This is a genomic window from Halorubrum kocurii JCM 14978 (assembly GCF_000337355.1).
GTDB classification, from domain to species: Archaea; Halobacteriota; Halobacteria; order Halobacteriales; family Haloferacaceae; genus Halorubrum; species Halorubrum kocurii.
Window position 1 is genome coordinate 1 of sequence record NZ_AOJH01000076.1, and the last position, 56,203, is coordinate 56,203.

General features: G+C 70.2%; 52 protein-coding genes, 1 tRNA gene and 2 pseudogenes (1 of these 55 cut by a window edge). 23 read left to right on the plus strand and 32 right to left on the minus strand.

Annotated features, from left to right (window positions below; all coding sequences use genetic code 11):
- A partial coding sequence (locus tag C468_RS11865; protein WP_008849136.1) for a heavy metal translocating P-type ATPase occupies window positions 1–2,036 on the plus strand: 2,036 nt, incomplete at its 5' end.
- A gap of 20 nt (window positions 2,037–2,056) precedes the next feature.
- On the opposite strand, the gene C468_RS11870 is transcribed toward C468_RS11865, so the two are convergent.
- Window positions 2,057–2,299, minus strand: coding sequence for a hypothetical protein (locus tag C468_RS11870; protein ID WP_008849137.1), 243 nt, complete (start codon window positions 2,297–2,299; stop codon window positions 2,057–2,059).
- Between the two features lie 175 nt (window positions 2,300–2,474).
- On the opposite strand from C468_RS11870, the gene C468_RS11875 reads away from it, so the two are divergent.
- Window positions 2,475–3,260: an aldo/keto reductase gene (locus tag C468_RS11875; RefSeq protein ID WP_049912208.1), complete on the plus strand. Its 786-nt coding sequence runs from the start codon at window positions 2,475–2,477 to the stop codon at window positions 3,258–3,260.
- A gap of 54 nt (window positions 3,261–3,314) precedes the next feature.
- Here C468_RS11875 and C468_RS11880 read toward each other — a convergent pair whose 3' ends face one another.
- Window positions 3,315–3,776: a pyridoxamine 5'-phosphate oxidase family protein gene (locus C468_RS11880; RefSeq protein WP_049912202.1), complete on the minus strand. Its 462-nt coding sequence runs from the start codon at window positions 3,774–3,776 to the stop codon at window positions 3,315–3,317.
- 145 nt (window positions 3,777–3,921) lie between these two features.
- Entirely contained in the window at window positions 3,922–5,805 is a 1,884-nt protein-coding gene (locus C468_RS11885; RefSeq protein WP_008849140.1) for a S9 family peptidase, read from the minus strand.
- Window positions 5,806–5,940: 135 nt separating this feature from the next.
- Here C468_RS11885 and C468_RS11890 point away from each other — a divergent pair, with 135 nt between their 5' ends.
- Window positions 5,941–6,990 carry a glycosyltransferase gene (locus C468_RS11890; protein WP_008849141.1) on the plus strand — a complete coding sequence of 350 codons (1,050 nt, stop codon included), beginning with the start codon at window positions 5,941–5,943 and terminating at the stop codon, window positions 6,988–6,990.
- A 31-nt stretch (window positions 6,991–7,021) separates the two neighbouring features.
- On the opposite strand, the gene C468_RS11895 is transcribed toward C468_RS11890, so the two are convergent.
- A complete protein-coding gene (locus tag C468_RS11895; RefSeq protein ID WP_008849142.1) occupies window positions 7,022–7,648 on the minus strand; it encodes a plastocyanin/azurin family copper-binding protein in 627 nt (208 codons plus the stop codon).
- Window positions 7,649–7,893: 245 nt separating this feature from the next.
- Between C468_RS11895 and pyrE the strand changes: the two genes are divergently transcribed.
- Complete coding sequence (pyrE, locus tag C468_RS11900; RefSeq protein ID WP_008849143.1) at window positions 7,894–8,442, plus strand: orotate phosphoribosyltransferase; 549 nt, start codon at window positions 7,894–7,896, stop codon at window positions 8,440–8,442.
- A 35-nt stretch (window positions 8,443–8,477) separates the two neighbouring features.
- Here the strand turns inward: pyrE and C468_RS11905 are convergent, their stop codons facing one another.
- Window positions 8,478–9,440, minus strand: a complete 963-nt coding sequence (locus tag C468_RS11905; RefSeq protein ID WP_008849144.1) for an AAA family ATPase — start codon at window positions 9,438–9,440, stop codon at window positions 8,478–8,480.
- Between the two features lie 128 nt (window positions 9,441–9,568).
- Between C468_RS11905 and C468_RS11910 the strand changes: the two genes are divergently transcribed.
- Window positions 9,569–9,653 (plus strand) — tRNA-Ser (locus C468_RS11910).
- 130 nt (window positions 9,654–9,783) lie between these two features.
- Here C468_RS11910 and C468_RS11915 read toward each other — a convergent pair.
- Window positions 9,784–10,095, minus strand: coding sequence for a hypothetical protein (locus C468_RS11915; RefSeq protein WP_008849145.1), 312 nt, complete (start codon window positions 10,093–10,095; stop codon window positions 9,784–9,786).
- Window positions 10,096–10,186: 91 nt separating this feature from the next.
- Between C468_RS11915 and C468_RS11920 the strand changes: the two genes are divergently transcribed.
- A complete protein-coding gene (locus tag C468_RS11920; protein ID WP_008849146.1) occupies window positions 10,187–11,833 on the plus strand; it encodes an alpha-amylase family protein in 1,647 nt (548 codons plus the stop codon).
- A 50-nt stretch (window positions 11,834–11,883) separates the two neighbouring features.
- On the opposite strand, the gene C468_RS11925 is transcribed toward C468_RS11920, so the two are convergent.
- Complete coding sequence (locus C468_RS11925) at window positions 11,884–13,434, minus strand: (R)-citramalate synthase (RefSeq protein ID WP_193788258.1); 1,551 nt, start codon at window positions 13,432–13,434, stop codon at window positions 11,884–11,886.
- Between the two features lie 309 nt (window positions 13,435–13,743).
- Here C468_RS11925 and C468_RS11930 point away from each other — a divergent pair, with 309 nt between their 5' ends.
- Complete coding sequence (locus C468_RS11930) at window positions 13,744–14,232, plus strand: cupin domain-containing protein (protein ID WP_008849148.1); 489 nt, start codon at window positions 13,744–13,746, stop codon at window positions 14,230–14,232.
- Window positions 14,233–14,267: 35 nt separating this feature from the next.
- On the opposite strand, the gene C468_RS11935 is transcribed toward C468_RS11930, so the two are convergent.
- From C468_RS11935 to C468_RS11960, 6 genes are all read right to left on the minus strand, one after another.
- The gene (locus tag C468_RS11935) at window positions 14,268–14,930 is read right to left on the minus strand and encodes a CRISPR-associated protein Cas4 (protein ID WP_008849149.1); all 663 of its coding nucleotides are present in this window, start codon (window positions 14,928–14,930) and stop codon (window positions 14,268–14,270) included.
- A gap of 52 nt (window positions 14,931–14,982) precedes the next feature.
- The gene (gene mfnA, locus C468_RS11940) at window positions 14,983–16,050 is read right to left on the minus strand and encodes a tyrosine decarboxylase MfnA (RefSeq protein WP_008849150.1); all 1,068 of its coding nucleotides are present in this window, start codon (window positions 16,048–16,050) and stop codon (window positions 14,983–14,985) included.
- Between the two features lie 76 nt (window positions 16,051–16,126).
- Entirely contained in the window at window positions 16,127–18,460 is a 2,334-nt protein-coding gene (gene ppsA, locus C468_RS11945) for a phosphoenolpyruvate synthase (protein ID WP_008849151.1), read from the minus strand.
- Between the two features lie 409 nt (window positions 18,461–18,869).
- Window positions 18,870–19,499 (minus strand): hypothetical protein, encoded by a 630-nt coding sequence (locus C468_RS11950; protein WP_008849152.1) that lies wholly within the window; start codon window positions 19,497–19,499, stop codon window positions 18,870–18,872.
- 136 nt (window positions 19,500–19,635) lie between these two features.
- On the minus strand, window positions 19,636–20,232 hold the full coding sequence (locus C468_RS11955; protein WP_008849153.1) for a hypothetical protein: 597 nt from the start codon (window positions 20,230–20,232) through the stop codon (window positions 19,636–19,638).
- The gene (locus tag C468_RS11960) at window positions 20,229–20,996 is read right to left on the minus strand and encodes a nucleotide-binding protein (RefSeq protein WP_008849154.1); all 768 of its coding nucleotides are present in this window, start codon (window positions 20,994–20,996) and stop codon (window positions 20,229–20,231) included. Before C468_RS11960 ends, C468_RS11955 begins: the two co-directional genes overlap by 4 nt.
- 142 nt (window positions 20,997–21,138) lie before the next feature.
- On the opposite strand from C468_RS11960, the gene C468_RS11965 reads away from it, so the two are divergent.
- Window positions 21,139–22,440 (plus strand): MBL fold metallo-hydrolase, encoded by a 1,302-nt coding sequence (locus tag C468_RS11965; RefSeq protein ID WP_008849155.1) that lies wholly within the window; start codon window positions 21,139–21,141, stop codon window positions 22,438–22,440.
- A gap of 30 nt (window positions 22,441–22,470) precedes the next feature.
- Here C468_RS11965 and C468_RS11970 read toward each other — a convergent pair whose 3' ends face one another.
- From C468_RS11970 to C468_RS11995, 6 genes are all read right to left on the minus strand, one after another.
- Window positions 22,471–22,752, minus strand: coding sequence for a hypothetical protein (locus C468_RS11970; RefSeq protein ID WP_008849156.1), 282 nt, complete (start codon window positions 22,750–22,752; stop codon window positions 22,471–22,473).
- A gap of 20 nt (window positions 22,753–22,772) precedes the next feature.
- On the minus strand, window positions 22,773–23,045 hold the full coding sequence (locus C468_RS11975; RefSeq protein WP_049912204.1) for a DUF7385 family protein: 273 nt from the start codon (window positions 23,043–23,045) through the stop codon (window positions 22,773–22,775).
- Window positions 23,046–23,150: 105 nt separating this feature from the next.
- Window positions 23,151–24,059 (minus strand): endonuclease V, encoded by a 909-nt coding sequence (locus tag C468_RS11980; protein WP_008849158.1) that lies wholly within the window; start codon window positions 24,057–24,059, stop codon window positions 23,151–23,153.
- The gene (locus tag C468_RS11985) at window positions 24,060–25,034 is read right to left on the minus strand and encodes a rhomboid family intramembrane serine protease (RefSeq protein ID WP_008849159.1); all 975 of its coding nucleotides are present in this window, start codon (window positions 25,032–25,034) and stop codon (window positions 24,060–24,062) included.
- A 554-nt stretch (window positions 25,035–25,588) separates the two neighbouring features.
- Entirely contained in the window at window positions 25,589–26,293 is a 705-nt protein-coding gene (locus C468_RS11990) for a type I 3-dehydroquinate dehydratase (protein ID WP_008849160.1), read from the minus strand.
- Between the two features lie 78 nt (window positions 26,294–26,371).
- Window positions 26,372–27,346 carry a transcription initiation factor IIB gene (locus C468_RS11995; protein ID WP_008849161.1) on the minus strand — a complete coding sequence of 325 codons (975 nt, stop codon included), beginning with the start codon at window positions 27,344–27,346 and terminating at the stop codon, window positions 26,372–26,374.
- 189 nt (window positions 27,347–27,535) lie between these two features.
- Between C468_RS11995 and C468_RS12000 the strand changes: the two genes are divergently transcribed.
- On the plus strand, window positions 27,536–28,312 hold the full coding sequence (locus C468_RS12000) for a cobalamin-binding protein (RefSeq protein WP_008849162.1): 777 nt from the start codon (window positions 27,536–27,538) through the stop codon (window positions 28,310–28,312).
- 47 nt (window positions 28,313–28,359) lie between these two features.
- Here the strand turns inward: C468_RS12000 and C468_RS12005 are convergent.
- Window positions 28,360–29,702 (minus strand): annotated as a pseudogene (locus C468_RS12005) (RNA-guided endonuclease InsQ/TnpB family protein).
- A gap of 286 nt (window positions 29,703–29,988) precedes the next feature.
- Here C468_RS12005 and C468_RS12010 point away from each other — a divergent pair.
- Window positions 29,989–30,549 carry a DUF84 family protein gene (locus C468_RS12010; RefSeq protein WP_008849165.1) on the plus strand — a complete coding sequence of 187 codons (561 nt, stop codon included), beginning with the start codon at window positions 29,989–29,991 and terminating at the stop codon, window positions 30,547–30,549.
- Window positions 30,550–30,719: 170 nt separating this feature from the next.
- Complete coding sequence (locus C468_RS12015; RefSeq protein WP_008849166.1) at window positions 30,720–30,974, plus strand: DUF7123 family protein; 255 nt, start codon at window positions 30,720–30,722, stop codon at window positions 30,972–30,974.
- Window positions 30,975–31,016: 42 nt separating this feature from the next.
- Here the strand turns inward: C468_RS12015 and C468_RS12020 are convergent, their stop codons facing one another.
- The 4 genes and pseudogenes from C468_RS12020 to C468_RS12035 form a co-directional block, all read right to left on the minus strand.
- Window positions 31,017–31,634 carry a winged helix-turn-helix transcriptional regulator gene (locus C468_RS12020; protein ID WP_008849167.1) on the minus strand — a complete coding sequence of 206 codons (618 nt, stop codon included), beginning with the start codon at window positions 31,632–31,634 and terminating at the stop codon, window positions 31,017–31,019.
- A 113-nt stretch (window positions 31,635–31,747) separates the two neighbouring features.
- Window positions 31,748–32,840, minus strand: a pseudogene (locus tag C468_RS12025) (SPFH domain-containing protein).
- A gap of 96 nt (window positions 32,841–32,936) precedes the next feature.
- Complete coding sequence (locus C468_RS12030) at window positions 32,937–33,377, minus strand: SRPBCC family protein (RefSeq protein WP_008849169.1); 441 nt, start codon at window positions 33,375–33,377, stop codon at window positions 32,937–32,939.
- A gap of 28 nt (window positions 33,378–33,405) precedes the next feature.
- Window positions 33,406–35,412, minus strand: a complete 2,007-nt coding sequence (locus C468_RS12035) for a bacterio-opsin activator domain-containing protein (RefSeq protein ID WP_008849170.1) — start codon at window positions 35,410–35,412, stop codon at window positions 33,406–33,408.
- Window positions 35,413–35,523: 111 nt separating this feature from the next.
- Here C468_RS12035 and C468_RS12040 point away from each other — a divergent pair, with 111 nt between their 5' ends.
- A complete protein-coding gene (locus C468_RS12040) occupies window positions 35,524–36,318 on the plus strand; it encodes a protein sorting system archaetidylserine synthase (protein ID WP_049912205.1) in 795 nt (264 codons plus the stop codon).
- 78 nt (window positions 36,319–36,396) lie between these two features.
- Here C468_RS12040 and psmB read toward each other — a convergent pair whose 3' ends face one another.
- The gene (gene psmB, locus C468_RS12045) at window positions 36,397–37,128 is read right to left on the minus strand and encodes an archaeal proteasome endopeptidase complex subunit beta (protein ID WP_008849172.1); all 732 of its coding nucleotides are present in this window, start codon (window positions 37,126–37,128) and stop codon (window positions 36,397–36,399) included.
- Window positions 37,129–37,432: 304 nt separating this feature from the next.
- Window positions 37,433–37,606 carry a hypothetical protein gene (locus C468_RS18690; RefSeq protein WP_008849173.1) on the minus strand — a complete coding sequence of 58 codons (174 nt, stop codon included), beginning with the start codon at window positions 37,604–37,606 and terminating at the stop codon, window positions 37,433–37,435.
- Between the two features lie 360 nt (window positions 37,607–37,966).
- Here C468_RS18690 and C468_RS12050 point away from each other — a divergent pair, with 360 nt between their 5' ends.
- Complete coding sequence (locus C468_RS12050; RefSeq protein WP_008849174.1) at window positions 37,967–38,704, plus strand: uracil-DNA glycosylase family protein; 738 nt, start codon at window positions 37,967–37,969, stop codon at window positions 38,702–38,704.
- Between the two features lie 338 nt (window positions 38,705–39,042).
- Here C468_RS12050 and C468_RS12055 read toward each other — a convergent pair whose 3' ends face one another.
- Together C468_RS12055 and C468_RS12060 are read right to left on the minus strand one after the other, a co-directional pair.
- Window positions 39,043–40,212, minus strand: a complete 1,170-nt coding sequence (locus C468_RS12055; protein ID WP_049912206.1) for an asparagine synthase C-terminal domain-containing protein — start codon at window positions 40,210–40,212, stop codon at window positions 39,043–39,045.
- A gap of 5 nt (window positions 40,213–40,217) precedes the next feature.
- Window positions 40,218–40,901: a PHP domain-containing protein gene (locus C468_RS12060; RefSeq protein WP_008849176.1), complete on the minus strand. Its 684-nt coding sequence runs from the start codon at window positions 40,899–40,901 to the stop codon at window positions 40,218–40,220.
- A 389-nt stretch (window positions 40,902–41,290) separates the two neighbouring features.
- On the opposite strand from C468_RS12060, the gene C468_RS12065 reads away from it, so the two are divergent.
- From C468_RS12065 to C468_RS12080, 4 genes are read left to right on the plus strand one after another with little or no spacing between them, the layout of a single operon-like run.
- Complete coding sequence (locus C468_RS12065) at window positions 41,291–44,641, plus strand: transglutaminaseTgpA domain-containing protein (RefSeq protein WP_008849177.1); 3,351 nt, start codon at window positions 41,291–41,293, stop codon at window positions 44,639–44,641.
- Between the two features lie 8 nt (window positions 44,642–44,649).
- On the plus strand, window positions 44,650–45,309 hold the full coding sequence (locus C468_RS12070) for a DUF7269 family protein (protein WP_241431007.1): 660 nt from the start codon (window positions 44,650–44,652) through the stop codon (window positions 45,307–45,309).
- Complete coding sequence (locus tag C468_RS12075; protein ID WP_008849179.1) at window positions 45,306–46,562, plus strand: DUF58 domain-containing protein; 1,257 nt, start codon at window positions 45,306–45,308, stop codon at window positions 46,560–46,562. The genes C468_RS12070 and C468_RS12075 overlap by 4 nt, the downstream gene beginning before the upstream one ends.
- A 26-nt stretch (window positions 46,563–46,588) precedes the next feature.
- Window positions 46,589–48,151, plus strand: coding sequence for a DUF7519 family protein (locus tag C468_RS12080; protein ID WP_008849180.1), 1,563 nt, complete (start codon window positions 46,589–46,591; stop codon window positions 48,149–48,151).
- 88 nt (window positions 48,152–48,239) lie between these two features.
- Here C468_RS12080 and C468_RS12085 read toward each other — a convergent pair whose 3' ends face one another.
- From C468_RS12085 to C468_RS12095, 3 genes are all read right to left on the minus strand, one after another.
- Window positions 48,240–49,217, minus strand: coding sequence for an AAA family ATPase (locus C468_RS12085; RefSeq protein WP_008849181.1), 978 nt, complete (start codon window positions 49,215–49,217; stop codon window positions 48,240–48,242).
- A gap of 165 nt (window positions 49,218–49,382) precedes the next feature.
- The gene (locus tag C468_RS12090; RefSeq protein WP_008849182.1) at window positions 49,383–49,649 is read right to left on the minus strand and encodes a DUF7513 family protein; all 267 of its coding nucleotides are present in this window, start codon (window positions 49,647–49,649) and stop codon (window positions 49,383–49,385) included.
- Window positions 49,646–51,322, minus strand: a complete 1,677-nt coding sequence (locus tag C468_RS12095; RefSeq protein WP_008849183.1) for a Na+/H+ antiporter NhaC family protein — start codon at window positions 51,320–51,322, stop codon at window positions 49,646–49,648. The genes C468_RS12090 and C468_RS12095 overlap by 4 nt, the downstream gene beginning before the upstream one ends.
- 398 nt (window positions 51,323–51,720) lie before the next feature.
- On the opposite strand from C468_RS12095, the gene C468_RS12100 reads away from it, so the two are divergent.
- From C468_RS12100 to C468_RS12115, 4 genes are all read left to right on the plus strand, one after another.
- Complete coding sequence (locus C468_RS12100; RefSeq protein WP_008849184.1) at window positions 51,721–52,191, plus strand: 30S ribosomal protein S15; 471 nt, start codon at window positions 51,721–51,723, stop codon at window positions 52,189–52,191.
- Window positions 52,192–52,314: 123 nt separating this feature from the next.
- Window positions 52,315–53,568, plus strand: a complete 1,254-nt coding sequence (locus C468_RS12105; protein WP_008849185.1) for a hypothetical protein — start codon at window positions 52,315–52,317, stop codon at window positions 53,566–53,568.
- Window positions 53,565–53,897, plus strand: coding sequence for a KEOPS complex subunit Pcc1 (locus C468_RS12110; protein WP_008849186.1), 333 nt, complete (start codon window positions 53,565–53,567; stop codon window positions 53,895–53,897). Before C468_RS12105 ends, C468_RS12110 begins: the two co-directional genes overlap by 4 nt.
- Window positions 53,894–54,541, plus strand: coding sequence for a 30S ribosomal protein S3ae (locus tag C468_RS12115; protein ID WP_008849187.1), 648 nt, complete (start codon window positions 53,894–53,896; stop codon window positions 54,539–54,541). The genes C468_RS12110 and C468_RS12115 overlap by 4 nt, the downstream gene beginning before the upstream one ends.
- 559 nt (window positions 54,542–55,100) lie before the next feature.
- Here the strand turns inward: C468_RS12115 and C468_RS12120 are convergent.
- Window positions 55,101–55,640 (minus strand): GNAT family N-acetyltransferase, encoded by a 540-nt coding sequence (locus C468_RS12120; protein WP_008849188.1) that lies wholly within the window; start codon window positions 55,638–55,640, stop codon window positions 55,101–55,103.
- Between the two features lie 114 nt (window positions 55,641–55,754).
- Here C468_RS12120 and C468_RS12125 point away from each other — a divergent pair, with 114 nt between their 5' ends.
- Entirely contained in the window at window positions 55,755–56,033 is a 279-nt protein-coding gene (locus C468_RS12125) for a DNA-directed RNA polymerase subunit L (RefSeq protein WP_008849189.1), read from the plus strand.
- Between the two features lie 132 nt (window positions 56,034–56,165).
- A protein-coding gene (locus C468_RS12130; RefSeq protein ID WP_008849190.1) for a glycosyltransferase family 4 protein crosses the window boundary here: on the plus strand, window positions 56,166–56,203 show its start. It continues 991 nt past the right edge of the window; 38 of the gene's 1,029 nt are visible here — the first part of the coding sequence; the start codon lies at window positions 56,166–56,168; its stop codon lies off the right edge, out of view.

Below are 56,203 nucleotides of genomic sequence, written 5' to 3' on the forward strand. Positions count from 1 at the left end.
GGCTCGCCGTCGGCGTGCTCGTCGGGATGGCGGTCATGCTCCAGTACATCGTCATCATCTACCCGACGTACTTCGCGTTCCCCTTCTACAACGAGCGGACCCTGGAGTACCTCGACCAGGCGATGGCCTCGAGCTCGGGGACGTACTTCTTCATCGTGATCGCCGTGTTGACGACGGTGGTCCTGTTCGTCACCGGGAAACCGATACTCAGGGGCGCGTACGTCAGCGCCCGGACGCGGTCCCCGAACATGGACTTACTCGTCGCGATCGCCGCGGTGAGCGCGTACGCGTACAGCACCCTCGCCGTGATCTTCGTCGAGTCGCCGTCGATCTACTACGACGTGACCGTCGCGATCATCGTGATCGTCACCGTCGGCAACCACTACGAGGACTCGATCAAAAAGCGCGCGACCGAGCTCCTCTCCGACCTCACCGCGGTGCAGGTCGACAGCGCCCGGCGGCTGGTCGACGAGGGGGACGCGGACGGCGCCGAGACCGAGGAGGTCGCCATCGACGACCTCGCCCCCGGCGACCGGCTGCTCGTGCGCGCGGGCGAGCGGGTACCGGTCGACGGCGAGGCGGTCGCGGGCGACGCGGCCGTCGACGAGTCGGTCGTCACGGGCGAGTCGATGCCGGTCAGGAAGACGCCGGGCGACGCCGTGGTCGGCGGCTCCGTGGTCGCGGACGGCTCCCTGACGGTCGCGGTCGGCCCGGACGCGACCTCCAGCCTCGACCGCGTCGCGGAGCTCGTCTGGGACCTCCAGAGCGGGAACCACGGCGTCCAGAAGCTCGCCGACCGGCTGGCGACGGTGTTCGTGCCGGTCGTGCTCGCGGTCGCGCTCCTCTCCGCGGGCGCGAACCTCGCGCTCGGCAACGGCGTGACGGAGGCGATGCTCGTCGGCCTCACGGTGCTCATCGTCTCGTGTCCCTGCGCGCTCGGGCTCGCGACCCCGCTGGCGGTCGCCGCCGGGATCCGCGACGCGCTCGAGCGCTCCATCGTGATCTTCGACGACACCGTCTTCGAGCGGATCCGCGGCGCCGACACCGTGGTCTTCGACAAGACCGGGACGCTCACCACCGGCGAGATGCGGCTGGTCGCGACCGACGTCGACGACGAGCTGCTCCGGCTCGCCGCCGCCGTCGAGGAGCGCTCTGCGCACCCGGTCGGTCGGGCCATCGCCGCGGCGCGCGCGAGTGACGGCGCGCTCGGCGATCCCGGATCCGCGTCGGACTCCGGGGCCGCGTCACCCGCGGTCGCCGACGGAGGGGAGGTAGCGTCGGAAGAGGCGAGCGGCGCCCTCGCGGTCACCGAGTTCGAGAGCCACGCCCGCGGGGTCTCCGGCGTCGTCGACGGCGTCGAGGTCGTCGTCGGGCACCCCGACCTGTTCGACGAACGGGGCTGGACGGTCTCAGACGAGATCCGCGAGACGGTCGCGGCGGCCCGCGACGTGGGGCGCGTCCCGGTCGCCGTCGGCCGCGACGGCGCCGCGGAGGGGGTCGTCGTGGTCGGCGACGAACTTCGCGAGGGGTGGGAGGAGACCGTGACCGCGCTCGCCGACGAGGGCGTCGAGGTGGTCGTGCTGACGGGCGACGACGAGCGCGCGGCGACCGTCTTCCGCGAGCACGACGCGATCGACTCGGTGTTCGCGGGCGTCCCCCCCGAGGGGAAAGCCGAGACGGTCGAGCGGCTGAAGGCGCGGGGGCGGACGGTGATGGTCGGCGACGGCACCAACGACGCGCCCGCGCTCGCCGCGGCCGACCTCGGTGTCGCGCTCGGCGGCGGGACCGCGATGGCGGCCGACGCGGCCGACGTGGCGATCGTCGACGACAATCTCGACTCCGTGGCGACCGTCTTCGAACTCTCGCGGGCCGCCGGCCGGCGCGTGAAGGGGAACATCGGCTGGGCGTTCTGCTACAACGCGGTCGCCATCCCGCTCGCGGTGGCCGGCCTGCTGAACCCGCTCTTCGCCGCGCTCGCGATGGGCGCCTCCAGCCTGCTCGTCGTGACGAACTCCTCGCGGGCGCTGCTGGAGTGACGGCCCACGAAAGGCCACGCTCAGTACATCAGCACGACGGTGAGGAGCCATCCGCTCCCGACGACGACCGACGCGGCGGTCGACGATCGAGTCGGCTCGGTCGGCGGATTCCGGAAGAGGATCTCGTAGAGGATGAGCGTGGACACGAGACTCCCCCCGGCGAGTCCTTGGTGAACGGCGACGGCGGGGTGGACGCTCGTCGCTGCACCGGCGAGTAGCGCCGCGGCGATCGCCGCGAGCAGCCAGTCGTAGTAGCTCGCCATCGGTGTCAACAGTTGTGACGCAGTCGCAAAGTATCGCCCGCCGCTTCCCGCGAATCGGTAACCGACAACCCGGATCGATCGGAGGGTCGGAACCGCAACCGACTTTCCCCTCACGCGACTACCGTCGCGTATGTCTCAGGAGTCACGGTCCTTCGACGTACCGACCAACGACGGGATGCCCGTGCTCGGGCTCGGGACGTGGGAGAACGACGACCCCGCGCAGTGCGCCGAATCGGTGACGACCGCGCTGGAGACCGGCTACCGCCACGTCGACACGGCCCAGATCTACGGCAACGAGGCCGCCGTCGGCGAGGGGATCGCGGCCGCCGACGTCGACCGCGACGACGTGTTCCTCGCCACGAAGGTGTGGATCGAGAACCTCGCGCCCGAGGACGTGGCCGCCTCGACCCGCGAGAGCCTCCAGAAGCTCGACACCGAGTACGTCGACCTGCTGTACGTCCACTGGCCGGCCGGCGCGTACGACCCCGCGGAGACGCTGCCCGCGTTCGCGGAGCTCCGCGACGACGGCCTGATCGACCGGATCGGGGTCTCGAACTTCGAGCCCGAACACCTCGACGCCGCGACCGACGCGCTCGGCGAGGCGCCGTTCGCGAACCAGGTGGAGATGCACCCGCTGCTCCGACAGGAGGAGCTGCGCGCGTACGCCGACGCCAACGACGTTGAACTGGTCGCGTACTCGCCGCTCGCCCGCGGGGAGATCCTCGACGACCCGGCCGTGGGCGAGATCGCCGAGAAGCACGGCGTCAGCGCGGCGCAGGTGAGCCTCGCGTGGCTCCGCGAGTCGGGCGTCACCGCAATCCCGAAGGCGACCGGCGCGGACCACATCGCCGACAACTGGGCGAGCCTCGGGCTCGAACTGGACGACGAGGACATCGAGACGATCGACGATCTCGGCCGGACCGACCGCCAGCTGAATCCCGACTTCGGCCCGGACTGGTAGGCTGACCGATCGCGGTGCCGCCCGTCGGAAACCGACACCGACGCGCCTCGCGCGTCAGTTCCCGCCGGTGTCCCGCTGTTGGAGCCCCGTCCACTCGTCGATCTCGAATCGGTAGCCGCGGACGCCGCGCATCGGATGGGCGGACGAGAAGACGTTCGGGTGCCACGCGTTCTCCATCGCGCTCCGGAGCTCGTCCCACTCTCCCTCCTCGACGGCCGTGATCGGGCCGGTCACGGAGACGCTCTGCCAGTCGTACATCGAGTCGGCGCGGTAGACGAGGAACCGACCCCGTCCCGCCTCGCTCACGAGCGTCTCCTTCCGGCTCTCGGTCCCGAACAGCAGGAAGACGAAGTACAGCGTCGCGTCCCCGTCGAAGCCGAACGAGACCGGGATGAGATACGGGAGGTCGCCGGTCGGGAGGCCGAGCGTTCCGACCCCCTCCGCTTCGAGGAGCTCCCGCATCTGACCCTCGCTCATCGAAGCCGCCGTAGACTCGGCGATTGCGTCGATACTCATGATAAATAATTATTGTCTTGGGTCATAAGGCTACTGCGGACCCTCTCCCGACGACAGCGGGGGAGTCCCGCCGAGGCGCGCACCGACGGGATGGAACGGTCGATCCCGGACCGGCTCCGCTCTCGGGGCCCGTCGGCTCTCCGCCTCAGACGTACTCAGCGAGAAAGTCGACGACCCCGCGGTACGCCTCGATGCGGTTCTCCAGCTTCGCGAAGCCGTGCCCCTCGTCGTCGAAGATCAGCTTGCGGACCGGGACGCCCTGCTCGCGCGCCTCCTCGACGATCTGCTCGGCCTCGTCGACGGGCACCCGGGGATCGTTCGCGCCGTGGAGGACGAACAGCGGCGACTCGATCGCCTCGATGTTGTTGATCGGCGAGATCGACTCGAGGAACTCCCGGTCCTCCTCGAGCGAGCCGTACTCGGCCTCGCGGAGCGACCGGCGCCAGTCGCCCGTGTTCTCCAGGAACGTGACGAAGTTCGCGATGCCGACGATGTCGACGCCGGCCGCCCACAGCTCGGGGTACTCGGTCAGCGCGGCGAGCACCATGAACCCGCCGTAGGAGCCGCCCATGGCGACGACGCTGTCGGGGTCGACCTCGGGGTGGTCGTGAAGCCACTCCACGCCCGCCCGGACGTCCGCGACCGAGTCCATCCGCTTCTCCACGTCGTCGAGCGCGGCGTACGCCTTCCCGTACCCCGACGACCCGCGCACGTTCGGCTCGAACACGGCGTAGCCGTTGTTCAGCAGGTACTGCTTGACCGAGGCGAAGGCGGGTCGCCGCTGCGACTCGGGCCCGCCGTGGATGTCGACGACGACCGGGTAGCCGCCTTCAGGCGGCTCCGTCTCCGGGACGGAGAAGAACGCGGGGATCTCCCGGCCGTCGAACGTGGGGTAGTGGACGAGCTCGGGCTCGACGAACGTGTCCGGCGGGATGCCGGCGGTCGAGGCCGCGGTCCAGCGCTCGCTCTCGCCGGTCGTCGCGTCCACGACGTGGACGTTCGCGTTGTGGGTGCTGCCGGTCGCGGTGATCGCGAAGCGGTCCCCGTCGGGGCCGAAGCTCACGCCGCCGGCGACGCCCTCGGGGAGGTCGGGGGCCGGAAACGGGTCGATCCGGTCCGGCTCGACCAGCTCGCCGACCGTGATCTCGGTGTAGCCGTCGACGTTGCGCGAGTAGACGACGCGGCGGGACTCCTCGTGGACCGCGACGCCGTCGACGTTCCAGCCGTCGTCGGCGCCGGGTTTCGCGGGGGCGTCGTCCGCGTCGTCACCGCCGTCGCCGGCTCCGCTCGCGCGTTCCGGGCCGTCCCCGGACGCGACGACCGAGAACCCGCCGGTCGCGAGGTCGAGCCGCTCCAACCGGAGCGTGTCGCTGTCGCGGTCGGTGACGAGGTAGAGTCCCTCGCCGTCGGGCCCCCACTCCGGGCTCCCGTACCGCACGTCGCCCTCGTGGGGCGTGTGATGAGTCAGGTCGCCGGTGTCCAGTTCGAGGGTGTACACGTCGTGGTCGAACGACGAGTGCGCCTCGTGGACGATCAGTCGGTCGTCGCTCGGCGACCAGCCGGCGACCGAGAGCCAGCCGTCGCCCTCGTACACCAGCTCCGCGTCGTCTCCGGTCGCGTCCCGGGCTTGGACGTACACGTCGAACACCGACTGGTCGCGCCGGTTGGACGCGAACGCGAAGCGGTCGCCCTCGCCGTCCCAGCCCCCCCAGCGGTGTTTCGACTCGGGGCGGTCGGTGAGGTCGGTGATCTCGCCGGACTCGTAGTTGAGCAGGTACAGCTGCGCGCGCTCGTTGCCCCCCTCGTCCATGCCGAAGACGGCCTCCGCGCGCTCGGGCGAGGAGTCGATGAAGGAGACCGACTCCTCGAAGAACGTGTGCTGTTCGGGCCACCCGAGCGGCTCGTCGAGCGACCACACCTGGCCGGTGCCGGTCGTGTTCAACAGGAAGGAGAGCCGTCCGTCGGGGCCCAGATCCGCTCCGCCGGCGTTCCGTACGTTGAGGTAGCGCTCGATGTCGTACCGGTGCATGGGGTCTGATTCCGGGCGCGGTGTGAAACCGTTTCGGGTGGGGGAACCGGTCGCACGGCCGCGAGCGGGTCGTCGATCCCCCGCGCCCCGGCGGATGCCGTGTCTTTTTACCCGCCCCAGCCGTCCGGTCGGCGTATGCGCGTCGCGTTCGTCTCGCTCTTCGCACCCGGCCACGGCGACACGCCGGCGCGGTCGCGGACGCGACGGATCGCCCGGGGGCTCGCCGAGCGCGGCCACGACGTGGTCTGGCTCTGCGCCCGCTGGTGGGGCGGCGACCACGACGCCTTCGAGGACGACGGGATCGCCTACCGGTCGGTGACGGTCGAGCCGTCGCCGTCGGCGTTCGCGGCCCGGCTCCCGCTCGCGCTCCGCCGCGTCGACCCCGACGTGGTCCACGCGGTCAACACCCCGCCGACGCCCGGAATCGCCGCGACCGCGGCGGGAACCCTCTCCCGAGCCCCCGTCGTCGTCGACTGGTGGCGCGACCACCCCGCCGACTCCCGGCGGCGGTACCGGCTGCTCGCCCGGCGGGCCGACGCCGTCACGACCCCGTCGCGGACGACCAAGACGCGGGTCCGCGAGCACGGCGCCGCCGGCGAGGACGTGCGGGTGATCCCCGAGAGCATCGACTTCGACCTCGTCGAATCAGCCGGCGTCGACGACCGGTTCGACGCGGTGTACGCCCGGCGGCTGGACCGCCACGCCAACGTCGAGACGTTCCTGCTCGGACTCGCGGAGCTCCGCGGCCGCGACTGGACCGCCGCGGTCGTCGGCGACGGCCCCGAGCGCGCGCGGATCGAGTCGACGGCGAGCGACCTCCGGATCGACGACCGTGTGTCGTTCCTCGGTGACCTCCCGCTCCGCGAGCGGGTGGCGCTGTTCAAGGGGACTCACGTCGCGGTGGCGACGGCGACGTGGGAGACGTTCGCGACCGATCTGCTGTGGGCGCTGGCGTGCGGCTGCGTCGCCCTCGTCGAGTATCAGGCGGACTCGAGCGCCCACGAGCTCGTCGAAGGGCGCCGGCGGGGCCGGCTGGTCACGAGCCCGGCCGAACTCGCGGACGAGTTCGTCGCCGTCGGCGACCTCGACCGGAAGTCGGTCGAGCGCGACTTCGCGTCCTACGACCGCGACGCGGTGCTCGACCGGGTCGTCGAGGCGTACCGCGGGCTCTCGGGCGGGGAGTAACACCGAACACCGCGCGAGCCGCGACGGGCGACTACTCGTCGTCTCGCGTGATCGTGCCGCCGTACTTCATGAAGACGAACGCGAGCCCGAGCGTGCTCACCATCGCGACGAACGTCGCGACGCTGAGCGCGCGGGCGCCCTGCGGGACGAACACGGCGTCGGATCCGCCGCCGCCGGTCGACTCCGTCTCGATGTCCTCGCCGACGGCGAGGCCGGCGTGCATGCCCACGTCGGTGTGGGGCACGCAGTGGTAGTGGGTGATCCCGACGTCCTCCTCGCTCGTCTCGTACTCGTAGGTCGCTCCCTCCTCGCCGACCGGGTCGCCGCTGTCGAGGCTGGCCGGTCCCTCGACGGTCTGGACGTTGTGTGCGCCGCCGTTCCCGGTCCACTCGAACGTGATCGTCGTTCCGGTGTCGACCCACAGGAGGGTCGGGTCGAAGGCGAGGCCCTGATCACCGGCGCCGACTTCGACGGTGATCTCGCTCTCGCCGCGGGCGTCTTCGTACGACCCCACGTTCCCTTCGGCCCCGCTCGGCCAGACCGGTTGTTCCTCCTGTGCCGCCGCGGTCCCCGCCGTCGTCGCCGTCGCCCCCGCGACGCCCGCCGCGCCGCCGGCGGTCCGGATGAACGTGCGCCGAGAGACGTCGTCCGTGCTCATACACCCCGGTTCGGGATGACCTGTAGTGAATATGTTGATCCGAACGTGATTTGGGCCCCTGGTCGAGGGAGTGATCGATAGCGGGAGCGAGTGGTGCAGTTTGTCGGCGGTGATACGATACTTAAAAACGTGTGGGCGACTGCGATGATCGCTCATAAACGACCGATCAGCCGAATTGAGACACGTACTCCCGGCCCCGCTCGCGTTTCGACCCGTTTATAATCGGCGACGCGCGCTGTCTGGGTATGTCTGACGACGACCGACGGGGCGAGCTGGTCGCAGCGCTGCGGGCGGCCGACGCCGTCAAATTCGGCGAGTTCGAGCTCTCGCACGGCGGGACGAGCGACTACTACGTCGACAAGTACCTCTTCGAGACCGACCCGGACGCGCTCCGGCTGATCGCCGAGGCGTTCGCCGACCGGCTCGCCGACACCGACGCGACGCTCGCGGGCGTCGCGCTGGGCGCGGTCCCGCTCGTGGCCGTCACGGCCGCCGAGATGGGGCGCCCGTACGTCATCGCGCGCAAGCAGGCGAAGGAGTACGGCACGGGCAACCGCATCGAGGGCCGGCTCGACGAGGGCGAGGAGGTCGTCGTGTTGGAGGACATCGCCACGACCGGGCAGTCCGCGGTCGACGCCGTCGAAGCGCTCCGTGAGGCGGGCGCGACGGTCGACCGCGTGCTGGTCGTCGTCGACCGCGAGGAGGGCGCTTCGGAGCTGTTAGCCGACCACGACATCGAACTGGAGTCGCTGCTCACGGCGACCGAGCTGCTGGCGGAGCGGGACGCGGAGTAGCCCGGTTCGGGCGGTTCCGCCCCTTTACACCGACGTCAGGCCTCGCCCGCGTCCACCGTCGGCACCGCGACCCGATCGAGCACGTCGGCGATCACGTCGCGTTTGTCGGTGTCGTTGACGGCGGCGTCCGGGGTCAACACGAGCCGGTGGGCGAGCGCCGGCTCCGCGACGCGTTTCACGTCGTCGGGCGTGACGAACTCGCGGCCGGCGACGACCGCGGCGGCCCGCGCCGTCTCGAAGAGCCGCTGAGTGCCGCGCGGGGAGACCCCCACGTCGACGCGGCGGTCCGTCCGCGTCGCGCGGGCGACCGACGCCATGTACGCCAGCAGGTCGTCGTCGACCCGGACCGTTTCGGGCACCTCGCGGAGGTCCGCGACGGCGTCCGGATCGAGCACGCGCTCGACCGTCGGCGCCTGCGCGACGCGGCCCGCGCGCCGGCGGAGCAGCTCGACCTCCCCCTCATCGTCCGGGTACCCGATCGCGGTCTTGATCGTGAACCGGTCGAGCTGGGCCTCGGGGAGCGGGAACGCGCCCTCGCTCTCGACCGGGTTCTGGGTGGCGATGACGTAGAAGGGCTTCGGGAGGTCGTGGGTCTCCCCGTCGACGGTCACCTGCCCCTCCTCCATCGCCTCCAGCAGGGCGGCCTGCGTCTTCGGCGGCGCGCGGTTGATCTCGTCGGCGAGCACGACGTTCGCGAAGATCGGCCCGGGCGAGAAGGCGAAGGAGCCGTCGCGCTCGTCGAACACGTTGGTCCCGGTCACGTCGCTGGGGAGGAGGTCGGGCGTGAACTGGACCCGCGAGAACTCCAGGCCGAGCGCGGCCGCGAACGAGCGCGCGGAGAGGGTCTTGCCGGTGCCGGGCACGTCCTCTAGGAGGACGTGACCGCGGGCGAGGATGCCGAGCGTGACGCGGTCGAGGAACTCGCGGTCGGCCACAACCGCGCCGCCGACCTCGTCGACGACGCGGGAGCAGGCCGCCGCGGCTTCGGGGACGTCCATACCGCCACCACGCGATCCCCGCCGAAAAGCGTTGTCGGGAGGACGGCCGAACAGCGGTCGTCGTCGACGCCCCCGGCGGCGTCGGCGATCGAAACGCATAACAGCGGAACCTGCCAACCGAAGGATGAGCCGAGGTAGCCTAGCCTGGCCAAGGCGGTAGATTCGAAATCTACTGTCCATTCGGACACCGGAGTTCAAATCTCCGCCTCGGCGCTTCTTTCGGACGCTCGACTCGCGAGCGACCGCTCTCGTTCCGCCGGTCGGTGACGGCCGTCCGTCGCGGTCCACGCGGGCCCCAGCCGGGCCCGGTCGACGTGGGCCCGAGCCGGCGCGGGCCGACCGCCTACGGCTCTCCGCCGAGCGACTCCTGCTCGGGTCCGGAATCGCCGCGGAGCCGCCGCCGGCGCTTGTCGTAGGCCGCCTCGAGCTTCGCGTTCGTCGCCCGCGAGACGAGGTAGAGATCGGTGTCGTCGCCGTCTCGGGGGTGGGCGCTCGCGACCCAGACGTGGCCGTCTCCGGTCGAGAGGTCGGCCGCCCACCGCTCGGCGGCCGCCCGGCTCTCGAACGCGTGGCGGGGGCCGTCCTCGAAGACGAGTCGCCCGACCTTCGCGTTGCGCTTGCGAGCGGACGGTTTGACCGCGACGACGACGCTCACGGGCGTCGTTCGGACGGCAATCGGTTAAAAACCTCGTCAGACGACGGTCGAAATCGCAAGAGACCAAACCCCGGGTTCCGTACCGCGGCGTATGAGCGACCGGGCCTGGTACGAGGACGCGACGATCTACTCGTTGGACGTCAAGACGTTCAACGACAGCGACGGAGACGGGTGGGGAGACTTCACGGGCGCGATCGAGCGGCTCGGCTACCTCGACGAGCTCGGCGTCGACGCCGTGTGGATCCGCCCGTTCTATCCGAGCCCGCTCCGGGACAACGGGTACGACGTCGCCGACTACTACGCCGTCGACGACCGGCTGGGGAGCCTCGCCGACTTCCGCGAGTTCGCCGACCAGGCGCACGAGCACGGGATACGGGTGATCACCGACCTCGTCTTCAACCACACCTCGAACGAGCACGAGTGGTTCCAGCGCGCTCGCGAGGACCCCGAGTCCGAGTACCACGACTACTACCTGTGGACGAGCCATCCGGAGGACGCACACCAGCGCGGCAACATCTTCCCCGAGTACGAGGACGGCGTCTGGTCGTACGACGAGGTCGCCGGCAAGCACTACTTCCACCAGTTCTACGGCCACCAGCCCGACCTCAACGTCGCGAACCCCGTCGTCAGAGCGGAGCTGTACGACGTGCTCCGGTTCTGGCTCGACCAGGGCGCGGACGGGTTCCGGATCGACGCCGCCCACCCGATGCTGATGCCGAAGGGCCACAACGCGACCACTCTCGACGAGACCGAGCTCGGCGAGTCCATCGAGCTGTTCAAAGAGATGCGGCGGGTCGTCGAGGCGGAGCAGTCCGACGCGGTGCTGCTCGCCGAGGCCGACGACGAGCCGGAACACCTCGACTACTACTTCGGCGACGGCGAGGCGTTCAACCTCCAGTTCAACTTCGTCATGAACGCCCATCTCACGTACGCGGTGGGCGTGAAGGACACCTGGCCGCTCCAGCGGGCCGAAGAGATCCTCCCCGACGTCTCCGACGTCGGCGGGTGGGTGAACTTCCTGCGGAACCACGACGAGTGGAACCTGCTGAAGCTCCCCGAGGAGGCGTTCCAGCACGCCCGCGAGTACTTCGCCGACGACGCCGGGGACTCCTGGATCTTCGAGCGGGGCCACCGGCTGCGGCTCGCCGACCTGTACGGCGGCGACCGCGATCGGATCGCCGTCGCCCACAGCCTCCTCCTCTCGCTCCCCGGCTCCGTCGCGCTCCAGTCGGGCGACGAGATCGGAATGGGGGCCGACCTCTCGCTCCCGGAGCGCGAGGCCGTCCGCACGCCCATGCAGTGGGACGACTCGCCGAACGGCGGGTTCTCGGCCGCGGCCCCCGAGGACTGCTACAACCCCGTGGTCGACGAGGGCGAGTACGCCTACGACCGCGTGAACGTCGCCGCGCAGCGCGGCGATCCCGACTCGCTGCTCTCGCGGGTCGAGGCGCTCGTGTCGGCCCGCGACGCGTGCCCGGAGATCGCCCGCGGCGACTACCGAACCCCCGACTGTGACCACAAGGAGACGCGCGTCCACCGGTTCGACCACGAGGGGACGGTCCTCCTCTGCGCGCACAACCTCGCGGACGAGTACCGCGAGGAGATCGTCGGGTTCGACGTCGACCCGGACAGCGTGGAGCACGTCGTCGGCGACGGCGGTCACTCCGTCGCGGAGGGCGGCGTCACGTTCGAGCTCGACGCCTGCGACTACGCGTGGCTGCGCGGAGAGAAGCGGTAACGCGGCCGAGCGGAGCGACGGCGCCTCGGAGCGACGCGAGTCCGTCCCCGTCAGTCGTCCGCGAGCGAGGCGGCGTCCGGGACCGACCCGTCCTCGGCGGCGGCCGAGAGCAGGCGGTCGAGCCCGTCGACCATCGCGACGACGCTGGCGCGGGTGATGTCGGCGTCGGTCGCGGAGACCGAAACGGACCGGTCGCCGCGCGACAGGTCGACTTCGACGGTGACGACGGCGTCGGTCCCGCCCGTGATCGCGTCGACGTGGTAGGAGTCGAGGTCGAAGGAGACGCCCTCGACGGCGGAATCGCCCGCCAGCGCGGCCCGGACCGCCTCCAACCCGGCGTCGACGGGGCCGGACCCGGTGCCGGAGGCGACCCGCTCGTCGTCGCCGACGCGGAGCCGGACCGACGCGGTCGGGAGGTTCCCACCCGAGGTGGCCGACAGGTCGACGAGCTCGACGCGGCGGTCGCGCTCGCGGCCCTGCACGTCCTCGGTGATCGCGAGCAGGTCGGCGTCAGTGACGCGCTTCCCGCGGTCCCCGAGCTCTTTCACGCGGCTCACGACCTGGCTCAGCTCGTCGGCGTCGACCGCGACGTCGTGCTCGGCGAGGGCCGCTTTGACCCCCGCGCGCCCGGCGTGTTTGCCGAGGACGAGCCGCCGTTCCCGCCCCACCGTCTCGGGCGGGTACGGCTCGTACATCGTCCCGTCCTTCAGCGTCCCGTCGGTGTGGATCCCGGACTCGTGGGCGAAGGCGTTGGCGCCGCAGACCGCCTTATTCGGCGGGAGCGCGACCCCGGTCGCCTCCGAGACGGTCCGGCAGAGCCGATAGAGCCGCTCCAGCTCGACGGTGTCGATGCCGTACGACTGGTCGAGCGCGATGGCGACCTCCTCTAAAGCGACGTTGCCGGCGCGCTCGCCGACGCCCATGACGGTCCCGTGGACGGTGTCGGCGCCCGCCTTCAGCCCGGCGTGGACGTTCGCCACGCCGAAGCCGAGGTCGTCGTGGGTGTGGAGGCTCGTCGGGCCGCGGTCGGCGAGCCGAGAGACGACGTCCGCGGTGCGTTCCGGGTCGGCCGCGCCGACCGTGTCGCAGTAGCAGATCCGATCGGCACCGGCGTCGAGCCCGGCGCCGAGCAAGCGTTCGAGGTAGTCGAGGTCGGCGCGCGAGCCGTCCTCGCCGAGCACCTCGACCCACAGGCCGTGGTCTTTGGCGTACTCGACGAGCTCGACCGTCGTCTCGACCACCTCGTCGCGGGTCGACCCGACCTTCGTCTCGACGTGCTTGTCCGAGGCGGGGACGACGAGATTCACGCCGTCGACGCCGCAGTCGAGCGCGTGGTCGATGTCGGCCTTCACGCCGCGGGCGAAGCTCGTCACGGTCGCGTCGAGTCCCTCGCTCGCGACCCGGCGGATGGCCTCTCGCTCGCCGTCAGAAGTGCACGCCGAGCCGGCCTCGATCAGGTGCATCCCGGCCGCGTCGAGCTCGCGGGCGATGTCGACCTTCTCGGCCGGCGTCAGCGAGACGCCCGGCATCTGCTCGCCGTCGCGCAGGGTGGTGTCTAACAGCTGTACCTCGTCGAGTGTGGTGAGTGGTGTTCGGGTCAAAAGGAAGTCCGTCGGCTCGTCGGTGGGTTCGGGGCCGGTACCGCCGCGGGGCGGTCGTGCCCCGGTGTCGTTATCGCCGGAGAATTTCGCGGCCAGCCGCCGTGAGGCGACTTCCTCTATCCTCCGAACGACCACGATCGTCTCGTGTCATTCGTGTCCGTGCCGACGCGTCACACACTGATAAGTCGTCGGGTCGCGACAGGTTTGACCGAGCCGAGGCTCACGGCGCGTCGGGCGCCCGCTGTCGGACGGCGACCGGAGGGCCGAGGTCGGGGATACGATTATACGGCCGCCCTCGGACGGGTCGGTATGCGGAAAGCCGCGATCGACGACGTCGACGTCGTCACGAACCCGATGGGTGTCCACGACGTTCGAAAGCCGGTCTCGCGGGCGATCGGCACCGAACACGTCGCGATGAACTACTTCGAACTCGCGCCGGGAGACGAGTTCTCGGGCGGGCTCCACACGCACCGCGATCAGGAGGAGGTGTTCTACGTGCTCTCGGGGACCGCCACGTTCGAAGTGGGCCGAGACCGCGAGCGGGTCGACGTCGGCGCCGGAGAGCTGATCCGGTTCGCACCGGGAGAGTTCCAGTCCGGCTTCGTCCGCGAGGACGCCGACGAGGACGTCGCCGCGTGGGCGTTCGGCGCACCCGGCGCGCGACACGACTGGGACCAGATCGAGTCGCTGATCGAGTGCCGCGAGTGCGGCGAGGAACGCACGCACGCGACCGAGCTGACCGACGAGGGGCGGTTCCGGTTCACGTGCAACGACTGCGGGACCTCCTTCTCTCCGTAGCCGCCACCGAACGCGCGGCCGTTTCGGCCGCCGTCTCACCCCAGCAGCGACCGGACCGATCGCCGCTTCGTCCCGCACCGTTCCCGGTACTCGCAGGCCGAACAGCGGTCGTCGTCGACGCGCGCCGGCGGGCCATCGATCGCCCGCGCGGCCCGCAGCGCCCCTCGGTAGGCGGCCTTCTTCCGGGTCGTGAGGCGGACGTCGCGGACGGCGCCGACGCTCGGGTACTCGACGAGCGCGCGCGGCACCTCGCGCTCGCGCTCCCACGCGACCGCCTTCGCGACGGCGACGGCCCTGACCGCCTGCGGCTCCCAGACGCCGTTCGTCGGCGGCTCGCCCGGCGAGACGACGCTGGGAACGGGCGGGTCGACGTCCGTCTCACCCGCGAGAACCTTGTGGACCCTCCCGTGACACTCCCTTCCGGATCGGAAGACGCGCTCGCGTTCGGGGTCGGCGAGCCGGTCGTAGTCGCCGCGCTCGCGGAGCCGCGAGAGGTTCCGGCGGTACGCGGCTGGCGAGCGGCGGATCGGCAGTCGTCGGAGCGTCGCGTCCGGCGCGTCGACGAGCGAGGGATACCGAAAAGCGAGGTCGATCCGAGCGCGCGCCTCACCGGGTACGCCTCGGTCGTCGTCACGGCGCGCGTAGTAGAGCTGTCGCGGGCAGTAGGCGGCGCGGGCGAGGTCGCTGAAGGCGATCACGGCGGGGATGGCCGCGGTTTCGGTGAAAAGGAGTCGGTGCCCTCGCGGCCGGTCACTCCCGTATCCGATCGAGGTCCGCCACGAACGCTCGGAGCGTCTCCCGCGTCACGTGGGGCATGCAGACGACGCGCAGCTCGCCGCCGCCCGTCCGCGAGACTTTCCAGCCCGCCTCCCGCAGCGCGTCGAACTCGGGCTCCGGGAGCGCCGCCGCGACGAGCGGGAGCTCCGGTTCGACCACGTCGTACCCGCGATCGCCGAGCGCCCCGGCGAGCCACTCGGCGTTGGCGGTCGCGCGCTCGACCGCGTCGCGGTAGCCGTCCGGCCACAGCGCCTCCATCGCGGCCACGGCTCCGGCGACGCCAGCGCCGCTCCGCGTTCCCGTCAGCGTCGCCTGCGACCGCGTCTCCAGGTAGGGCGTGTCGACCGCGAGCGCGTCCAGCGCCGCGGCGTCGCGGGCGATGAGCCCGCCGGCCGGCACCGCCGCCTGTCCGAACTTATGCGGGTCGATCGTCAGCGTGTCGACGGCGCCGTCGCCGAACGACCACTCGGCGTCGGTGAAGGGGAGCACGAACCCGCCCCACGCCGCGTCGACGTGCATGACCGCCCCCGCCTCCCGAGCGATCCGCGCCAGCTCCGGGATCGGGTCCACCCGGCCGTACTCCGTGCTCCCGGCGACGCCGACGACCAGTGCGGTCGATTCGTCGACGGCGGCCGCGACGGCGTCGGTCCGGGCTCGAAAGTCGTCGTCGACCGGGACGGTCCGGAGCTCCACGTCGAGCAGCTCCGCGGCCTTGTGGAACGAGAAGTGGCCGCTCTCGGGGACGACGACGTTCACGTCGCTCGCGTCGTGGCGGTTTCGCGCCGACCGCACCGCCTGCACGTTCGCCTCGGTACCGCCGGAGGTGACGTACCCCGTCGCGTCGGTCGGCGTCGGGTGGTCCGTAAGCGTCGCGAGCAGCTCGACCGCGCGCTCCTCCAGCGACGCGATCGCCTCGTACGTGGCCGGATCGCCCGGATTCGTCGCGAGGAACCGCTCGGCCGCCTCCCGTGCCGCGGGATGCGGCTCGGTACACATCGACGAGAGCACCCGGTCGAACGACTGCGGCTCGGGCTGCTGCATTCGACCGAACGTTGCCGCGGAGGGTCTTACCCGTTCCGCTCCGAGCGCTCTCGATCGGGCGGCTGCCGCGCCCGCGTCAGCGGACCGAGTCGAGGAGGAGCCGCTGTTCGGTCCGTTTCACCTCGTGTTGCACGTCGCGGACCGCGTCGATGTTCGCGGAGATGGAGGAGACGCCCGCCTCCACGAGGAACTCGACCATCTCGGGCTTCGATCCCGCCTGTCCGCAGATGCTGGTGTCGACGCCGAGCTCCCGGCACGTCTCGATCGTGTCGCCGATGAGCCGTAACACCGCCGGATGGAGCTCGTCGAACCGACCGGCGACGTGCTCGTTGTTGCGGTCGACCGCCAGCGTGTACTGCGTGAGGTCGTTGGTGCCGAAGGAGGCGAAGTCGATGCCGGCGGCCGCCAGCTCCTCGATCTGCAGCGCGCTCGCGGGGGTCTCGATCATCACGCCCCAGCGGTGCGTCTCGGGATCGATCCCGGAGTCGCGCATGTGTCGCTTGATCCCCTCGACGTCGCTCGCGTCGTTGACGAGCGGGAACATCACCTCGAGGTTGTCGTACCCCATCTCGTAGAGCCGGGCGAACGCGGCCAGCTCCTGCCGGAACGGCTCGGGCTTGTCGAGGCTCCGCCGGATCCCGCGCCAGCCGAGCATCGGGTTGTGTTCGGCCGGCTCGCCGTCGCCGCCCTCGAGCTCTCGGAACTCGTCGGTCGGCGCGTCGATCGTCCGGACCCTGACCGGTCGCGGGTAGAACTCGTCGGCGACCCGTCGGACGCCCTCGATGATCTCGTCCTGATACGCGCGGGCGCCGTGGTCGGCGATGTACTTCTCGGGGGTCTTCCCGAGCGACAGCACCATGTGTTCGATCCGGAGCAGGCCGACGCCGTCAGCGCCCGTCGCCGCGGCGCGCTCGGCGGCCTCCGGGATCGAGACGTTCACCTTCACCTCCGTCGCCGTCATCGGCTTGACGGGGGTCTCCGGCCGCGCCGCCTCGACCGGTTCGAACTCCTCGCCTGGCTCGGCCTCCTCGTCGGTCCCGGCGCGGACGGTTCCCTTGTCGCCGTCGAGCGTGACGTTCTGTCCGTCGTTCAGGAGCCGCGTCCCGTTTCCGGAGCCGACGACCGCGGGCACTCCGAGCTCTCGGGAGATGATCGCGGCGTGGCTCGTCATGCCCCCCTCGTCGGTGACGATCCCGGCGGCGCGTTTCATCGCGGGAACCATGTCCGGCATCGTCATCTCGGTGACCATCACGTCGCCCTCCTCGACTTGGTCGAGGTGGTCGAGCTTGTGCACGATCCGGACGGTACCGGAGACGACGCCCGGGCTGGCGCCGAGCCCGTCGACGAGGACGTCCGCGTCGTCGTCCGCGGTACCGCGGTCGCCGCCGTTCGCGGTGGCGTCGCCGCTCGTCCCGGCCTCGCCGGCGCTCTCGTCGGACGCCGCGTCGCTCCCGGCGTCTTCCTGAATCGTCGTGATCGGGCGGGACTGCAGCATGTAGATGTCGCCGTCGAAAACCGCCCACTCCACGTCCTGCGGCGTCCCGTAGTGGTCCTCGACGCGCTCGCCGAGCGCCACGAGGTCCTCGATCTCGGCGTCGGAGAGCACCCGGTCGTTTCGGCGCTCCTCGTCGACTTCGAGCGTGACGGTCTCGCCGGTCTCCGGGTCTTTGACCATCTCCACCTTCTTGTCCGCGACGGTCACCTCGTCGACGGTGCCCCGCTCGCGGTCGTACACGTAGTTGTCGGGCGAGACCGTGCCGGAGACGACCGCCTCGCCGAGCCCCCACGCGGCCTCGATCGTGATCTGCGGGTCGCCGGTGGACGGGTGGCTGGTGAACATCACGCCCGACTTCTCGGCGTCGACCATCCGCTGGACGACGACCGCGATGTCGACCTCGGCGTGGGGGAACCCCCGCTGCTGCCGGTAGTAGATCGCCCGCTGGGTGAAAAGCGACGCCCAGCACTCCTTCACCCGTCGGATCAGGTCCTGTTCGCGGACGTTGAGGAACGTCTCCTGCTGGCCGGCGAACGAGGAGTCCGGGAGGTCCTCGGCGGTCGCGGACGAGCGCACCGCGACGAACGCCTCCTCGCCGTCCTCGCCCATCGTTCGATACCTGTCGACGATCTCCTCGCGAACGTCGTCGGGAAGGGGCGTCTCCAAGATCAGCTCCGCCGCCGTCTCCTCGGCGGCTCGGAGCGCGGCGGAGTCCTCCGGATCGACGTCGACCGCGGCGAACAGCTCCTCGTCGATCCCCGCCTCCTCGATGAAGGTGCGGTACGTCCCCGCCGTGACGGTGAACCCCGGAGGGACCGGGAGTCCAGCGCCGATGAGTTCGCCGAGCGAAGCCGCCTTCCCGCCGACGGTCCCGACGTCGTCGGCGTCGACATCCTCGAGCCAGAGTACTGCCATTCGTGTGTGCGGAGGATCCGAGAGCCGACGTATGAAGCTTCCGGCCTGTGCAACTGTGAATAAAAGATTACTCGCGGTCGAGTGATCCCCAAGACGCGGTGGCTCGACACGACTGATCCGGCGCCGGCCGGCTGACGCTCCGCCGATCGAGCCGGGTCACTCAGGGTTCATGTGGGGTCACCGCCCGCTACGGTCACGGGTTTAATTACGGACGCGGGCAGGAACGCGGGGGAGGGCCGAAGCGATCGGGGAACGACGAACCGGTAGACGGCTCGTAAAACCGCGTATGGTCCGTCCACTGGAATACTTATCTCCCGATTCAACAACACAATCTGTAACATGTTACAGGAGTTGTAACACCGCTGCTGTCCGGTCGCCAGCGATCGGTCGGTCCCGTCCGCTCGCCCCGTCACGCCGACGCGAGCCGCTCTCGCTCCGCGCGCAGGAGTCGCTCCCAGAGACCGAACAGACGGCTGTCGAGCCCGTAGCTCTCGTCCACCCGCCGGACCCACGCGTCGTCGGCGAACAGCAGCCGCTGGAAGCGACGCACGGGCTCGGAGAGCCGATCGCGGTCGCCGCCGTAGTACGACAGCGACTCTTGCCGGGTTCGATCGACGAGCGCCGCCGGGACCTCGACCCCGTCAGCGGCCGCGGCGTGGTCGAACCACTCGAGGTGCAACAGGGCGTCGGCAAGCAGGAACCGCTCGCGGAACCCGGAGACGCGGGCGAGCGCCGGCCTCCCGTCGATCGTCACGTCCCGCGGTCGAGAGAACCGCGGCGCGGCGACCGTTACCGCTGCCGCGTCCGCGACCGCGGCGGCGACCCGGCGGAGCCGCCACTCCCCGTACCTGACCGGGGCTATCAGCCCCAGCTCGTACCACGTCGGGAGCCACTCGCAGTACGGCTCGGAGAACCGGCCGTCGGCGAGCAGCGTCGCCGCGACGGACCGGGCCGCCGCGGGAGACAGCCCCAAGGGGTCCTCGCGGAGGTCGGCCGCGATCCGCGTGCCGTCGAGCGCGTCGGCCCCTTCGAACCCCATCTCCTCGGCGACGTGGCGGGTGTACGCGCGGCTCGCGGCGTACCAGTCGGCGAAATCGTTCGGGGCGGTCAGGCGGAGGAGGCGGAGGACGGTGATGGCCGGAGTACGGGACGGACCGACCTAACTGCTGTGGCGTTCAGCCGTCGAACTCGTCTCCACCCTCCCCCGCGAGCGCGTCGTCGAGCCCCCACTCGGCGGCGCGCTCTGCCGCCTCCGAGCGCGCCTGTTCGCGGATCGCCTCGATCCGCTCGTCGTCTTCGAGGAACGCGGCGACCGCGTCGCCGCCGTCGTCGCGCCCGGCGTCCAGCCGCTCGTCCGGGGCCGCGTCGCGTGTGCGGTCGGCGAGGGCTTGGTCGTCCGCGAGCTCGGTCGCCACGGCGCCCGGCGCGACCCGGAGCGCCTCCTCTTCGTGGGCGGTTTCGAGCGCGCCGTCGTCGACCGCGTACAGCTCGACGCGGTAGGGGCCGGGCACCGCGAGCTCGGCAAGGGCGTCCGGGCCGCCGCTGTCGCTCACCGTGTTGTACGCCAGCACTGGGACGCCGTCGGCAAAGGTGACGACGCCGCGGGCGTCGCCCTCCAAGAGGAGCGTCTCCTGCGGTACGAGCGTCGCGTAGCCGGTGAGTTCCCTGTCCAGCGCCCGGGCGAGCGTCGTGCCCACGTCGGAGACGACGCGCGACCGCAGTAGGTCCCCGCGGGGGATCCGTAGCTCCGCCGACGACGCGGTCCGGGTCATGGCGTGTCGGGCACGACCGCGCTCCGGAAGCGGTCGGCGACGGCCCCCTCGTCGCCGTCGCGCACGTCGAGCCGGGCGGCGGCCCGACGGTAGCTGGCGGCCGCCCCGCTCTCCGGGGCGTGCGCGAGCAGGGGCTTCCCGGCGCGGCGGGCGTCCCGGACCACGTCGCTGTCGGGGACGTTCGCGAGGACGGGGCCGCCGAAGCGACGCTCGGCCTGCTCGGTCACGTCGGCGGCGTCCTCGCGGACCTTGTTGAACAGCACGCCAGCGGTCTCCGTCCCGTACGAGCGCGCGTACTCCTGGACTTTCAGCCCGTCCGAGAGCGCGGGGATCGTCGGCTCGACGACGATCACGACGCGGTCGGCCAGAACGACCGGCAGCACTGCCGACTTCGAGCCGAGCGCGGCCGGCGAGTCGAGCAGCAGCACGTCGGCGTCGCTCGCGAGTTCGGCGACGACCTCGCGGAGGCGACCCGGCTCGGCCGCCTCGAAGCCCGCGAGCGAGGTTCCACAGGGGACCACGGAGAGCCCGAACCGGTCGTAGGTCGCTTCCGAGACCGTCGTCGCGGTCCCCTCCACGAGGAGGTCGTGGAGGGTGACCGCCGCGTCGTCGAGCCCGGCGTGGAACAGCAGGTTCGCCATCCCCGTGTCGGCGTCGACGACGGTGACGTCGTGCTCCTCCGCGAGCGCCATCCCCAGCGCGAGCGTGCTCGTCGTCTTCCCCGTGCCGCCCTTCCCGCTGGCGACCGCGAACGCCTCGACCATGCGCCGACGTGTCGGGTCGCCGGGCTAAAACCTGTCCATCGCGGGCGCGATCTGGGCGCCGCCGCGGCCCGACCGCACTGGACCGCCGCCGCGGCCCGATCCCACCGGACAGCGTTTTGCCGTTCGGCCCCAACCATGGACCATGCCAACCGTCATCGACGCCGACGCCTTCCGCGACAGGATCGACGAGCGGCGACGCGGCGAGCGGTCGTTCGCCCTCGTCGACACCCGGCCCCGCGAGAGCTACGAGAGCTGGCGGATCGCCGACTCGATCCACTACTTCTACAAGCCGTTTCACGAGTTCGACGTCGACGACTTTGAGGCCCGGACCGGGCTCGGACCGGACGACGCGGTCGTCACAGCCTGCGCGAAGGGGAAGGCGTCGCTCGACTTCGCCGAGGCGCTCGAGGCGGCCGGCTACGACGACGTGACGGTCGTCGAAGACGGGATGCGCGGGTGGTCGGGCGTGTACGACCGGACCGCGGTCCCGCTCCCCGGCGCGGGCGACGACCCGCTCGAGGTCGTCCAGATCCAGCGGCGCGCGAAGGGGTGTCTCGGCTATCTCGTGGTGGGGGGATGGGCTGATACCGCCGCCGCCGATCCCGATGGCTCCGACCGCGTCGCCATCGCCGATCCCGATGGCTCCGACCGCGTCGCCATCGCCGTCGACGTCTCCCGTCACGGCGACGAGTGGCGGGCGGCGGCCGCCGAGCGCGACGCGTCGATCGCGGCGGTCCTCGACACGCACGTCCACGCCGACCACCTCTCCGGCGGCCGAGCGCTCGCCGACGAGCTCGGCGTCCCCTACTACCTGCCGGCGGCGGCCGCCGAGCGCGACGTGTCGTACGCGTTCGAACCGCTTTCGCGAAACGAGACGCTCGACCTCGGCGGCGTCGACGTGAAGGCGCTCGCGACGCCCGGTCACACCGACGACGGCGCGAGCTACCTCGTCGGGCGGTCGGCGGTGCTCACCGGCGACACGCTCTTCACCGACAGCGTCGGCCGGACGGAACTGCAGTTCGCGGCGGGGGACGACGCGGAGGGTGGGACGGAGGATGAAACCGCCGGCGCGGCGACCGGCGCCGAACGCCTCTACGACTCGCTCCACGGCACGCTGCTCGCGGAGCCGGACGACGTCGTCGTCTGTCCCGGGCACTTCGCGGTCGCGAACGACGGGACGACCGGCGGCGTCGTTCCCGGCGAACCCGTGACGACGACGGTGGGCGCTGCGCGCCGCGGTATCGACGTGCTCGGCCTCGACCGCGAGGCGTTCGTCGAGCGCATCACGGCGACGCTTCCGGAGAAGCCGCCGAACTACGAGTCGGTCATCGCCGCCAATCGCGGCGTCGAGTCGCCGCCGGACGAGACCGCGGCGATCGAGCTGGAACTCGGTCCCAACCGCTGCGCGGCGGACGCGGGCGGCGAGTCGACGGCCGACGACTGACGGCGGCCGACGACTAACGAGCGCCGGCCGTCACTCGCTCTCTCCCTGTGTCGCGATTCGATCCGCAAGGTCCCGCGCGGCGGCGACGTGGTCGTCGGCCTCGCGGTCGCCGGTCCCGTCGATCTCGGCGAGCAGCGTCCGGATCTCGCCGGCCCGCCTGACGGCGGTCGGTTCGTCGACACCACCGGCGATCTCCGCGGCCAGCGCCTGCGCCTCGCCGAGCCGCCAGCCCGCCTCGCGTTCCACGGGGCGCTCCTCTGTGGCCGCGAGGTGTTCGTGTAGGGCGGCGGCGGGATCGGACTCGTCGCTCATCGGTCCGTCATCGTCTGCGCTCACTCGTCGTGGATGAACACGAGCCGCTTCGACTCGGTGTTACAGAGGCAGAGGTCGATCCCGTCGCGGGTCGCGCCGATCTGCTGCCAGCCGTGGTCGCTGACGAACAGCGTCTGAAAGACGCCGCGGTCGCAGTCGGGGTTCGGACAGCCGACGCCGGCGGCGTTCTTATAAACGGTCGTCCCGCCGCCGGAGCTCTGGCGGACCAGTCCGTCGCGCAGCGAGCGGAACTCCTCTGCAGTCATCGGGCCCTCGGTCTCCTCGTCTCCCATGTCTCCGCGTTCGCAGTCCATGATATTTAAACCGCCTGACCGTGGCAATTGCTCACACATCATTCGGCCGCAACCGCCCTCCCCGCGTCGCGGTCCCTCCCGCTCTCAGGTCGCGTCTCGCTTCGCGGCGTCGGCGTACGCGTCTGCGATCCGGGTCGGCTCCGGGAGCTTGTAGCCCGCGCACAGCGCCTCGACGAACTCGACGGTCGTCCCGGGTGACACGCGGTGGCCGGGGCTCACGTACAGCGGGTTCACGCGCCGGCTGTTCGGGTACTGTCGCGACTGGTAGGCGTGACCGATGACGGTCTCGGAGTCCGAGGCCGCCGTCTCCACAGCATCGTCCGCCCGGATCGGCGTTCGCCACCCCGCCGGCCGCTCGGCGGTCGGCTCGTCGGGCTTACCGCACAGCAGGCTCTTCGCGACGCCGACGCTCGGCACGTCCAGCAGGACCCCGACGTGGGTCGCGACGCCGGCCTCCCGGAAGTGGATCCGACCGGAGCCGTCACAGACCAACAGGTCGGGCTCCGCTTCGAGGGCGTCCAGCGCCGCCAGCATCGGCTCTCCCTCGCGGAACGCGAGCAGCCCCGGGACGTAGGGGATCGAGAGCGGCGTGGTCGCGCTCGCGTACTCGATCACCTCGCCGTCGCGGATCGCGACCGCGGCGGAGACGGCGCGGTCCTCACCGTCGTCGGGCGTCAGAAACGCCTGGTCGACGCCGACGACGACCGGGGACGCCGACTCGCCGGCGTCCGGGCCCGTGCCCGGCAGCGTCTCCTGGTCCCCGTCCGGCGCCGTCTCCCGGCGCGCGTCCGGCAGCCCGTCCGTGAGGTCCGCCGGTTCCTCGCTCGCGACCGCCTCCGGGTCGATCCCGTGGTCGTCCGCGAACGTCGCCGTCGCCGCCAGCTCGCGCTGGAGCGACTGCATCTCGGTCCGGGAGAGCGCGGGGTCGGGGAGGAACTCGGGGTGCGCGAGGTCGTTCGGGCCGCCGCGCGAGGGGTCGCCCGCGGGCGTCATTCAGAATCGACCGCCGGGGCCGCCCGGTCCTCTGGGGCCGCCAGGTCCCCTCGCGCCGCCCATCTGTATCCCGCCAGGGCCGCCCGCGGACCGCGCGAGGCTCTCGTTGCGCTTGCCGTACGCGAGCCCGATCGCGAAGCCGATCAGGTGCGCGAGATGCGCGATGCCGCCGACGCCGCCCGTGCCGGTCTGGATCACGAGCACGGCCGAGACGAGCGCGATCCCCCACGTCAGGTACTTGATCTTCATGGGGATCACGAAGAAGAGGAGCACCTGCATGTTCGGCCGCCAGACGGTGAGCACGCCGAGGATCGCGAAGCCGGCGCCGCTGGCGCCGAGCACGCCGACCGTCGGCGCGCCGGTCGCGATCGCGAACAGGACGTGGCCGAGGCCGGCGAGGATCCCCGCGCCGAAGAAGAACGCCACGAAGCGCCGGGAGCCGACCGCGCGCTCGACGAGGGGGCCGAAGAACAGGATCACGATGCTGTTGCCGATGATGTGGAACAGCCCGACCCGCGAGTGCGACAGCACTGAGGTCACCCACGTCCAGACGTTTCCGAGCGCGTCCGATCGGAGGACGAAGATCTGGCTGTGGGCGGCGTCGCCGAGGGTGAGCGTCACGGCCCACTGCGCGAGGAAGGTGATCCACATCGCCGCCAGCAGGGCGTACGTCGCGTTCCCGCGGAGGTAGCTGACGACCCCCCCCGTGCTGGTCTCGCGGTCGATCCGTCGCTTGATGCGGCCCGTGACGCCGGCCGATGAGCCGGAGCCCGACCCGCCCGAACTCCCCGACCCGCCCGCGTCGACGCTCTCGTCGAACCCGCTGTCGAAGACGCCGCCGGGGTCGTCCCACTCGGCGAGGCCCGGACAGTTGTGGTTCTCGGGCAGGCGGTGGTCGGCGCAGAACGTCTGGCCGCACCGTTTACACTGATACGGGAGGTTCTCGTACTCCCCACACACGTCGCACGTCGCCATTACTCCCCCTTACAGGGGCGCTCGTAAAGCGGTTTGGCTCTTTACGCGGTTTATCGTGAGTCGGTCGGCGGCCCTGCTGATGACTTATAAACCGTCTCTGATGGTATCGCCGCGAACACCTCTTAAGACCCAGCTACTCGCTCATAAGTGGTTGACTACGGATCGGCGGCGAACACCTCTTAAGACCCAGCTACTCGCTCATAAGTGGTTGACTACGGATCGGCGGCGAACACCTCCAAAGCCCCAGCCGGGAGGACTCGATGCGCTCGCTGCGCTCCTCGTTCGTTCGCTCCGCTCACTCACTGCGGTGCTTACGTCGCGCGTCTTCGTCCTCCCGGCTGCCCCTTTGAACCCCGCCCCGCCAGCACAGCAACCGCACCTCACGCCTCCCCAGCCTCGTCGGGCGCGTCTTCGGGCTCCCTTCGGTCGCCCTCGTCGCGCCCGACTCCCTCGCGCGTGCGACTCGCGCCCAAGGGGCGCTCGTCGGCACGCGCCACCACACCGTATTCACGTATAAACAGTCGCCGCAGCTGCGGTCGTTCACTTATAAATAGTCACTCGCCTGCGTCGCCTTCCCGCAGCCCGTCGACGAGGTCTCTGAGCGTCGCGAGCGGGTACTGTCCGGGTGCGGTCGCGTTCGCGGGATCGACGGGCGCGTAACCGATCTTCGAACCGTAGATCGGGGTGACCGCACGAGTGTGGCGGCCGGGCTCGCCCATGCACATCGTCGCGACGCGGTGGCCGGCGGCGGTCGCCTCGTGGGTCGCCTCGATCATCGCGAGCGCGTCCGCCGGCGCGGTGGCGGTCGTCGCCAGCTTCCCCACGTCGCCCTCGCTCGCGGCGTCGGCGAGCAGGTCGACGAGCGCGGCGGACTCCGGCGTGGACTCGAAGTCGTGGACCGAGACGACCACGTCGACGCTCTCCTCGCGGGCCGCGTCGCGGAGCGCGGTTGCGTGCGACCGCTCGCCCTCGGGCGCGTTCCCGCGGAGGGCGGCCAGTTCGATGTCGACCGCGGCGACCGCGTCGTACCCGAGCGCGGTCGAGAGCGCGTCGAAGCGGGCGAGGTCGTCGGCCTCGCCGCCCTCCCACGATGCCCGGTTCGTGACGAGCAGCGGGAGCTCGCCGTCGTACGCGTCGAGCTGGGCGAGGGGGTCGCTGGCGAGGTCCATCCGGAACTCCACGGCGTCGGCGTCCTCGCGGGCGCGCGGCTCCTCCGAGAGGTCGGCCGTGCTCGCGGTCAGGACGAACTCCTCGAACATACGCGGGCGTTCCGCGGCCGGGGACTTAGCTGTGTGCGTCCGGCGGGAAGCGGAAGGCGTCGAAAAGCGCGGGGCGGCTCAGGCGACGAGGCCGTCCTCGGCCTCTAACAGCTCGTGGTACCGGTTCCGGATGGTGACCTCGCTGATGTCGGCGACCTCCGAGACCGCGGCCTGCGTCGTCTTCTCGTTGGTGAGGAGCGCGGCGGCGTAGACGGCGGCGGCCGCGAGGCCGACCGGCGACTTGCCGGAGTGGACGCCCTTCTCCTTGGCGTTGCGGAGGAGGCTCTTCGCGCGCATCTCGGACTCCTCGGAGAGCTCCAGGTCGGAGGCGAACCGCGGGACGTACTGCTCGGGGTCGGCCGGCTTCACTTCGAGCTTGAGCTCGCGGACGACGTAGCGGTACGTGCGGGCGATCTCGGCCTTCTCCACGCGGGAGACGTCGGCGATCTCGTCGAGCGAGCGGGGGACGCCGGCCATCCGGGCGGCGGCGTACACGCAGGAGGTGGAGACGCCCTCGATGGAGCGGCCGGGGAGCAGGTCCTCGTCGAGCGCGCGGCGGTAGATGACCGAGGCGGTCTCGCGGACGTTGTCCGGGAGGCCCTGCGCGCTGGCCATCCGGTCGATCTCGCCGAGCGCCTGCTTCAGGTTGCGCTCCTTCGAGTCGCGGGTGCGGAACCGCTCGTTCCACTTGCGGAGCCGCTGCATCTTCTGGCGCTGGCGCGCGCCGAGCGACCGGCCGTACGCGTCCTTGTCGCGCCAGTCGATGTTCGTCGAGAGCCCCTTGTCGTGCATCGTGTTCGTCGTCGGGGCGCCGACGCGGCTCTTCTCGTCCTTCTCGCGGGAGTCGAACGCGCGCCACTCCGGCCCGCGGTCGACCGAGTCCGCCTCGACGACGAGCCCGCAGTCGGCGCAGACGCTCTCGCCGTGCTCCTCGTCGTTGATGACGTTCCCGCCGCACTCCGGACAGTTCAGCGTCTCGTCGGTCTGTTCCGATTCCGTCTCGTCGGTCTCTGTTCGGGAGCGACTCCCCCGCGTGTGTATTCGTTCACTCATGGCTAAACCCCCTCTCGGTAACTGAACACGGTCCGAGAGCGATCTTGTCCGATAGACGGCGGAACCGAACTTAAAACGACCGGAACGTGTCGCCGGAAACCCGACGAAAGGACACGATCTATCACGTGTTTTCGGAGATCGAGCACGAGGACCGAAACGCTTGGGCCGGCGGCGCGCGATCCGTTCTCCATGACCGATCTCCGCGTCGTCTCGCTGGCGCCGAGCGCGACGGCGACCGTGGCCGCGATCGGCGCCGCCGAGGCGCTCGTCGGCGTCACTCACCACTGCGATCCCCCGGCGGACGCGGGCGCCGCGCACGGGACGGACTCCCCCGCTCCCGTCGGCGGGTGGCTGAACCCCGACCTCGACCGCGTCGCCGCTCTCGACCCCGACGCCGTCCTCACCAGCGACGGGTTACAGGCCGACCTCGCGGACGACTGCCGCGAGCGCGGGCTCCCCGTCCGCCACCGCGAGCCCGCGACGCTCGACGAGGCGATCGCGACCTTCGCCGCCCGCGGCGCCGACGTGGGGCGACCGGAGGCCGGCGAGCGCCTCGCCGCCGACGCCCGAGCGCGCCTCGACCGGGTCGCCGACGCGGTCGCGGACCGCCCGCGGCCGACCGTCTACTGCGAGGAGTGGTCGGACCCCCCGATGGCCGCCGGCAACTGGGTGCCCGACGCCGTGCGCGCCGCTGGCGGTCGGTACCCGTTCGTCGACCCCGGCGAACGCTCCCGCGAGGTCGACCTCGCGAGCGTTGAGGCGGCGGACCCCGACCACGTCGTCGTCCACGTCTGCGGTCACGGGGACCGGATCGATCCCGCGAGCGTCGAGGGCCGCGACTGGGCCGTCGACGCCCCTGTCCACGTGATCGACGACTCGCTGTTGAACCAGCCGAGCCCCGCCCTGATCGACGGCGTCGAGCGGCTGGCCGGCCTGTTCCACCCCGACATCGAGACCTATTCTTGACGTCCTCCCACGGCTAAAGCAGTGCAATTCCTCTCGTGGGATATTGGCTATGCCGTCTCCCCAGAGGCAACTTTCCCATCAGTCTCGATGGTACACCGGTCTGTGCGCACTTCTTTGGGACTGTCGTGAGGGTGTGGTTGCCCCGACCAGTCGTGGTCGTCCCACTCGAATCGCACGGGCCGTGCCATCAGCCTGACTTCTTGCTCGGTCTGCCGCTCAAGGAACGTCTGTGACGCCGTGAGATCTGCGTGTCCCTCAAACCCGCACGGACACGTCAGCGTATCCTGATGCCGCGTGGTTCGATCCGTCGACCCACACTGCGGACATTCCTGACTCGTCCACGCTTCTGACTGAACTTCGATCGAAATACCGTACTCTTCGGCGGTACAAGCCAGTCGGTCCACGAATTTCCTGAACGCCCAGAAATTGTGCGTCTTGGCGTTCACCTCGACGAACCAGTGCGTCTCCAGCACGCCAGTCAATTCACCGATATACACTGTGTCGACACCGTCGGCGTACACCCGTTCGATCACGTCACGACACAACGCTTCTTGAGCGTGATCGCGGCGACGGGTGCGCTTGTGATACAGTCGCCGGATACGTTCGCTGCTGTATCTGCCGTCTTCGAGTTTGGACTGTAACCGGGCGATTTCTCGTGTCGTCTCGCGAAAGCGAGCGAACAAGTCTTGACCTCGGTACAGATATTGTTCCCCGGTTGTCGTGGTACAGGCGACAAGATTGTTCGCACCAATGTCCAGAGCGGCCGTTTCATCGGCCAGTGGAGTTGCCCGTATCTCGTCAGAAACAGTCACGGGCTGCGAGGCTCGGAAGGTGCGATCAGTCTCGTCGTACCACAGGTCCAACCGACCTTGTTTCTCGTAGTCGGGCCAATTCGGATCGCCAGCGATTTCGAGTCGGAGACGCCCGGTATGCTCGTATCGATCTTTCAATTCGCTTCCGACCAGTATATCGAGTCGGGAGCGGTCGCCCCATTCGATGGTGTACGACGTGTTGCGAATGACGGTCTTGAGCTGACGGCCGTCATCCTCGTTTCCACGGAACCTCGGTGGTTCAGGGTCTTGCGTGACGGAAGTGTTTGAGCTGTCGTGGTACTGGTTTTTAAATGGAAGAACCCGCGCCACGCCTCGCTGTTCTTCCGTATCACCTGTTGGGCGGTGGACGCGCCGAGTACGCCTTTATATTTGCCTTCGAGGTGGCCTGTATCGGCGTTCCACACGTCGCCTTCGAACCCGTCTTCGTCGTTGTACCGCATGAGGCGCTGATAATTGACTTCGTTCCGGAGAGCGGCGGAAGCGTCCAAGAGGTCTCGTAGCAGCTGCTCTCCGTTCTCGGAAAGCGGCTGTACTGCGAACGTATTGGTGCGCTTCACGACGGTAGATTATTATACTTTTAGTCTTAAAGTCTTTTTGTCATGCGTCCTAACATAGACATTTCGCACACGCTTGGTGGCCGAGTTAAGGACTACGCGGAAGCGAACGATCTGGGACTCTCAGAGGCATACACCGAAGTGCTAGAGGCAGGATTGGATAAATTGGAGAGTTGAATATCCAGCAAAGCGTAGTGCGCACGTGTTACCGCAGTTGTCGGATTCACCCCACGGCTAAAGCCGTGGGCTCTCTCCTTGTTTATTTGTAGCCCGCCGCGCGACCACGGGTATGCGAGTTGGCGTCGGCAGCGGCAACCCGGTGAAGCGGCGCGCGGTCGAACAGGTCCTCGAGTCGTCGCGAGGGGCGGACCTCGTCGACCAGTCCGGCGAGGGGCCGACGGCCGTCACGGTCGAGTCGGTCCCCGTCCCGTCGGGCGTGAGCGAACAGCCGGCCGGCCACCCCGAGACGATCGCCGGCGCGGAGAACCGGGCCGCGGCCGTCCTCGACGCGGAGCCCGACACGTACGATCTCGCGGTCGGCATCGAGGGCGGCGTCGCGGGGTTCGACGGCGCGGACGAGGTCTTTCTCGTCATGTGGGCGGCGGTCTCGGACGGGTCGCGAGTCGGTCGCGGCGCGGGTCCGAGCCTCGAACTCCCGAGAGACGTCGCCGCGCGGATCGCCGGCGGCGAGGAGCTCGGCCCCGTGATGGACGACGTCCTCGACACGGAGGGAATCGCGAGGCGCGGCGGCGCCGCGGGCGCGCTCACGAACGGCCGCGTGGACCGCGCGGACGCCCTCGCGACGGCGGTCGCGGGCGCTCTCGGCCCGTTCGTCTCCGACCTGTACTGACCCGGCACGGATCGCTTTCGACCGGACGGGGATCGACGTTCGAGGATCGTACCGAAACCCGACGCACGTCTCCCCCCGTCCGACCCCGCTCACGGGGAAAAACCGCATGACAGCGGCGTGTTAACCCCGTCTACCAACCGCCTTATGAGGGGAGACGACCTGTACCGGGTATGAGCACGGTCCAACCCGACGCGGTCGCCGTCGAGTCCGCCGGCCTCTCCGCGAAACAGGCGCGTATCCTGCGGTACCTCCGCGAGAACGCCGCGGATCAGACGTACTTCAAGTCGCGGCTGATCGCCGACGAGCTCGACCTCTCGGCGAAGGAGGTCGGCGCGAACATGGGCGCGGTCGCCAGCGCGGCCGCCGACATCGACGTCGAAAAATGGGGGTACTCGTCGGGGACGACGTGGATGGTCACGACCTGAAAACGGCCGGAAGGGGGCGATTCGACCCGGTGAGCGGCCGGTCTACGGGTCGTACGCGACCAGCGACGCCGCGTCGTCCGCGAATGCGACCGCCTCGGCGTCGAAGGAGTCGGCGTATCGGACCACGAGCGTGAGCAGCCGCTCCGGCTCGGTGAGCGCGTACCCGTCGGTCCGGTCGAGGAGGCCGGCCGCTTCGAGGTCGGCGGCGGCGGTGCTCACCGTCGGCCGAGAGACGCCGAGTTCGGCGGCCAGGTCCGCGCCCGTCGCCGCCGGGTCGCGCAGCAGCGCGAGGACCATCCCGCGGGGCGTGTCGCGCCGGAGGTACCCGAGCGCGCGCTTGTCGAGGTCGTCGAACCTGGCGGCGGGGAAGTACCGGCGGTAGTCGGCGTCCTTCGTCGACTCGATCTCGCCCGCCTCCTCCAGCTTCCGGAGGTGGTACTGCGCCTCGCCGGTGCCGAGCCGGAGGTCGTCCCGGAGCTTCGAGAAGTGGGCGCCGGGCGTCGTCGGCACGTACCCGCGGATCGCCTCGCGGGTCTCGTTCGCGTCGCCCCCCTCGTCTTCCGACTCGGCGCTCGCGGCCCCGACGAACGGCGCGGCCGCTCCGATGGCGGCGAACCGCCGGAGCGTCTCGCGTTTCCGTCCGTCGATTCCGTCTGTCACGGCGCGTACTAGTCGTCGCCCCGACAAAAACACTTCGTTCGGCGGTACTGGACGGTCTCGCGCGCCCGGCGGCGGTTACGAAGTCGTTACCGACGGCGTCGACGAGGCCCGGGTCAGCTCTCGCGTTCGGTCTCCACCTCGCCGTCGACGGCTTCCTCGTCCATCTCTTGGATGACCTCGTCGGCCGACTTGATGTCCGCGCCGGCGCCGGCTTTGACCGCCTCGGCCTCCTTCTCCAACTCCTCGACGTCCATCTCCGCCGACTCCTCGATCTGACCGAGTATCTCGTCGATGTCGTCGAGCCCGAGCATCTTTCGGGTGTCGGCGTCGAACTCCTGTCCCTCCAGCCCCTCCATCTGCTGGACGTCGGAGCCGGAGAGCGCCTTGCCGTAGCGGCCGACGAGGCTGGNNNTCTAGGGTCTCCATCCCGCGCTCGATGATGGCGCGCTCGCCCATCGACTCGGCCGAGCGGGCGCGCAGCACCGTCGAGATCGCGTCCCCCTGCGCCTCGAGGATCTGTGACTGTTTCTCCCCCTGCGCGCGGATGATGTTCGACTGCTTGTCCCCCTCCGCCTGCTCGACCGCGGAGCGGCGTTCCCCCTGCGCCTCGAGGATCATCGCGCGGCGGCGGCGCTCGGCGGAGGTCTGCTGCTCCATCGCCTGCTGGACGTCCTTCGAGGGGTTGACCTCGCGGACCTCGACGCTCTCGACGCGGATCCCCCACTCGTCTGTCGGCTCGTCCAGCTCCTTCCGGATCTTCGCGTTGATCTCTTGGCGCTTGTTCAGCGTGTCGTCGAGCTCCATGTCGCCGAGGACGGCGCGGAGGGTCGTCTGCGCGAGGTTCGAGACGGCCTTCTTGTAGTCGTCGACCTCCAGAAACGCCTTCTTGGCGTCCATCACTTTGATGTAGACGACCGCGTCCGCCGTCACCGGCGAGTTGTCCCGCGTGATCGCCTCCTGGCGGGGAACGTCCAGCGTCTGCGTCCGCATGTCGAACGCGTACGTGCGGGATACGAACGGCGGGATGAGGTTGATACCCGGTTCCAGTAGCTTCCGGTACTCGCCGAACACCGTGAGCGTCTTCTTCTCGTAGGCGTCGACGATCTCGAACGACTGCCAGAGGGTGACGACCACGAGCAGCAGGAAGAGCAGGCCGACACTCACGAGACCGAAGCCGAAACCGAATTGGAGGGAGATCGGATCCATACCCTGAGATTAGGCCAAGCCGTTCTTAATACTTCGCCCGAATGAGGGCTCGTTCCGCCGATTCCGGCGCGGGCCGTGAACCTCTCCCGCCGCCCGTCAGTCGGCGCCGGTCGCGAACCGCTCCGCGACGGCATCGAGCGTCGCCCGGACCTGCCGCTCGTTGAACCGGCGGACGACCGGCTCGCCGAGGGCGGTCAGCGCGTTTTCCGGGAGGTCGTACTCTGCCGCGTAGGTCAGTCTCGTCCCGCCGTCCGCGGGCTCGAACGTCAGGTCGATCGTCCCCGTCAGCCGGCCGCGGAGCTCGAAGGTCATCCGTTCGTTCGGCTCGTGGACCGTCTGGACGATCTCGCCGTCGATTCCGAGGCCGGCCATCCGGTAGGTGTACGCCAGTCGCTTCCCGCCGTTCGAGAGCCGCTCGACGTCCCTGACGTCTTCGAGTCGGGGCGTGACGGCGGCGTGGTTGCGGGGGTCGTCGAGGAAGGCGAACACCGATTCGACGTCGGCGTCTATCTCGGCGGAGTCGCGCGCGGTGAACATGGGATTGGGTATCGAGCTGATCGGCGCCTCAGTTCCGCGACCGCGGGTTGACGTACGCCTCGACCAACTTGCGCTCTGCCGCCCGGAGGTGCTGGTGGAACGTCTGTCTGGTGATCCCCATCTGCTCGGCGATCTCCGAGCCGTCGACCGGGCGGGGCCACTCGAAGTACCCGTTCAGCTCCGCGGTCCGCAGCGCCGCCCGCTGTCTGTCGGTGAGTCGGTCGTCCACGGCGCCCGCGAACTCGGTCAGGCTCCGGTCGCGGTTCTCCCGCTCGCACCGCGACCGGAGCGTCACGCCCTCGTACTCCGACCGGAACACGTCGAGCACCCGTCTCACGTCCTGCTCGGGCCGCGTTTCGAGCGTCACGTCTGCGCCCTCGGGGCGGGCGGTGACCGACACCACGACCACCCCGTACTCGGCGAGTCGCGTCAGGGGCGGCGCCTCCGTCAGCGTGACCGCCGCGGTGAGGTGTTCGTCGCCGTCGTCGGAGACGGAGCGGACCTCCTCGACGAAGGGGAGGTCGCCGACGGCGTCGACGCCGGCTTCGGGCGACTCGACGTGGACGTACAGCTCGCAGGCGTCGTCGTCGAGCCGCGTGGTCCCGAGGTGCTCGACCGTCCCCCCCACGGCGGCCGCGACCTGCGAGAGCGAGAACGAGGGGTCGTCGATCCCGACGCGGAGTTCGACGACGCGGTCGGTGGTGAGGATCTGGGTCGTTTCGACCGAGTGGAGCCCGTTCGCGATCATCTTTCCGACGGATTCGCACACCCGTCGCTCGCGGCGGCCGAGCGGGTCCTCCTCGTCGCCGTAGATCCCGAGCAGCCCGTATCGGCGGTCCCCGTACGTGATCGGTGCGACGACGAGCCGCCGACCGCCGACCGCGCCCGGCGCGAGCCGCCCGTCGCCCCCCGTCCCCGCGGCGCACTCCGTCGCCTCGTTCGCGTCCGCGGCACACCGGACCGCCGACGGGACTTCGTCGAGCGGAATCGACGTTCCCGGCTCGACCGCGACGCCGCTTGCGGCGGTGATGTCAAGCTGACCGGTGGCCGACGAGACCTCTGCGATCCAGCCGCCGGTGTACCCCTGCTCGGCGGCGATCTCCTCGCAGACGCGCTCGGCGATCGACTCGGCGTCTTCGCCCTCCACGAGGATCCGGGTGATGTCGCTGAGGAGTCCGTTCACGCGGCCGAGCACCCTGTCGAGCGCCTGTCGCTCGCTCGCGAGCTTCTCGGCGCGCTCCTCGGCGAGCCGCTCCGCGTTCTTCCGGTCGGTCACGTCGTTCTGGAACCCGACGTAGTGGGCGATCTCGCCGTCGTCGTCGTACACCGGCGCGACCGTGAGCTCGTTCCAGAACGGGGTGCCGTCTTTCCGGTAGTTGCGGATCTCGACGGTGATCTCCTCGTTGTCCGCGACCGCCTTCGCGATCCGCTCGACGGTTTCCGGGTCCGTTCCCGGCCCTTGGAGGAACCGCGGGTTCCGGCCGAGCGCCTCCTCGATCGGATACCCCGTGTGGTCGACCCACGCCTCGTTGGCGTACACCAGCGGGTAGTCGGGGAGGTCCGGATCGCTGATGCTGACGCCGACCGGCGCCTCGGCCACCGCCCGCTTCATCTCCGTTGCGGACGGCTTGTGGTCCGAGACGTCCTGCCGCGCGCCAGGCGGGGGGCCGTCGGTACAGCGGGTCGAGACGTCCGAAACCAGCCGATCGATCGACCCGGTGCCGTTCCTGTGGCGGACTTCCGCGATGCCGCGTTCGCGGGCGTCGGCCGCGCGGGCCTCCTCGTCGTCGGCGGTGAACAGCACGACGGGGACCTCGAGGTCCGCGTCCGCGATCGCCTCCGCCAGCGAGACGCCGTCGTCGCCCGGCAGCGCCTGCTCGCTGATGACGTAGTCGTACGTCGCCGTGGTCGCTTCGGCGACTGCCGCGGTGGCGGTGTGGACCGTCGTCACGTCGAACCCGGCGGCGTCGAACGCCGATTCGAGCGGGCCGATTCCGTCCTCCGGATGTACTAAGAGGGTTCGAGGGGACGACATACCCCTCGTTGGTCGCCTGTGGGATTAAGCGTGGTGTCGGTGAGGACGCTCCGGGGGCGCGGCGTTCCGGAGATAACAAACCCTAAACCCCGCCTCGGCGACCGATCCCGTATGCATTTGCGGTTCGTCGGGCGGCTCGGGCTCGCAGACGCGGTGACGGTGGCGAACGCGGCGGTCGGGTTCCTCGCTGTCGTCGCCGCCGCCGTCGACGTCCGGCTTGCGGCCCGCCTCATTCTGCTCGCCGCGGTCGCGGACGGGCTCGACGGGGTCGTGGCCCGCCACCGCGGGTCGACCGACGCCGGGCCGTACCTCGACTCGCTGGCTGACGTGGCCTCGTTCGGCGTCGCGCCCGCCGCGCTCGTGGCGTTCGTCCTCCTCGAGGCGCGGACGTTCGCCGCCGCCCCGGTCTTCGTCGCCGCCGGCCTCGGCGTCGCGGCCCTGTTCGTCTCGATGGCGGTCGCTCGGCTCGGGATGTACACCGCCTACGACGCCGACGAGCGCGAGACGGTGGGCGTGCCGACGACGCTGGCGGCCACGGTCCTCGCCGCGGCCGTCATCGCCGGCTACACCGCTCCCGCGCTGCTCCTCGCGGCGACCGCCGCGTTCGCTCTACTGATGGGGTCGACGGTCACGTACCCCGACCTCCACGCGCAGGACGCGCTCGTGATGGGGGTCGTGCAGGCGGCCGTGATCCTCACGCCGGTCGGCCACATGGCCACGTCCCTCCTCCCCGCGTGGATCGGCGAGGGATTCGCGTTCGCGCTGCTGTTCCTCGCCGTCGGCTACCTCGTCCTCGGTCCGCGGTTCTACTGGGGCGACGGGATCCGGTCGCCGAACGACGTGGAGAGCGCGGCGGAAGCGACCGACGCGACGGACGCCGACGCCGTCGAAGACCGCGGCGCCTAGGCTGTCGCCGTAACGCGGGACGGGAGTACGGATCGGAACAGACCGCAGAACGGAGTCGGGGAGGTCCCCCGGAACGCCTTACAGGAGGTCGCCGAAGTCCTTGTAGCGGCTGATGTCGACGCCGTCCTCGGTGACGACGGCGACGTTGATCCCGTTACCGGACGCGAGGTCGCGCTCGACGGCGGACTGGATCGCCTTCGCGGCGATCTCGGTGGCCTCGTCGACGGTCACGTCGTCGTGGTACTCCTGTTCGAGGACACCGAGGGCGTACTGAGAGCCGGAGCCGGTGACGGTGTACTCCTCCTCGGTCGTGCCGCCGAGGGCGTCGATGGAGTAGATGTGGGCGCCCTCGTCGTCGACGCCGCCGAGGATCGGCTGGACGATGTAGAACGCGCCGGAGCGGAGGAGGTTCCCGGTGAGCGTCGACAGCGCCTCCATGGTCATGTCCTTGCCGCGGCGGGTCTCGTAGAGGCTCGTCTCGGCCTTCAGCGTCGAGATGAGGCTCTGGGCGGCGGAGACGGAGCCGGCGATGGTCAGCGCGCCGCGGGGGTGGACCTCCTCGACCTTCTGGACGTCCTTCGAGGAGACCATGCCGCCGAGGGAGGCACGCATGTCGGTCGCCATCACGACGCCGTCGGCGGTCTTGATGCCAACGGTCGTGGTCCCGGTCTTCATCTCGCCCTCGCCGTCGGCCTGCGCCGCGCGGCGTTCGCTGTGTTCGAACTCGCCGATCTCCGGTCCGAAGACGGGCTGGTCGCGGCCTAACTCCTCGGCCGGTCCGTCGGAGAGGTCGCCTGTCGGTGTTCGCATTACGCCTTCGTTGGCCCGGCGCGCTGATAAAGGCAACCCTTCGGGGACCGACCGCCGGTTCCGACGGGTCTATTCGTCGGCGCTCGCCTCGACGCCGTTTATAACTGAGCCGGTGCCCGGATCGGCGCCCGACCGGCGGTGTCGCTTCCGGCTCGACGGTCTTTCGATCTCGCGCGAACTGACCGCTCGGGCCGGTGTGCTGTCAGTACGTAGTGGTTTTATAAACCTCGGTCAGCGCCGAAACGGCGACGCCCCCGCGAGGGGACGTACAGAAAACGAGTCACTCACAGCGACGCCGACGTGATCACTCGTCGGTGGCCTCGTACGCCTCGCCGGTGGTCTCGACGAGCCGGCCGATGGGGACGTTGATACCGAGTTGCTTACGAGCGAAGACGGCCACCGGAAACAGCGAGATTCCGGCGGCGACGGTCGCTTGGTGCAGCCCGAAGAGGGCCGCCGTACGGATGCGGTCGAACATGGGTCTTCGAGCGACCGGAACAGTGGTGTATATAAATATCTTCTGTCCGGTTGCCAGTCGTGCCCCCGGCGCAGTCATGCGGTTTCCGATCGTTAATTAACGTTCCTGAAATATCTGCGCCGCGTCGGCGATCCCGGGATATCGACGGCGCGACAGACGGGGCTCGTTTCCATAACTTATGAGAATTCACCGTGGCTCGTGCGCTTCGCGTTGGGGCGTCGATGAGCCCTATGAGCCTCGTTCTCGACCCTCGTGTTCCTCGTTGGCTGTCCTCATGTCTCTAGTTGTCGGCCCTCGGCCCTCACTGCCGACCGTTCCGGACCGAACGGGATATAACCGGTCCGCCGCGTATCACGCGGCGTGCAGAACGTCACGGACAGAACGCGGAACCCGTTCGGGATGCGCCCGGACTGCGAGTCGTACGTCCCAGGATACGGCGACGCCAACGCCGACTTCCACGTGGTCGGCGACCACCCCGGGGTCCACGGCGGCGCGGCGACCGGGATCCCGTTCACCGGCGAGCCGTGGTCGACCGCGTTCCTCTCCGCGCTGGTCGAGGGAGGTCTGATCGCGGGGTTCGACGACCCGCAGGACGGCAACCCAGCGGACGACCCGCAGGACGGCAACCCAGCGGACGACCCGCAGGACGGCAACCCAGCGGACGACCCGGTTGACGACGACCGGACCGCCGCTCCGATCGTCACCGACCGGGCCTTCTTCTCGTACCTCCACATGTGCGTTCCCGAGGGTGCCCCGGACGCGGCGTCGTACGACGACATGGAGCGGTTCTTCGACGCGGAGCTCCGGGCGATCGCCGCCCACGTCCTCCTCCCGGTCGGCGCCCGCGCGACCGACCACGTCCTCCGGCAGTACACCTCGCGGGCGCACAAGACGGAGATCGACATGGACGCGCTCCACGCCGAGGAGCTGCTCGGCTCCGGGTGGCTCGTCCTCCCGATCAAGGACCCCGCCGAGTGGACCGGGGACGACGGCGACCGGCTCGTCGCCGCGCTCCGCGAGCTCCAATCGACGGATTTCCGCCGGGAGAGCGACCTCGGACGCTTCATCGCCGGCAGCGATCCGTACCTCGTCAGGTGACGCACCGCGGGGCGCGAGCCGGCGTCGCCCGCCGCGCCGGTCCGCTCCGTCTGCCCCCGCGGCCCGTCCCGGTCGGATGGATGTGCGGTTCCGGCGCGTCTGTACGGTTCCGATCGGATCGTTCGGGCCGAATCCCCGCGATTTGTGTCCGAACGTCATTCGTTCGCGGGTCGCGACTGTCATATTTGTCGCTACTCCCTGAATTTTATATCGGTCCCCGTTATCCGTCAGTAGACGCCCGATCGATCGGGCGTCGGCCGTAGGACTGGTACTCCATACGGCAGCTTGGTCAGCATCGGCCCTCACGGGCCGTTTTCGCGCCGCTCGGTCCCCGCCTCCTACCTCTCCAGCAGCGCGTCGAGGTACTGCCCGACGTGGTCGTCCATACGCCGTTTGAACCCCGCCCGCCTCGCGAGCCGGTCGAGTTCCCGCGAGACGTACGTCCCGTACTGGACCGCCTTCTTGTCGGCCGTTCGGACCGATTCCGGCACGCGCCCGACCGCCGCCCGGCGGAGCGCGACCTTGCGCTCGCCGCCGCTCGCGAGCAGGTCGCCCGGCAGCGCGAGCGCGGCCGCGACGATCCGGTCGTCGAGCAGCGGCGCGACCGGCTCGACCCCGGCGGCGCGAAGCGCGAGCACGTCGCGTTCGAGCTGTCCCGGGAGCGTTCGCACGGTCTCGGTGCGCGCGCCCCGCACCGTCTCCGCCGCGACGCGGTCGTCGCCGACGGGGTCGGCCACCTTGCTGTAGCCGCCGAACAGCTCGTCGGCGCCCTGCCCCACTGCGAGCCGACCGAATCCGTCGGCCGCGGCCGCCTCCGCCGTGAGGTACAGCGGCACCGCGATCGCGGCGTCCATCGGGTTGCGCCGACCGGTCGCCGCGTCGACCTCGCGGACCGCGCGCACGAGGTCGTCGTGGGTGATCTCCACGACGCGGAGGTCCAGCTCCATCACCGCGGCGGCCTCGCGGGCGGCCGCGACGTCGTGACACCCCTCGAAGCCGGCGACGTAACACGGCGCGTCCGGGACCGCGGCGGCGACGACGCCGGAGTCGACGCCGCCGGAGAAGGCCACCGCGAGGTCGGTTCCGTCGCCTCCCGCTTCGGTCTCCCCGAGCGCGGCGTCGAGCGCCTCGTCGACCGCGGCCTGTCCGGACTCCCGGTCGACCGGCCCGCCGTCCGAGAGCGACCAGACGCGCTCGGTCCCCGCACTCGAGGCGACGGCGCCGGCCGGGACGGGTTCCGGGTCGTCGAGGTCGGTCCGGTCGAAGCTCCACGCGTCGGGGTCGGTGGGGTCATCCGCGGTCGCCGAACTCGCGGCTCCCCGCTCGACGAACAGGGGCTGGCGGCCGAGGACGTCCCGGACGAGGACCGGTCCGTCGCGGTCGGGCGGGTCGGCGAGGCGCCCGGCGAAGCCGCGGCCGCCCGGGAGGGGGTCGCGCTCGCGGAGGGCGTCGCGGACGCGCTCGGGCGGCACGCCGCGCAGGTCGGGGGAAGAGCGAGGAGCCGACATCGCGGTCAGCGGAGCGCGTCCAGCGCCCGGAGCGCGCGGCGCTTGGCGCCGCCGCCGAACTGGCGGAGCGAGACGCGCCACGGGGTCCGTTTCCCGACCACGCTGGTCCGGCCGTCGGCGATGCCGTCGAGGATCGCCTCGGCCGAGCGCTCGTCGGCCCCGACCTCGGTCACGGCCTGTCCGACCATCTCGGAGATGTGGGCGTCGCTGCCGGCGGTCATCGGGAGCCGGTTCCGGATCGCGAACTTCTCGGCCTGCCGGTTCGAGCGACCGGTGAACAGCCGGGAGTTGTACACCTCGAGGGCGTCGGCGCTCGCCAGCTGCTCGTCGGTGATGTGGGCGGCGACGCCGTGGCGGGACTTCTGGAAGGGATGGGGGACGACCGCGATCCCGCCCTGGTCGCGGATTCGGTCGAGCGTCTCGTCGAAGGGGAGCCCGCTCTCGACGCGCTCGTCGATGCCGAACGCGAGGACGTGGCCGGCCGCGCTCGTCACCTCCATGCCGACGATGCCGACGAGCCCGTAGTCGGGGGCCTTCTCGGCCGCCTCGATGCTGGCGTCGATCTCGTCGTGGTCCGTGACGGCGAGCGCGTCGAGCCCGACCCCGGCCGCCTGCTCTAAGAGGAGGTCGACCGGGTCGCGCCCGTCGTAGGACAGCGCGGAGTGCGCGTGTAGCTCGACCGATAGCACGGGCGGCAGTTCGAGGGTGGCGGTAAAAAGCAACCCGGTACGAGGCGTGTGGACCGTCACGCACAGACACCCGCCGAGACGCGAGATCCGGTCTCAGGAGACGCGGGTATGGTTGTCTCGGAGCAGCGGCCGGCCGTCCCCCGTCTACCCGCCCGCTGAAAAATCATATTTCTGATGTGTAGCGGAAACTTTGTTTTCGGCAACGCTACTCAGTCAGGGTGTTCGCTCCGTCGATCGCTGAGGGGAAGCGGTCGTCTGTAACAGTTAAATATCACGGAGAATGACTGTCTGTCAAGACGAACTGTATCGATGGTAGTCACACACACGATCCTCGAAACGGTGACAGCACGCGACGCCACTCCCGAGTTCGATGCGACGGCCGATTCTCGATGAGTTCGCGCGTCGTGGCGGTGGTGCTCGCCGCGCTCTGTCTCACGTCGGTTGCGCTGGCCGCACCGCTGATCCAACCGGACCTGGGGAGTCCGACGGAGTCCGCGACGGGCGGGGGCTCCGGCGTCGCGGAGTCGATCGAGTCCACGCTCGACGAGGCCGAGGGAGACGAGCCGCCCGAGGACCGACCCGATGGCGGCGAGGGAGGGGAGGACGGCGGGCCGTTCGACGGCGAGCGCTTCGACGCGGACGACGCCGAGCGGCTCGGCTCCGACGCGGACCCGTACACGCCGGGCGGCGCGGAGGGCGCGACGGCGTCGGGCGACGGGGACGGCGCGAACGCGTCGGGCGACGACACGGGCATGCTCCGGTACGGCGCCCTCAAAACGCCGTACTGGCGCGCCGCCACGTACGACACCTACACGGGAACTGGCTGGGAGCGGTCAACGAGCGCGTCGGCGTACGACCCGCCGTACGAGCACGACGGCGCCGCGGACCGACGGCGATACCGCGTCACCGCCGAGACGCCGATGAGCATCGTTCCGGCCCCCTACCAGCCGGTCGCCGTCGGGGGGCTCGACGACGTCGTCGTGTACGGCGACAGCTCCTTCGATCGGACCGCTCGAATGGACGCGGGCACGGAGTTCACCGTCACCAGCGACGTTCCCGAGTGGAGCTACGAGGAGCTCGAGCGCGCCGGCGACGACTACGACCCCGACGTCGTCGAGCGGTACGGCACGCCGCGCGAGGAGACGCCGGATCGGGTCCACGAGCTGACCGGCGAGATCGTCGCCGGACAGTCGACCCCCTACGGGAAGGCCGTCGCGATCGACCACTGGCTCAAAAACGAGCGCGGGTACTCGCTTGACACCCCCGAGCCGGGCGACGACGTCGTCGACGAGTTCCTCTTCGAGATGGAGTCGGGGTACTGCGTGTACTTCGCGGCGTCGATGACGGAGATGCTGCGCACGCAGGGCATCCCCGCGCGCTACGCGACGGGATACGCTCGCGCATCGATCGAGGACGGCGTCGAGGAGGTCACCGCTGACCGGGCCCACGCCTGGGTCGAGGTGTACATCGACGGCGTCGGCTGGGTGACCTTGGATCCGACGCCGCCCGAACGCGAGGACGTGCGTGCGAACGGCGGCGACGCGACGGCCACGGACGACGCCGTCGAGGCGAACGCGCGGTACGCCGTCGGGACGAATCTTCAGTCCACTGAGGACGAAGACGATGACTGGGAGACCGTCGACGCCGACGTCGAACTGCTCTCCGACCCCACCCCCGGTACGGAGGGAACGGTTCGCGTCACGCGGGGCGGGTCCCCGCTGGTGGGCCACCGCGTCAGCTACAACGGCGACGTGGTCGGACGGACCGACGCGGACGGCAACGCCACCGGAACGCTCCCGTACGCGGAGAACCTCGAGGTGACCGTCGAGGAGTACACCGCGCCCGGCGATCCGAGCGAGGACGAGCTCGAGGACGAAACCGAAGACAGCGCTGACGACGACGGCGAGGATACCGAGGACGCCGACGGAGAGGAGAGCGATGGCGAAGAAGGCGACGGTGGAGAGGCCGACGGAGAGGAGAGCGACGGCCAAGAAGGCGACGGAATGGGCGGCGAGGAGAGCGACGGCCAAGAAGGTGAGGAAACGGAAGGCGACGGCGTGTTCGACGACAGCGGGAACAGCATCGGGAGTACGAATTCGCCGGACCAGGTGGAGATCGGCGGCCCGATCTCCGAGCTCCCGACGGGGACGGTGTTCACCGTTCGCCACGGCGACGGCGGGGAGGACGGTAGAGACGATGCCTCGTCCGTTGAGACGACGGAGCGCGTGTTCGCCTCGGGGGCGTCCGCCGGACTCGTTCGGCTCGAGCAGTCGGATCCGGACGCCGGTATCTCGCTGAACACCGCCATCGACGTGACGTTCGCGGAGACGCCCCTGCACCCGGGTGACGAGGTCGACGTGACGGCGACCATCGACGGGTCGCCGGTCCCGAACGCGACTGTGACCGCCGGGGAGACGGAGACGACGACCGACGGAAACGGGGCCGCGACGGTTCCCGTTCCGTACACCGAGGAGGTTCGCGTCGAGGTCGAACGCGGCGACGCGAGCGGCGAGGCGACCGCACCGGTCGCGACCGACGCCGCCATCACCGCACTGAACGAGCCGGCGGTCGGGGGGGATCTGACCGTCGAGGTCCTCGTCGACGACCGTCCCGTCGAGGGGCTGGACGTACTCGTCGACGAGGCGGCCGTCGCGGAGACCGACGGCAACGGCACGGCGACGGTCCCGGTCGGCTACGAGGAGACGGTCGACGTGGCGGCGACGCGCGGAGCGGTGCGCGGCGCCGACACGTTCGACGTGAACACGGACCTCGACGTGGCGACCGAGGGGCTTCCGGTCCCGGGTCGGTCGGTGACGCTCACGGCGACCGCTGGCGGTGAGCCAGTCGAGGACGCCACCGTCACAACCGAGGCGGGCGAGATGACGACGGATGCGAACGGAACTGCGGCGGTCACCGTCCCGGTAGTCCCGCGATCCGAGTTGGGATACGTCGTCGAACGCGGCGACGCCGTCGCGGAGGGTGCGATCGGACTCGTCGGCGCCTGGGCCGCCATCGCCGGTATCGCGCTCGGTATCTGGGTGGCTGTGGCCCGATGGACCACCCCTCGGTCCGCGGGACGACAGGCGGCTGGCGTCCTCCGCGTCGCGGTCGAGCGGCTTTCGCGGGTTCCGCGCCGGACCGTCTCCGCAGTCATCCGCGCAGCGGTGTGGATAGGGGCGCTGCTCGCCCGCGGCGGACGCGGCACGGCGTCGACCGTCCGATCGATGCTCGCCGCGCTCGCGTCCGCCGCTCATCGAGCGGCTACCGATCTGCCGCGGTTCTTGGCGGCCACGGTGGCCGGTCTCGCGACACGCGCTCGTGGATTCGCGAGACGCATCGTCGCGTTCGCGAGGTGGCTCGCCGTCGGTCCCCGAACGTGGTGGCGGCGTCTCCGTCACGCCGGAGCGTCGGAGACCGAAGCAGCCGGTTCCGCGCAGTCGGCCGCCGGTAGACCAGCTATTGACGGTGAGGGGGGTGAGGAACCGCGGATCGACCCGCGAGTCGTCGTGATCCGCGCGTGGATCTGGCTGGTGGGCGTCGTGCGGCCCGGCGGCTCGATGACGCCCCGAGAAATCGCCGACCGCGCGACTGCGCTCGGGCTCCCCCAACGACACGTCGACCGCGTGCTGGAGGCGTTCAGGTCACTCCGGTACGCCCACCGCGAGCCCTCCCAAGACGAGGCCGAGACGGTGGCCGACGCCGAGCACTCGCTCCGGTCGGCGCGGGGTGGTGACGAGTGATCCGAGCCGTGAGCGCCGCGCTCGGGGCCCTCGTGCTCGCCGGCGGCGGCGTGCTCGCGGTCGCACCCGGCGTGCTTCCACCGGAGGTACTCGATCCCGTAACGGCCGTCGACGTCGCCGACGTCGTCGACACGGGTCTGCTCGCGGTCGCCGCGGTCGTGCTCCTGTTGGGCGGTCTCGCTCGCGTGTCGACTCGAGCGCGACCGCGCGACCCGGTGTCGGTTGAACCTCGTGACGAGAGCGATCGCGCGGTGGCGATGTCTGGGAACGACTTCGACGCGGCCGTCGCCGAGCACGACCTCTACCGCCGGGGTGCGACCGTCCCCGAGACCACGTCCGAGCCGGGACTTACCGACACGCTCGTGGCGACGCTAGCACGCCTCGAAGGCTGTTCGGAGTCCGACGCTCGCGACCTCCTCGAATCGGGGGCGTGGACCGACGACCGCGACGCAGCACTGCTGTTCGCGGCGGACCCCGACCGCACGGCAGCCGAGCGGTTCCGCGCGTGGCTTCGCCCGGAGGCGACGTTTGAGCGTCGTGTACGTGCGGCCACCGGCGAACTGGAGCGGCTCTCCCGCGAACTAAACGGCGCCAGGAATGTGGAACGCGAGCGGGACGACGGGGGGCCCGACGCCCCATCTACCGGCCGGGAGGTGGAGGCGCGATGACCGACGAGTGGCTCGTCGAGACGAGTCGACGAACGGAGGGTCTCGCGGTCGTCGGGTTGCTCGCGGTGGCGGTCGGCGCGGCAACCGGGACCGGCGCGACGCTCCTGCTCGCGGTGCCGGTGGTCGGCTTCGCGCTGTACGACCGGCTGACGACGTTAGACCCGCCGGAGTTGGTCTGCGAGCGCGAGTTGGAGACGGAACGCCCGCTACCCGGCAGGAAGGTGACGGTCATGCTCACGGTCCGCAACGAGGGCGAACGAAACGTCCCCGACCTTCGAGTGGTTGACGGCGTCCCCGGGGCGCTCTCCGTCGTCGACGGCTCCCCGCGGTCCGGACTCTCGCTCGCGCCCGGCGAGTCGGCCTCGTTCGAGTACGCGGTTCGGACGCGGCGCGGATCCTTCGAGTTCGAACCGACGACGCTCATCGCACGGAATCTGAGCGGATCGCGACGCGCTCGCCGCACCGACGCGGTCGAGACGACGATGGACTGCCGGGTCCACCCCGAGACGTACGCGCTGGACAACCGCGCGAGCCTCGTTTCGGGGATGCTCGACACCGCGCGCGGCGGCGCTGGCGTCGAGTTCCACTCGACGCGTGAGTACCACTCGACGGACCCGGCGAACCGTATTGACTGGCGTCGGCTCGCTCGAAGCGGAGACCTCACGACCGTAACCTACCGCGAATCGAAGGCCGCGACGGTTCAACTCGTGGTGGACCGCAGTCCCGGCACGGACGTGTCCTACGCCGCCGACGGCCTCACGCACGCCGAGTACGCGACCTACGCCGCCGAGATGGTGGCCGAGATGCTGCTCGGAGCCCACCACCGCGTCGGCCTGACAACGTTCGGGGACAGTCGGGATGTCATCCGGCCGTCGACCGGCGACGAGCATCGGCTCTCGCTTCGACGGCTGTTCGAGGGCCTCGACGGTGCCGGCACGGAGCGACCGGATCCGACCGCAACCGCCGACGAGGTCGCGGACGTGACTCCGAATCACACGCAGTTCACGCTCATCTCGCCGGTCGTGGACGACGAGTTCGTCGACCTCGCGACGCGACTCCGAGCACACGGCAAGAGCGTCGTCGTCCTCTCGCCGCGACAGCCCCGCGCCGAAACGGACGGACAGCGGATCCTGCTTGCTGACCGGGCGCTCCGTATCGACGATTTGCGACGAAACGGCGTAACGGTGTTCGACTGGGACACGACGGAGCCGATTCGGATCGCCCTGGAACACCGATTCGGGAGGGCAGTATGAGGGCGGAACGCCACCCGACCAGAATAATGACGGCCCTCGGTGTCGGCGTCGGGCTGCTCGCCGTCCTGCTTCCGCTTACACTGATAAACCCGGTCGTGGCGGGTGCCGCGACGTTCGCCGCGACGGTCGGCGTCGGGCTGCTCGCCGCAGGTACTGCCTCCGCCCGGCTCACCCCCTTCACCTATCTCGCCACCACTCCCTTTGTCGGCGTCGGCATCGCGCTGGCGACCGTCGGTCATGTGGACGTCGCGGCCGCGGCCGCGGATCCCGCCGCGGTGCGACGCACGCCACTCGCCGCCGGTGCGCTTGCCGGGCTCACGGGCACCGTCGCGCTGTCGCTCCTGTTCGGAAGCGCGACGCGCACCGCGACGACTCCGAACGTCCGCGCCGCGCTGGTCGCGTCGCTTCGCGTGGCCGCGCTGTTCGCGACGGCATCGGGGACCCTCTTCGCGGTGTCCCAGGCGGTCGGCGAAACAGATCTTGGCGCCGCGTTCGACCGGATCGTCGTCGGCGCGGCCGCCGCCGACCAGGGCCTGACCAGCTTCGTGGTGCTGCTCGCGTGGGCGCTGGTGGCGGCGCTCGCCGTCACCCTCCTCCGGAGTGTCGGGCGACTGACCACGACGCCGCTGGAGTCGGTCGACGCGCGGGATCCCGCCGAACTCGCCGCGGACGCCGAATCTGACACCGAGACCGAGTCGACCGGGGACAGCGACCGTCTCTCGACTGCGGTCTCGGCGTCGCTGATCGGCCTGATCGCCCTGAGCTTCCTGCAGTTGATCGGCGGCAAGCTCGTTCCGACCGAGCAGGACTCCGGACTCGCCGATCTGCTCGCGGCGAGCGACGCGTTCGGTGAGGCCGTGACCACGGAGACGGCGCTGATCGCGCTGATCGCCGCGATGGCCGCACTGGTTGCGATCCGGCTTGTCGTCGCTCTCGCCGAGTGGGCTCGCCGGCGGCACGACCGGTCCGAGCGCGTTCTCGGACCGACCCTCTCGTCCGCCGGCGTCGTCGCCGCGGTCGCGTTGGGGGTTCAGGCCGGCTCACCGCTGTATCGCCCGGCGGTCGAAGCCGAGTTGCTGGCGGCGGCGGTGCCGCCCTCGCTCGTCCGCGAACTGGTCGGAGTGCTTCCAGCGCTCGTCCTCGGAGGCGTGGCCGCTCTCGCTGCCGTCACCGCCGCGTCGCTCGTGCTGGTACGGGTCTACGCGGAAACGATCGCCCAGGGACCGGGGGACTGGCTCGTCTACCGAAACCTCGTGTTCCTGTCGAGCGCGATATCGATCGTCGCCGCGACCGTATACGGCGTTATGCCGCTTGCGGCGTTCGCCGCGATGGTGGCGGCGCTGCTGGCGTGGGACTTCCTGGAGTACGGCTACACGCTGGCGGTCGAGCTCCGAACCGGCGCGGTTCAGCCGCCGGAGATCGCTCACGTCGCCGCCAGCGCGGGGGTCGGCGTCGTGCTCGTCGGCCTCACGCTGGGCGTTCATCAGGTCGGACGCTCGTTTAGCCCGCCGACGGCGACCTCGTTCCTCGCTGTCCCGCTGCTCGTCCTCGCCGCGGCGCTGCTGCTGCTCTACTTCAACTCGGAGTAACGGGACTGCCGGGAGCCACGGGGAGACGGAGTGGAAGGAGCGGGCGTCGCAACGCGGGGAGGCGAGGCGGAGGCGCGGGCCTCCAGACCTACGCCTCGGGTGCGTCCGCCTCGCGCGGCACGTCGACGGTGTCGAGCACGTCCTTAATGATGGCGCGCTCGGCGGTCCGGTTCACGCGTGCCTCCGTCGACAACACCAGTCGGTGGGCGAGCGTCGGTTCGGCCACCCGCTTGACGTCCTCCGGGACGAGGTAGTCGCGTCCGCGGAAGGCGGCCGCCGCCCGCGACGCCTCCAGCAGGCGCTGTGTGCCGCGCGGGGAGACGCCGGTGTCGACGCGCTCGTCCTCGCGCGTCGCTCGCGAGAGGTCGACGACGTAGTCGACGAGGTCGTCGTCGACCGACACCGCCTCCGGAGCGGTTCGCAGCGCCGCCGCCGTCTCTTGATCGATCGTCTGCGTGACGCTCGGCGCGGAGGCGTACCGGTCGAGCCGACGGAACAGCAGCTCGCGCTCGCCCTCCCGGTCCGGATAGCCGATGGCGGACTTGACGAGGAAGCGGTCGAGCTGCGCCTCCGGTAGCTCGAAGGTACCCTCCTGCTCGACTGGGTTCTGGGTCGCGATCACGAAGAAGGGCGTCGGCAGGTCGTAGGTGGTCCCGTCGACGGTCACCTGACGCTCCTGCATCGCCTCCAGCAGTGCGGACTGGGTCTTCGGCGGCGCGCGGTTGATTTCGTCGGCCAACAGGACGTTGGCGAACACCGGTCCCTCGCGGAACTCGAAGGTCCCGTCGTGGTCGTTGTAGACATTACTGCCCGTGATGTCCGCTGGAAGGAGGTCCGGCGTGAACTGGATCCGGCTGAAGCTCAGCCCCATCGCCGTCGCGATACTCTCGGCGGTGATCGTCTTTCCCGTTCCCGGAACGTCCTCCAGTAGGACGTGACCGTCCGCGAGAACAGCGGTCAACACCGTCTCCAAGAACCGCTCGTCGAGGACGATCGCCGACTCGATCTCCTCGGCGAGCGCCGACACGTGGTCGGCGACGCGCTCCGGCGCGATCCGGTTCGTCACGTACGTTCCTCCTCGGTGAGGGCATCCATATTCGTACTGGCGTTCAGTCGAATTGCTGATATATGTTCCGCCTGACGGCGCGGTTCCGCTCCGATGAGCCCGTCGTTATGGCAGCGCCAGACGACCCTGTCTCTTATACACATCTCTGATGGCGCGAGGGAGNGATCAGAACGCGCTCTTTCCGACCGTCTCGCGGTACGTCCCGGTGCCGCGGTGCTCCGTCCCGTCCCACGTCTCGACCGCGACCAGCACGCGGGTGTTCAGGGCGTCGTCCGGCGCGCCCTCGATCCGGAGCGTCGAGTCGCCGATCCGGGCGACGGCCGTGTCGCCCTCCACGCCGGTGACCATCACCTCGATCACGTCGCCGGCCGCGTACTCGGGGGTCGACCCCCGGAACGACCAGCCGGCGAGGAACTTGTCGAAGCGGCTCATGCGCGCGACACCTCCTCGGAGGTGCGGTCGGGGATGTACTCACGACCGAACCCGGTGATCGCGGCCAGCAGGAAGACGATCACGAGGAACCAGCCGTGGAACACGTACGGCACGACCTCGATGGGGTTCACCACCATCTCGGGGCCGTACTCCGCGCCGAGTCCGTCGGGACCGACCATCACCTGATAGCCGACGAGGACGCCGCCGGCCCACGGAAAGATGTACCCGAGCGCCGACGTGTTCGCGTCTAAGATGTTCGCCCGTCGGTAGCCGTTGATGTTGAACTTCTCGCCGATCCGCGCGATGTACGGGGCGATCGCGATCTCCGCGGCGGTGTTGATCGTGATCATCCCGTTGATCGTCGCCGTGCCGAGCACCATCGTCAGCTCGGCCCGGCGGACGTTGGTCGCGACGGAGTTGAGCAGGAACTCCTGGATCGCTTCGAAGCCGCCGCCGCGGATCATGATCTGCGCCATCGACACGATTAGGAGGGTCAACACGATGAGCGGGAAGAACCCGGTTGCGCCCGTGTAGAGGCTCCCGCCCACGCCCGTGGTCTCGCCGACCGCGACGAACGGAAGCGAGGTGAACGTCCCGGCCTCGCTCACGGTGAACACGAGGATGTCGCTCACCGACGAGAGCCCGAACGCGAGGTTGAAGCTGACGGCAACGACGATCCCCCACGAGATCGCTTCGACGATGTGTCGGCCTGCGACCGCCGTCACGATCACGGCACCCATTGAGATCAGATGGACCAGGCCGAGCGCGGTCGCCGACTCGCGGAGCGCGGCCGACCCTTCGAGACTCGCGCCCGCCAATACTGATCCCATGATCAGGTACGCGACGAACGCGGGCACGGCGGCGACGATCGCGTACTTGAACCGCGAGGCGACGACGCCGCCGATGTCGGCGTCCTGTGTCACCGCGCTCACGATCGTCGTGTCGCTCACGGGTGCGAGGTTGTCACCGAACACGGCGCCCGATAAGATCGCGGCGAACAGCAGCACCGGATTCGCGCCGACCAGCACGCCCGCTGGGAAAAAGAGGGTCACGAACGCGATGGTGGCGCCGTACCCCGTCCCGATCCCGGTCGCGAGCAGACCACAGAGGACGAACGCGGCCGCCGGGAACGTCGAAGCACCGACGTTTAACGCGTCAGCAGCGAAAATGAGTCCATCGACAAAACCGCCGGCTTGGAGCGTGTCGGCGAACATCCCGGCCCACAGCCACGCGACGATCGCCGTGGCAGCAACGCGCTGGGTCATCCCCTCGAAGATAGTGTCCGCGTACGCCTTCCAGTTCCCACGTACGAAGAACATCCCGAGGATCGTCCCGATCAGCGCCCCGATGACGAGCCCGTCCGGGCCGCCAATTCTGAGAACGCCGCTCTGGAATATCGCCCAGACGATGAAGAAGGCGAGCGGAATGGTACTCATCCACTTCCCGCCGTAGAACGTGATCCGCGGCTCGGGGCCCGCCCCCGTCTCGGCGGGGGTGTCGAGGCCGCCGTCGGTCGCGAGTTCGCCCCCGGTCGAAGCCCCGCCGACGGTTGCACTGCCGTCGTCTGCCGTGCCGGGGGAGTCCCCGTCGGGCCGCCCGTCGCCCAACGAGGCGCTATCTGGTGGTTCGTCGCCGGTCCGATCGATCGGGTCGCCGTCGGATGGTTCGTCCATGTGTCTTTCCCAGGCGCCCGGTCATCGACGACCTACGTAAACCCTCGTGTCACGCCTCCGTTCGCGTTCCACCTCCGTTCGCGTTCCGCCTCCGTTCGCGTTCCGCCTCTGTCCCCGATCTGCCCGCCGCGCTCGCCCGGCAGGCCACAAGAACACTCTTAAGAACCCCGACACCGACCGTTCACACGGGAACAGCACAGCTGCAGATCCGACGCGCCGGGGTCTTTTCGCCCACGGCTTGGGAATGTAGCAGTGCGCCGACGCCTCCGGCGTCGCGGTCGGGCCGTCCGCTCGCGCGGACCGTCCGGTCGGACCGCTCGCGTTCGCGAGCCGTCCGTCAGCCGCGCCGCGCGGAGCCGCGGTCACGTTGCGGTTGTGCCGTTCCAACCAGATACACAATGGCACGAATGCACACGCGCCGTCGCGGTTCGTCCGGTTCGGACAAGCCGGCGACGGACGAGAACCCGGAGTGGAGCGACGTCGACGCCGAGGACATCGAGTCCCGCGTCGTCGAACTGGCGGAGCAGGGCCACGACCCCAGCGTCATCGGACTCAAGCTCCGTGACGAGGGCGTCAAGGGCGTTCCGGTGCCCGACGTGAAGCTGGCCACCGGCAAGAAGCTCACCGAAATCCTCGACGAGCACGACGCAGACCCGGAGTTCCCCGAGGACCTCCGCAACCTGATGGCCCAAGCTGTCCGCCTGCGCGAGCACATGGCGGAGAACGGACAGGACCACCAGAACAAGCGCGCGCTCCAGAACACGGAGTCGAAGATCCGCCGCCTCGCGAACTACTACCGCGGCGACGAGATCGACGAGGAGTTCACGTACACCCACGAGTACGCGGCCGAGCTGCTCGACGACGAGTAACGGCTCCGACGAGTCACCGACGCGACGCCGAGTCGCGACGAACCGACGTGACGCGTTGATTCACGACGCATCGACCCACGACGCATCGACCCACGACCGCACCACCCGACCGCACCCACCCAAATGACCGAAGCGACATCCCCGACGTCCGCCCCCGACGCCCTCGCCGACGTCCTCGCCGACGCGCCGTTCGTCCGGCTCGTCGCGACCGACGACGGCGACGCGGTAGCAGCCGCAGGGCTGCTCGCGCGGGCGCTTCGAGCGGTCGACACGCCGTTTCAGGTCCGCGTGTCCCGCGATCCGGTCCCCGACGCCGGCGACGACGCCGTCGCGGTGACCGTCGGCGCGGCCCGCGGCCCGCACGCGATTCCCGGCTCGGGGCGCCCGGCGAGCGCGGACGCGTTCGCGACAGCGCGCGCGCTCGGCGCCGACCCCGATCCGGTCGTCGCCCTCGCTGGCGTCGTCGCGGCCGGCTCCGTCCCCGGCACGGACGGCTCGGGCGACGCGCTGAAGGCTGCCGAACGCTCGGACCGCGTCCGCCGACGCCCGGGCGTCGCGCTCCCGGTCGCCGACGCGGCGGACGGGCTCGCGGCCTCGACGCTCGTCCGGACGCCGTACTCCGGCGACCCCGAGGCCGCGGCCGCGGCGCTCGCGGAACTCGGGCTCCCGGCCGACCGCGACGACGACGCGCACCGGCGGCTCGCGTCGCTGGTCGCCGTCGACGTCGCGGACGCGGACGGCGCGAACGCGCGGGCCGCCTCGGCGGTCGAGCGCGCGCTCCGCCCGTACGAAACGACCGGGAACGCGGCGCCGTTCGAGACGGTCGGCGGCTACGCCGACGTCCTCGACGCGCTCGCCCGCGGGGCTCCCGGCACGGGGGTCTCGCTGGCGCTCGCCGCCGACCCGAGCGACGGGCTTCGGACCGCCGCGCTCGACGCGTGGCGGACCCACGGGCGCGCCGCGCACCGCGCCCTCGACGCCGCGACGACCGGCCGGTACGACGGCTGCTTCGTCGCGCGCGTCGACCTCGGAGACGGAGCGGCCGACACCGAGGGCGGAACCGCCGCGCGCGACGCGGCCGCCGTCCTCCCGACGATCGCCCGGCTCGCACGCGACTTCCGGTCGCCGGAGCCGGTCGCGATCGCGCTCGACGAGGCCGCGGGGCGGCTGGCCGTCGCGGGCACTGGCAGTGGCCGCGCAGCGGACGACGCGGGCACCGAGCCGACCGGGCTCGGCGACGCCTGTCGGTCGGCGGCGGGCGAGGCTGGCGGCGACGGCTGGGGGACCGCCGACCGCGGGGGGATCGTGGTCGGTGACGGCGAAGCGACCGACGGCGACATCACGAGCGCGCTCGCCGCGCTCAGGGAGGCGCTATGAGCGAGGAGTCCGCTCGGGGCGGGGAGCCCGCTCGGAGCGAGCAGTCGAGCCGGACGGCGACCGTCCGGACGACCCACGCCGACGCCTCCCTCGTCGCCGCCGCGCTCGCCCCGGACGAGACCGACTCGATGACCACCCGGGTCGACGGCGACGCGATCGAGTGCGTCGTCGAGCGTCCCACCACCGGCGGACTGCAGTCGACCGTGGACGACCACGTCGTGAACCTACGCGTCGCGGACCGAATCGTCGAGCGCGCGGGGACGCACCTCGCGGCCGACGACGGAGGGCGCCGCTCCGACACCAACGGCGACACCGACACCAACACATGAGCGAACGATCCGTATCCAAGAGCAGAGAACAGAAGCGCTGGTACTCCGTGCTGGCACCCGAACAGTTCGACCGGCAGGAGCTCGGCGAGACCCTCGCCGAGGAGCCCGACCAGGTCGTCGGCCGCACGATCACGACGACGCTGGGCGAGCTGACCGGCGACTCCGGCGCGAACAACACGAAGCTCACGTTCAAGATCACCGACGTGGGCAGCGACACGGCCTACACCGAGTTCATCAAGTACGAGCTCACGCGGGACTACCTGCGCTCGCTCGTCCGCCGCGGCGCCTCGAAGGTCGAGGCGTCGATCACGGTGCTGACGACGGACGACTACCGCATCCGCGTCCAGCCCGTCGCGCTGACGACGAAGAAGGCCGACCGCTCGCAGGAGAAGGCGATCCGCCGCGTCATGATCGACAAGGTCCACGCGGCCGCCGAGGAGCGCACCTTCGAGGCGTTCGTCGACGCCATCGTCGACGGGAACCTCTCGTCGGCGATCTACGGCGAGGCGAAGCTGATCTACCCGCTCCGCCGCGTCGAGGTCCAGAAGCTGACCCTCGAGGCGCGCCCGTCCGAGGTCGCCGCCGAAGAGGAGAGCGCCGTCGACGTCGACGCCGACGAGGTCGCGGTCGACACCGACGAGTAACGCCTCGCCGAGCGCACCCGCAGTTTTTCCGTTTATCAATCGCCCAGCGGCGGCGCCGAGGTGAACTCCGGTGATCGGGAACGGATGCGACGATCCCGTTTATAAATGAAGACCGTAAGAAGCCGGTGCGAACGCGGCGGCGCGTGCCTCCGAGGCCGCCTCGCGGCCGAGGAGCGCGCGCGAGGGAGTCGCGAGCGCGGTGGGCGACCGAAGGGAGCCCCGAGCGAGCGACGAGGCTGGGGAGGCGTGAGGCTGCGGGGCGGTGCGGTCGGGTGGGACTCAAAGGGGCAGCCGCGAGGACGCCGCAGGCGACGCAAGCACCGCAACGAGAGAGCGAACGAAGTGAGCGATCGAGTGAGGAGCGCAGCGAGCGTGCGGCGTCCTCGCGGCTGGGGCTTTGGAGGTATTCGCCGGCGATCCGGAGTCAACGATTTATAGGCGAGCGGCTGGGGCTTTGGAGGTGTTCTCCGCAGCCTCGTCGATCGCGTATAGTCGAGCAGCCGGGGAATTTGGCGGGGTTCGCCGTCGATCGACAGTCAACCACTTATACATCGTCCACTCACTCCACGTCTCGCGTCAGCTGCCTCCGATACGGCTCGAACCCCTGTTGCTCGTAGAACGCCATCGCTCGCTCGTTATCGACGTCGACGTCGAGCCGGAGTTCGCCGCAGTCCTGCTCGCGGGCGTCGACCTCTGCGCGCTCTACCAGTCGGTCGGCGAGCCCGCTCCCGCGGTACGGCTCCGCGACGTAGATCTCGCCGATCACGAGCCGGTCCGGACGGTCGAACGGGTCGGGACACTCGTCGACGCTCGTCAGTAACAGCCCCGTCAGTTCGAGGTCGGGATGCGCGACGGACGCGGTTGCGGGGTCGACGTCGACCCCATCGGGCGCCCTCGCAGCCACCCACCCCCGGTTGCCGTCGTCCTCGAGTCGGTTCCGGGTGAACTCGACGTTGCGCTCGACGAACCGCTCGTCGGACCAGTCCGCCAGCGCGTGCGCGTCGACGGCGGCCGCGAGGTCGCGGTGATAGGGGAGCCACAGCTCGGCCGCGTAGCGGCGGAGGGCGTCGTCCTCGGTGGGAAGGCGTCGGATCTCCATACACCCGACTGCGTCCACGCTGTTTAAAAGGGCTACCGTGGCGTGCGGACGGTCCACAACCTCCGATATCCGGGAGACGAAAGCTTGAAACGCCGCTCGCTCGACCTCACGAACATGGAACTGCGGGTCATCGAGAAGACCGACACGGAACTCCGCATCGAGATCGCCGGCGAGGACCACACGTTCATGAACGTGCTGAAGGGCGTCCTGCTGGAGACCGACGACGTCGCGGCCGCGACCTACGACATGAACCCCGAGCAGTCGGGCGGCCAGACGGAGCCGGTGCTGACGGTGAAGTCCGAGTCCAGCGACCCGCTCGACGTGCTCGCCGACGCCGCCGAGTCGATCACCGACCGGACGGGCGCGCTGCGCGACGCCGTGAAAGCGGCCTGAGTCGGGCCCGCTGCGGTTTCCGAACGTCTTTTCTACTCTCTCGTCGCTCACCGAGCCGCTCGGTCGGGCGACCGAGGGGGCATACCTAAGTGCCGACTCCAGAAACGTGGGGGTATGCCGCCGAGCGTACTCATGCTGGGATGGGGGTATCCGCCGAACATCACCGGCGG

What these genes read in the sequence shown, in the direction of transcription:
- C468_RS12030 (WP_008849169.1), bottom strand. Translation starts at nt 33,377, where the DNA reads ATGTTCACCGCGCGCGACTCCGCCGAGATAGACGCCGACGTCGAATCG.
- C468_RS11930 (WP_008849148.1), top strand. Translation starts at nt 13,744, where the DNA reads ATGCGGAAAGCCGCGATCGACGACGTCGACGTCGTCACGAACCCGATG.
- C468_RS12090 (WP_008849182.1), bottom strand. Translation starts at nt 49,649, where the DNA reads ATGAGCCGCTTCGACAAGTTCCTCGCCGGCTGGTCGTTCCGGGGGTCG.
- C468_RS11895 (WP_008849142.1), bottom strand. Translation starts at nt 7,648, where the DNA reads ATGAGCACGGACGACGTCTCTCGGCGCACGTTCATCCGGACCGCCGGC.
- C468_RS12035 (WP_008849170.1), bottom strand. Translation starts at nt 35,412, where the DNA reads ATGTCGTCCCCTCGAACCCTCTTAGTACATCCGGAGGACGGAATCGGC.
- C468_RS11985 (WP_008849159.1), bottom strand. Translation starts at nt 25,034, where the DNA reads ATGGCGACGTGCGACGTGTGTGGGGAGTACGAGAACCTCCCGTATCAG.
- C468_RS11950 (WP_008849152.1), bottom strand. Translation starts at nt 19,499, where the DNA reads ATGGGGTTCGAAGGGGCCGACGCGCTCGACGGCACGCGGATCGCGGCC.
- C468_RS18690 (WP_008849173.1), bottom strand. Translation starts at nt 37,606, where the DNA reads ATGTTCGACCGCATCCGTACGGCGGCCCTCTTCGGGCTGCACCAAGCG.
- C468_RS12055 (WP_049912206.1), bottom strand. Translation starts at nt 40,212, where the DNA reads ATGTCGGCTCCTCGCTCTTCCCCCGACCTGCGCGGCGTGCCGCCCGAG.
- C468_RS12105 (WP_008849185.1), top strand. Translation starts at nt 52,315, where the DNA reads ATGACCGAAGCGACATCCCCGACGTCCGCCCCCGACGCCCTCGCCGAC.
- C468_RS11970 (WP_008849156.1), bottom strand. Translation starts at nt 22,752, where the DNA reads ATGAGCGACGAGTCCGATCCCGCCGCCGCCCTACACGAACACCTCGCG.
- C468_RS12110 (WP_008849186.1), top strand. Translation starts at nt 53,565, where the DNA reads ATGAGCGAGGAGTCCGCTCGGGGCGGGGAGCCCGCTCGGAGCGAGCAG.
- C468_RS11870 (WP_008849137.1), bottom strand. Translation starts at nt 2,299, where the DNA reads ATGGCGAGCTACTACGACTGGCTGCTCGCGGCGATCGCCGCGGCGCTA.
- C468_RS11995 (WP_008849161.1), bottom strand. Translation starts at nt 27,346, where the DNA reads ATGAGTGAACGAATACACACGCGGGGGAGTCGCTCCCGAACAGAGACC.
- C468_RS11975 (WP_049912204.1), bottom strand. Translation starts at nt 23,045, where the DNA reads ATGGGAGACGAGGAGACCGAGGGCCCGATGACTGCAGAGGAGTTCCGC.
- mfnA (WP_008849150.1), bottom strand. Translation starts at nt 16,050, where the DNA reads ATGCAGCAGCCCGAGCCGCAGTCGTTCGACCGGGTGCTCTCGTCGATG.
- C468_RS11890 (WP_008849141.1), top strand. Translation starts at nt 5,941, where the DNA reads ATGCGCGTCGCGTTCGTCTCGCTCTTCGCACCCGGCCACGGCGACACG.
- C468_RS11875 (WP_049912208.1), top strand. Translation starts at nt 2,475, where the DNA reads ATGCCCGTGCTCGGGCTCGGGACGTGGGAGAACGACGACCCCGCGCAG.
- C468_RS11990 (WP_008849160.1), bottom strand. Translation starts at nt 26,293, where the DNA reads ATGTTCGAGGAGTTCGTCCTGACCGCGAGCACGGCCGACCTCTCGGAG.
- C468_RS12065 (WP_008849177.1), top strand. Translation starts at nt 41,291, where the DNA reads ATGAGTTCGCGCGTCGTGGCGGTGGTGCTCGCCGCGCTCTGTCTCACG.
- C468_RS11905 (WP_008849144.1), bottom strand. Translation starts at nt 9,440, where the DNA reads ATGGACGTCCCCGAAGCCGCGGCGGCCTGCTCCCGCGTCGTCGACGAG.
- C468_RS11885 (WP_008849140.1), bottom strand. Translation starts at nt 5,805, where the DNA reads ATGCACCGGTACGACATCGAGCGCTACCTCAACGTACGGAACGCCGGC.
- C468_RS11920 (WP_008849146.1), top strand. Translation starts at nt 10,187, where the DNA reads ATGAGCGACCGGGCCTGGTACGAGGACGCGACGATCTACTCGTTGGAC.
- psmB (WP_008849172.1), bottom strand. Translation starts at nt 37,128, where the DNA reads ATGCGAACACCGACAGGCGACCTCTCCGACGGACCGGCCGAGGAGTTA.
- C468_RS11960 (WP_008849154.1), bottom strand. Translation starts at nt 20,996, where the DNA reads ATGGTCGAGGCGTTCGCGGTCGCCAGCGGGAAGGGCGGCACGGGGAAG.
- C468_RS11965 (WP_008849155.1), top strand. Translation starts at nt 21,139, where the DNA reads ATGCCAACCGTCATCGACGCCGACGCCTTCCGCGACAGGATCGACGAG.
- C468_RS11955 (WP_008849153.1), bottom strand. Translation starts at nt 20,232, where the DNA reads ATGACCCGGACCGCGTCGTCGGCGGAGCTACGGATCCCCCGCGGGGAC.
- C468_RS12125 (WP_008849189.1), top strand. Translation starts at nt 55,755, where the DNA reads ATGGAACTGCGGGTCATCGAGAAGACCGACACGGAACTCCGCATCGAG.
- C468_RS12040 (WP_049912205.1), top strand. Translation starts at nt 35,524, where the DNA reads ATGCATTTGCGGTTCGTCGGGCGGCTCGGGCTCGCAGACGCGGTGACG.
- C468_RS12000 (WP_008849162.1), top strand. Translation starts at nt 27,536, where the DNA reads ATGACCGATCTCCGCGTCGTCTCGCTGGCGCCGAGCGCGACGGCGACC.
- pyrE (WP_008849143.1), top strand. Translation starts at nt 7,894, where the DNA reads ATGTCTGACGACGACCGACGGGGCGAGCTGGTCGCAGCGCTGCGGGCG.
- C468_RS12015 (WP_008849166.1), top strand. Translation starts at nt 30,720, where the DNA reads ATGAGCACGGTCCAACCCGACGCGGTCGCCGTCGAGTCCGCCGGCCTC.
- C468_RS11980 (WP_008849158.1), bottom strand. Translation starts at nt 24,059, where the DNA reads ATGACGCCCGCGGGCGACCCCTCGCGCGGCGGCCCGAACGACCTCGCG.
- C468_RS12095 (WP_008849183.1), bottom strand. Translation starts at nt 51,322, where the DNA reads ATGGACGAACCATCCGACGGCGACCCGATCGATCGGACCGGCGACGAA.
- ppsA (WP_008849151.1), bottom strand. Translation starts at nt 18,460, where the DNA reads ATGGCAGTACTCTGGCTCGAGGATGTCGACGCCGACGACGTCGGGACC.
- C468_RS12080 (WP_008849180.1), top strand. Translation starts at nt 46,589, where the DNA reads ATGACGGCCCTCGGTGTCGGCGTCGGGCTGCTCGCCGTCCTGCTTCCG.
- C468_RS11880 (WP_049912202.1), bottom strand. Translation starts at nt 3,776, where the DNA reads ATGAGTATCGACGCAATCGCCGAGTCTACGGCGGCTTCGATGAGCGAG.
- C468_RS12100 (WP_008849184.1), top strand. Translation starts at nt 51,721, where the DNA reads ATGGCACGAATGCACACGCGCCGTCGCGGTTCGTCCGGTTCGGACAAG.
- C468_RS12115 (WP_008849187.1), top strand. Translation starts at nt 53,894, where the DNA reads ATGAGCGAACGATCCGTATCCAAGAGCAGAGAACAGAAGCGCTGGTAC.
- C468_RS12075 (WP_008849179.1), top strand. Translation starts at nt 45,306, where the DNA reads ATGACCGACGAGTGGCTCGTCGAGACGAGTCGACGAACGGAGGGTCTC.
- C468_RS12010 (WP_008849165.1), top strand. Translation starts at nt 29,989, where the DNA reads ATGCGAGTTGGCGTCGGCAGCGGCAACCCGGTGAAGCGGCGCGCGGTC.
- C468_RS12120 (WP_008849188.1), bottom strand. Translation starts at nt 55,640, where the DNA reads ATGGAGATCCGACGCCTTCCCACCGAGGACGACGCCCTCCGCCGCTAC.